Consider the following 57,671-nt stretch of genomic DNA (forward strand, 5'->3'; position numbering starts at 1 on the left):
CAAAGCAAGCAATTTCTTTGTTGGCTTGGTTGCTTGTGGAAATAAATCCATAAATTTTCTAAAAAGTCTACCCCAAATATGATTTTCGTTGTATAATGAGTCCATCGCGTAAACCTCTTGATTTTGTGGTTGTGTCTAAACTCACTATATATCAGGATTGGGTTACGCGATTTTTATTTTTCAAAAAAGTTGTAAAGTGCTGATGCTATTACATTGCTTAAATTTTTTGGTGTGGGATGTTAAAATTCTTTTCTCAAAGGCAGGAAAATTGTGCCCGGTGTAGAATAATACAACTATAAGTGTACAGCGGAAGAAAGGATGGTCAAAATGAAAAAGAGTTATTGGGGTAAAGGTTTTAGAATTGTGCTTATGGCGTGTTTGCTGCTGATGGTTATGATGCAAGCTGTATCAGCAGAAAAAGTTGAGTACAAGGATAAAAATTACAATTTCAAGGCAATTAAAAATGTACTGCTTTATGATATGGATTTTTCTGACACCAATATAGAGGGGGTACGGGAGCGTTCTTTAGGCGGCATGTATGAAGAAAAAGCAATGCAGGAAAAAATCCCGGTAGTTACCCCGGAAGCAGTGATACGCAAGATGTCATTGGCTCAGGGGCAGGATTTGGAAATTTTGGCTCAAAAAGATTTGGAGGCCTTCAATGATATTTTTGATAAAAACTTGAAGGATTATGCCGATGTGTATATAGATGCCAAGGTGTTGCAGTATGAAACCAAGTCTATCTATCATCCTGAATATACCACCTGGGAAACCAAGACTGTCAACAAAAACGTCAGGGATTCCAAAGGGAACTGGGTGAAAGTTGAGGATGAAATCGTGGTGCCGGTTGTACATCCTGCTTATTACAGCAGCGTGGTATATGAGAAAATTGAGTTCCATGTTCATGATGCAGTCACCGGCGAAGAAATTTATAGCCGCCAGGAATGGCGTGACCGTGATAATGATGACGGAGTAAATATGTTTGGACGTATATGTTCCTCCTTCTTTAAGGATTTCTACAAAATGATAAAATAAGAGTCCAGCAAATAAAATCACTAACTCTCCAAAACTATAAGCATAGGAGGGAGTGATTTAGTCATATAGTCTTTGTGTGGAGGGAATATTTATGCATAGCATTTGACTGAGAATTTTGGGGATTGTATATGCAGTCTTGTTTGTGTTTAATTGCAGTGTAGGTTATATCCTTTTGGATCATGGCGGTGGAGCACTGTATGGATTATGCTATGATGAGCAAACAGAAAATATGATGGATTTGAATCAGCTGTATGATGCCGTATATAGTACATTGGAACCTAATTATGTGCAATTAAAAGTGCGTGATAGTAACTATTGAGTTTTTTTATCACATACGCTCGACAAAAAAGTTTTATGCAAATTACGAACAGATGTGAAATGTTCTGTGCATAGTTGTCCTATTAAGAACAAAGCAAGCAATTTCTTTGTTGGCTTGGTTGCTTGTGGAAGTAAATCCATAAATTTTCTAAAAAGTCTACCCCAAATATGATTTTCGTTGTATAATGAGTCCATCGCGTAAACCTCTTGATTTTGTGGTTGTGTCTAAACTCACTATATATCAGGATTGGGTTACGCGATTTTTATTTTTCAAAAAAGTTGTAAAGTGCTGATGCTGTTTTGAATGAATGGGTATTTTGAGAAATGAGGGTATGGTATGAAAAAGAGCGGTAAGAAATGTTTTTTAAAGTCGATGATTGCCTTGGGAATATTGGCAGCCGTTAATGCACCGGCTTACGCCATGGAGGAAGAAATTGTTTCCTATGGGGGATATGATATTTTCAGGGTGCAGTATTTTGATTTGGCTGACCGGGAAAAGCTGGAGGAAAATAAGATTGATCAATGGAACCTGGATTATTCTTACAATGCAGCCATGAAAAAATCAATCCGGGATGCTTTCGAACAGTGGGCAGAAATTCTGTACAGAAACGGAAAAAATATGAAGCAGCCGGGCTTGTTCGTTGTGGGGGCTGACGATGAAGCGAGAAATGCCAGTGCTGGCCCTACGGCTATGGTAGTTGATTCAAATGGAATAAAGACATATATTTCTGCCGATAATTTTTTAGATGTCTTTCAGAATGGTCTGGAATGTGGGGATCTGGATTTATTTAACAACGAATGTGACATAAATTCTATATTGGCATTTGGGCATGTGAGTATAGGTAAGAATATAGGTGCAAACCTGGCAAATAATGGTGCTTATTATGGCTGGATATATGAGCCATTGACACAGCAGCAGCAAAGTGAAAGTGCAGTTTCCTTGCAGGTTGTACTATATCACGAAATTGCCCATGCTCTGGGAATTATTTGTGGGAAAAAAGATGAAGATGAAAATGAAAATGAAGCTGGAAATACAAATAAGAAATATGTATTTTCTGATTTGCCGGAGGGGAGCAATAACTTCGACTCCCATCTGGTAGACCAAAAGGGAAATGATGCGGCAGAGGGACAGGAAATATCCAGTTCGTATGGAGCTGGTGTATTTTTCGTGGAAAATTTGGATGCAGACGAATTGTCTGCTACTTCAACAGCTGGCAGAGTTTATTTTGTGGGGGAAAATGTCAGCGAGGTATTAGAGGGAACTGGCGAAAAAGTCAAGAAGTTTCAGAACGTAGATGGGATTCCTATCTTAGGCTGGGAAAATGGACGTCCTGATTTTTCTCATATAAACCTTGCCCGCGGCCTGATGAGTCATCATAACTATCGTTCTTATACTGCCCTTATGGAAGCTGAATTGGCGATTATGCAGGATATCGGCTACGATATTGACAGGCGTAATTTCTTTGGGCGTTCCATCTATTCGGATGGAAATGGTACGGATGGCAATCCATTCAAAAATACGCAGGGATATTTTGCCCGTAATGCAGCCGGTACGGCCTATGAAATTGGCAAGGCAAATACCGCTACACTTGGTATAGGCCTGCATATTTACGGTTCAGGCAATAATATCCTTCAGACTGATGTGGGGAAAGGTGACGGCAGTGCTGACCTGCTGGCGTGTGGCACAGGTGGTGCCGGTATCCGCATTGATGGCGTTCGTAATACTATTACTGTGGATCAGGGAGTTACTGTGTCTGCTGATGGCGAGAACGGACGTGGCGTACTGGTGGCTTATGGCAACAATAACAAGGTTGTCATTGATGGCACTGTAACGGCTGCCGGGGCTGGCGGTGATGGAGTGCGCTTTGATTTTGGCAGCAATTCGATGGGAGGTAATGAGGAGTATCGTGGCTCCTATTTGCGGTATCAGCGGGATGTTGATGAAAATGGCAATATTACCAGCAGTAGTAATATTCCGCTTAATTTTGTTATTGAGCGTGACAGCATTAGTGAAGATGATTTGGCGGGCCCTATGGGCAGCCTGATAGTCAACGGAAAACTGTACGGCAGGGATCATGCGGTGTACATTTCCAAGAATGCTTTTGTAAATAATATCAATGTGAATGGTGGCGCCAGGATAAAAGGGGATATTGTCTCTGACTGGAAGCATTTTGACAATGGACTGTATGATGGGGGCTGGGGAGACGATAAGAATCAGGGTAAGAAGCTGGTAATTCAGTATGGCAGCAACTCTGATGATTATTTTTATTATGATGGGTATCATAAGGATTTGGTAACGCAGCTGAATTTCAACGGCAATACGGAAATGCAGGGCAACATCATTGGCAGGGATAACATGAAAATGAAAGTGAATAGCGGTACGCTGAGGCATGACGGCAGTGCCGATGTGGTCAATGTCAAAGTCAATCAAGGTGCTACGTTGCTGGGCGGAAGCTACAAGGTAAATAAGATACCTGTGGAGAAAATGGTGGTTGCAGAAGATACTGAGACTGGCATCTTTTATAACAAAGGCACTATCGGTGCCCTGACTGCCGACAGGAATTTTGCTATTGACGGAGATTTGGAGTCTTCCGGCAAGCTGCTGGCATTTGCCGGAAGCAAGGGAGGCAAGGTTACAGTCAGCGGAGAAGTTGAGTTGCAGCCCGGCTCTGTGGCAGAAGTGCAGAACGGCATAGCTGGTGAAAAGGTGACTATTTTGCAGTCGGGCAAGAATGTGAACAATCTTGCCGGTAATATTGATGTGCAGGGAAGTGGTTTGCTGAATTATTCCGGAGCAGTGGTAGAAGATAATAAAAATCTGACGGCAAGGGCTGTTGCCAAGGCTTCGCTAGCCGGGGAAAACGATATGCAGCAGAGAGATTATGCTGCCATGAACAGAAATGCTGCGTCCTTTATTGGCCAGCAGGGGGCAGATGGAGAGCTCCGTGCCTTTTATGCCCTGGATAGCGATGCCAAGGCATTAAAGGCTATCAACGAGATAGGTACAAATAACAAGGAACAGGGAACGGCTGCCGTGTCGGCTGCCCAGAGCTCTACCTTGAACAACCGGGTGCTTTCCTCAAGGCTTGCCACTGCCTTCGGCCAGGCGCCGGCAACTCTCAGCATAGGCGGCGCTTCTCTTGACGAAGGGGACGGCATGAGGGTGGATATCCCTGTTATGCTGCCACAGGAGAAGGACGAAACGGCATGGATTAAGTTCACCAAAAACTGGGGTAATACGGCAGGAGATTCTAATTATACGGGTAGTGCCATAACTGTCGGCTATGACTGGAAGCATGGTGAGCAGCAACGCAACGGCTGGTTTGCTTCTTATAACGATACCAGCTACGGGCATATGGATGGCAGCGAGAATGTTCAGGACACCCGTATCGGCTATTACACTGGCATAAACAAGGGAGCGGATACCCAGCTGTTTTACGCTGACCTTGGCTATCTGGACGGTGAGCGCAGCAGGCTGGTCAGCATCAACTCCCTGGGTACCCACAATATGGTGCGGGGCAACTACAATGGCTGGATAGCTGAAATCGGCGGTGAGTGGAAGCATGCCCTCCACGCTCCGGGGACCAAGACCTGGCAGGTGAGCCCTTATGGTGCCATGCAGCTTTCTTACATGAAAAATAATGGGTATCAGGAGCAGGGTTCCATCAAGGCTTATGGCGTGGAAGGCGGTCACAACACTTATGCAGCGGCAGAGGCAGGCATGGAGTTCACCAGATTTTTGCCGAAGGGCAGCGTGAATTTCCGTCTGGGTATCCGTCAGGCACTGATGGGGGCTGACTATCAGGAGCAGGATAACAGCAGGCTGCTGGAAAAAAGCTACAGCAAGTCCAGCCGGATTGACAGAACACATTTCGTGACCTCGCTGGCGGCAGAGACGGAGTTCCAGCCGGGATGGCAGCTGAGTACGGAGCTGGGCTTTCAGAAAGGTGCCCATGATAAGGATATCATGGCAAGCATCCAGTTCAGACGGCTGTGGTAAGGGGATTTTCAGTTTGCCGTAGTGCTTGATTGTTACTTCGGCTAGATATGTAAGTTTTTCTGATAGCTCCCCTGCACTAATCAATAAAACTTACGTATATCGCCAAAGTAACGAATAAGCACTACGATAAAATGAAAAAATTTTGCCATGTATGTAATGAATTAGGAGTATTTGCGTATAAATAGCAAAACCACAAAAAATTAAAATATGATGGGAGATGTTTGGATTATGAAAATCAATAAGCAGGAATTACTTGATAACATGAATAAGCTCATGGAAAAGATTGGGCAGGATTAAGCATTTGCGAGGGTACTTGCTGAGAAGCAGACTTCGGCAGAGATGGCAGAATTTTTGCTGGATAACGGCATCAGCATTTCAAAAGATACTATTGATGCTGTAATCGATATGCTGAAGAAAGAGGCTGCAAGTTCAGCCAAGGTTGAGTTATCCGAAGATGCTCTGGACAATGTGGCTGCCGGAATGGCTGTGCGCCCTCCTTCCCTTGCCAGATTGGTGAACTGGGGCGGAATGTATTTTTTTCCTTAGGACTGCTAGTTTTGCCAGTTTTCTGAGCATATAAGCTTAATTTTATAATTTTTTCTTGCAGCCCATGTAAAATGTCCTAGAAAAAAAGGATTTTTGTGTTTTTTGTAGAAATTGTACAATGAGGAGTGGGTACGCTATAGGGGAGGTTTTTTTATGAAAGCAAATAGCTTAAAAAATGTATTTGTGTTTAGTATTATCGCAGTGTCAGTGGTGCTTTTAGGGCTTTTGACATTTGTCAATGCAAGGCAGCTGTCCTCCAATATGGAGGATGGCGTGTATAATATGCTGAAAGCCAGGGCGGACTATGAAGCAAAGCAGCTGCAGGACAGATTGGATGTGGTAGGAGGCAGGACAGAGGGCCTGGGGCATTTGATGGCGGCCCAGCCGGAGCATGATTTCGATTTGGCCTTTGCTTATATCCATAAGGTGATTGAGTCTGATCCGATTGTTTTTGGCTGCGGCTTGTGGTATGCACCTAATACTTTGCCGGATCAAGGAAAGTGGTTTGGCCCATATCTCTATAAGGATGATAGCGGGAATATTGTCAAGACCATGGATTATTCCACAGATGAATATGATTACACTAAGTTTGCCTGGTACAAGGCCTCTATAAAAGGGGAACCCAGGGTGTTTTGGGATGAGCCTGCCTATGATCCGGTAACAGATACCTCTATGATGTCCAGCTCTTATCCTATTGTGCATAATGGCGTGGTGGAAGGTGTCGTCACTGTTGATATTGGCATGAAGGAGCTGGAGGATTATGTCCGTAGTATCAAAATTGGTGAAAATGGCTACGCCTTTGTTGTCACCCAAAGCGGCATGATGGTAGCGTACAAGGATGCTGCCATGAATATGAAGGATAAGCTGCAGGAAAATGGCAATGCAGATTTGGCAGCTTTGGGGAACAGGATTATGTCGGTTGGTCAGAGCGGAGAGGATGCTGCCTTTGAATCCGGCGCACTGGGAGCAGACAGCTATTTGGCAGCTGTGCCGATTGGCGATACTGGGCTGAAGCTGGTGGCGGTTGCACCGGTGTCGGATTATAGCGGCAGTATTTATAATGCAATTATCATTAGCGTACTGCTGTCATTAGTAGTTATTGTTTTGATTTGCGTTGTGATGATTGCTATTTTCCACAGGCGGATTGATGCGCCGATACGCAGGCTCATGGGCGGGGCACAGACGATGGCGGAGGGCAACCTCAATGTGCAGATGCTCTATGACCAGGATGATGAAATTGGTGACCTTGGCAGGTCTATGGAGAAAATGGCCGGGAATATCCGGGAGATGATACAGCAGGTGGATAATGTGGCCCAGCAGGTATCTGCCGCTAGTGAGGAGCTGTATGCTACGGCAGAAAATTCTGCTGTGCACCTGAATGAAATCTCTCATGTGGTCAATCTTGTAAGCTCAGGTGCCAAGCAGCAGGAAAATCAGGTGATTGATGCAGTGGCTTCTATGCAGAGTATGGGGGATCACATTGCAGGTATCAATAGCGTTATTGCAGATACCAGGGAGGCTACCAACGAAAGCATTACTGCCATGAGTGCCAACAAGGAGGCTGTGGAGCAGGCTATCAGGCAGATGGAAAGCGTAAATTCCAGGATTGGTGAGGCACAGTCCGCTATGGCAGCCCTGGGGGCACATTCTCAGGAGATTGGCAATATTGTAGAGACTATTTCCAATATCGCTTCCCAGACCAATCTGCTGGCTCTTAATGCAGCTATTGAGGCTGCCAGGGCAGGAGAGCAGGGGCGTGGATTTGCTGTGGTGGCAGAGGAGGTGCGCAAGCTGGCAGAGCAGTCACAGGAGGCTGCTGAACGTGTGGCAGAGCTGATTCATACCTCGTCAGAATACACAGAAAAGGCTTTGGCGGGCATGAAAAGCAGCACTACAGAGGTGGTGCGCGGTACAGCTGCCATTAATCATACAGGGGAGCTGTTTTCCCAGCTGGTAGGGCATATTAAGCAGGTTTCTGAGGGAATGGATAATGTTTGCAGCAAGATGAATGAGATTTTCCGTGGTAATCAGGAGGTTTTGCGTACATCTGAGGATTTGAAGCATATAGCGGAGGAAACTGCTACCGAGGCGGAAAATATATCCGTGTCTGTCAGCAGCCAGCAAAATTCACAGGCGGATATTACCTCCGCCTCCCAAAGCCTGGCGGGACTGGCTCAGGATTTGCAGGGCATGATTGGCAGGTTTAAAATTTAATAGCACTTTACAACTTTTCTGCTGCATAACCCTGATTCCAGCCCATAGCTGCCAAGAACTCCATGATGATATATTTGTCGAATTTGTGTGTTTGCAATCTTATCATTTGAAAGTGCGTGATAGTAACTATTGAGTTTTTTATCACATACGCTCGACAAAAAAGTTTTATGCAAATTACGAACAGATGTGAAATGTTCTGTGCATAGTTGTCCTATTAAGAACAAAGCAAGCAATTTCTTTGTTGGCTTGGTTGCTTGTGGAAGTAAATCCATAAATTTTCTAAAAAGTCTACCCCAAATATGATTTTCGTTGTATAATGGGTCCATCGCGTAAACCTCTTGATTTTGTGGTTGTGTCTAAACTCACTATATATCAGGATTGGTTTACGCGATTTTTATTTTTTTAAAAAGTTGTAAAGTGCTGGAGCGTAAGTTATATCAAACACCAAAGCTGTGACTTTTGGTATGCTCTGACCGAGCGCACCATAAAAACCACAACTTTCAGTAAGTTTTAGCTGGAAGTAAAATAAGAGGGTATCTGATAGCAATTTGTTATCGGATACCCTTTTTATTATGGATTTTTCTAGGTGTATTTTCTCATTTTTTACTATATTGTGAATTGTATTAGGAAAAACTCATAAAAAGTGGCACAAAGTGGGGGGATGTGGTAAAATATGTAGGTGGGGTGGTGAAGTAATATGCTGATGGGCGAATATATGCATACAATTGATGCCAAGGGCAGAGTAATTCTGCCAGCAGATTTTCGCTCAGAATTAGGCGAAAGCTTCATTATCACTAAGGGGTTGGATAGCTGTCTTTTTATCTATACCATGACTGAATGGGAAAATCTTTCCACCAAATTAAAGCAGCTGCCTTTAGCCAAGGCAGAGGCTAGAGCCTTTGTAAGATTCTTCTTCTCAGGGGCTAGACAGTTAGAGTGTGATAAACAAGGCAGATTTTTGGTGCCAGCAGCCCTGCGGGCTCATGCCAAGCTGCAAAAGGATGTAGTGTTAATAGGCATATCCAGCCGAATTGAGCTGTGGAGCCGAGAGGAATGGAATAGGTATAATGAGGAGATTAATCCTTCTGTATCCTCCATTGCTGAGAATCTGGTAGATTTGGGAATATAACAAGGAGTGTGTCCATGAATTTTCATCATATTAGTGTAATGCCTCAGGAGACTGTTTCTGGCTTGGTAACTAATCGGGATGGTATCTATGTGGATTGTACTCTGGGCGGGGCTGGCCATTCCCATCTAATTGCCGATATGCTAAGCGAAAAGGGACGACTTATTGGTATTGATCAGGATGAGTCAGCTATTGCAGCAGCAACAGAGCGGCTGCAGGATTGTCACTGTCAGGTATCAATTGTCCAGAACAATTTCCGCAATCTGGAGCAGGTTTTGCAGGAGCAGTCTGCTCAGCAGGTTGATGGTGTGTTATTTGATTTGGGCGTTTCCTCTCACCAGCTGGATACAGCTGAGAGAGGTTTTTCCTATATGCAGGATGCGCCTCTGGATATGCGTATGGATCAGCAGGCAAGGTTAAGTGCCTATGATGTGGTAAACAGCTATGACGAGGCTGAATTGAACCGTATTTTTAAGGAATATGGCGAGGAACGTTGGTCCAAGCGGATTGCTCAGTTTATAGTGGAGGCAAGAAAAAATGCTCCTGTAGAAACCACAGGGGAACTTGTGGATATCATCAAAAAGGCTGTGCCGGCAGCGGTGCGTAATGCCAAGGGGGGTCATCCTGCCAAGCGGATTTTTCAGGCCATTCGCATTGAGGTAAATGACGAGTTAGGGATTCTGGAAAATGCTTTTCGTACAGCTGTGGCTCATTTGAAGCCAGGAGGCCGTATTGCCATTATTACATTCCATTCTTTGGAGGATAGGATTGCCAAGAATGTTTTGCGGGAAATGGCAAAGGGCTGTATTTGTCCGCCGGAGCTGCCTATATGTACCTGTGGACACAAGCCGGAGATAAAGCTATTGGTAAAGGGGACAACTGCTTCCAAGGAGGAGCTGGAGCACAATTCCCGTTCCAAGAGCGCTAAGCTTCGCATAGCTGAAAAGCTATAAATTTATTGTCTATAGATTTATTTTTGGGTATGGATTAGGGATAAAGGGTTGTGATTGAACCTTGAACATGATGAAGGAAAGGGGGTTGTCCTGTGCTGGCACATAAGTTGGCTGAGGAGGAGTATGATGTACTTCCTCAGCAAATAAAAACCCATGAGGATTATTTAAATAACCAAGAGAATCGCCGTAGAGCAGTACGGCGCAGCAACCTCCGTGGTAAAGCGGTAATATTGCTTTTGCTGATTACGGCTGTGGCAGGTATAATTACCTTTGAAGCCAGTGTAATTGCCTCCAAGGGGATTGAGATTGTGAATATACGTACAGAGGCGGCAAAGCTGGAGCTAGAAAATTCCCAGCTAAAAATCAGCAATGCCCAGATGAAAAGTCCTCAACGTATAAAGGCTATAGCTCAACAGCGTTTAGGCATGACGGTGGCAGATCAGGTATATTTTGCCGAAGGCAAATAAATTTATATGGACTCATGATGAGCCGGATGATATATGCAGCTGCATGTATTGCCCGGCTTTTTATTTTTTGCTGCTGGAATTTTTGTCTGTGGGCAAAAAAATCTACACAGGCTAATAAAATAGTGTATAATAAATAAGTTAAGATTTAATATATCCATTATGGAGGAAGTAATATGGCAAAAACATTGGCAGAATTGGCCACTTTGGTAGAAGGGGCCGTTATTAATGGCGATAAGGATTTGACCATTGAAGATATTGAGCATGATTCCAGAAAAATAACTCAAGGTGCTCTTTTTGTCTGCATGGAGGGAGTTCATGTAGATGGACATAAATTTATTCCTCAGGCCAAGGAAAAGGGTGCAGTGGCTATTGTAACCCAGCGTAAGCTGCAGTCAGAGGAGGCTGAGGGGTTAACTGTGCTGCAGGTGCCAGATTTGAAAAAGGCCTTGCAGGCTGTGGTGCCATTTTTTCATGATTATCCAGCTCGCAGTATGAGAGTTATCGGTATTACCGGTACTAACGGCAAAACCTCCATCAGTTATATGGTACGGGCTATGTTGCGACGTATGGGCTGTCGTGTAGGATTAATTGGTACTATTCAGATTATGATTGAGGATCAGGTACTGCCTATTCATAATACTACTCCTGATGTGGTGGATTTGCAGCGTACCCTGGCTATGATGCGGGAAGCCAATATGGATTATGTGGTTATGGAGGTTTCCAGTCACGCCTTAGACCAGAATCGGGTAGCTGGGATTGAATTTGACACAGCTGTCTTTACTAATCTTACCCAGGATCATTTGGATTATCACAAAACCTTGGAAAATTACAAAAAGGCCAAGACCATTCTCTTTGATCTGGTTTCTCAGCCAGGTATCAAAAATGGCAAAACCGCTGTGGTGAACATTGATGATGCTGCTGGACAGGATATGCTGGCCCATAGCAAATGCCGTCATATTACCTATGCCATTAACAGGGAAGCAACCCTGCAAGCTGAAAACATACAGGTTTTGGCCAGTGGTGCTCAGTTTGATATAAAGATTGGCGAGGGACATTTGCCATTGAAGCTGCAGATTACTGGCATCTTCAATGTTTATAATGTAATGGCAGCAGTAGGTGCAGCTTTGGCTGAGGGAGTTCCTGGCCCTGTTATCAAGAGCTGTATGGAAGAATTTGCTTCTGTACCTGGCCGTTTTGAGCTGGTACGGGGAGGACAGGATTTTGCTGTTATTGTGGATTATGCCCATACTCCGGATGGCTTGGAAAATATTCTGGAAACTGCCCGACAGATAGCTAAGAGGCGGATTATTACCGTATTTGGCTGTGGTGGTGATAGAGACAATACCAAACGGCCTATTATGGGACGGATTGCCGCTAAGATGTCTGATTATGTGGTGGCTACCTCTGATAATCCTCGCAGTGAGGATCCCCAGATAATCCTTGATATGGTTAAAGCCGGGGTAGAGGAATCCATTGGCAGCAAGCCACATGAATATATTATTGACCGTCGTCAGGCTATTTTTAGAGCTGTGGAGCTGGCTGAAAAGGACGATATTGTGATTATTGCCGGCAAGGGTCATGAGAATTATCAGATTCTTCATGACAAGACCATTCATTTTGATGATAAGGAAGTAGCCTTGGAGGCTATTCAGTCCCACAAAGGAGAGTAAGATATTTTATGGCAGAATTTACTCTGACAGAAGTGCTGCAGGCCTTGCCTCAGGCTAAGGTTCTACAGAAGCAGGGAGATAAATTTGATAATATTACCACCGATACTAGAAAGATTACCCCTGGAGCCCTGTTTGTGGCTCTAAAGGGAGAAAGATTTAACGGTGAGGATTTTGCAGCCAAGGCTGTAGAGGCAGGAGCAGCCGGAGTGCTGGTTAGCTCTGCCTATCATGGGCCTATGGATTTGCCTGCCACGATTATTCAGGCTGTTAGTGATACTCAGCTGGCTTATCAGCAGCTGGCAGGCTTCTGGCGGCAGAAATTTCAGATTCCAGTGATTGCTATTACAGGCTCTAACGGCAAAACCACCACCAAGGATATGACAGCTTCTGTGCTGTCAGCCAAGTTTCCAGTATTAAAGACACAGGCTAATTTCAATAACGAAATAGGCTTGCCTTATACCTTGCTGCAGCTTAACGATCTGCATCAGGCAGCAGTGGTGGAGATAGGTATGCGTGGCTTGAATCAGATTAGCGCTTTGGCTCCCTTTGCAGCACCTTCCATTGGTATTGTTACCAATGTAGGTGAAACCCATATTGAGCTTTTGGGCTCCATTGAGAATATTGCCAAGGCCAAGTCTGAGCTGGTAGAGGCTATTCCATCTGGTGGCACTGTTATTTTGAATAATGACAATCCATATACAGCTGCCATGAAGGATAAGGCTGCCCAGGGAGTAAAAGTAATTACCTTTGGTATTGATAAGAATGCTGATATTAAGGCTGACAATTTGGTAAGCAATGATAACAACACTACATTTCAATGTCGCATAGGGAATGATGGTCCTTTGTGTCAGATGACTATTCCTATGTTAGGCAAGCACAATGTATCCAATGCTTTGGCGGCAGTGGCAGCAGGCTATTGTCTGGGGCTGGAGCCTCAGGAGATAGCTAGAGGTCTGTCTGAGCTTCATATGACTGGTATGCGCTTTGAGTGCCGCAAGCTGGGAGATTACAATATTATTAATGATGCCTACAATGCCAGCCCTATGTCTATGGAGGCTTCCTTGTCCACCCTGCACCAGGCGACCGTGAGCAAGGGAAAGCGGGCCATTGCTGTGCTGGGGGATATGCTGGAGCTGGGCCATGTGGCTGTGGCTGCCCATCGCAAGGTAGGCCAGCAGGCTGCTGAGGCTGGGGTTTCCTGTGTTATTACCTTGGGAGAAATGGGACGAGAAATTGCAGCTGGAGCCAAGGAAGCAGGTCTGAAGCAGGTATATGCCTGCGATACTCATCAGCAGGCTGCTGATAGGTTGAAGGCTTTGTTGAAGCCTGGAGATACTGTACTCTTTAAGGGCTCTCGCGGTATGGCTATGGAGAAGATTATTGACCTTATCTGATTTCGTCAAAATAGGATAATGACGATTTTGGTTATAATGTAGGGAGGATTATATATTTTATGGAGATGTTTACCTATCCCTTGGCAGCGGTAATTCTGGCGGCTGGCTTAGTAACAGCAGCAGCACCTCGCTTGATACCGGAGCTGCACAAGCTGAAATTCGGGCAGAGCATTAGAGAGGAAGGCCCTAAGAGCCATCAGGTCAAAAGTGGTACCCCTACTATGGGTGGTATAATGATTATTTTGTCCATAGCCATTACGGTGCTGGTTATTTGCCCTCTTACTTTGGAGCTGGGCTTGGCACTGCTGATTATGCTGGGACATTTTGCGCTGGGCTTTTTGGATGATTACATCAAGGTAGTCAAGAAACAGAATCTGGGCTTGAAGGCCAAGCAAAAGCTGTTGGGACAGATTATCATTGCCCTTTTGACAGCTTACTTTGCCGGGTTGCCTACAGATTTGTGGGTTCCCTTTGCTGGCAATATAGATTTAGGCTATGGCTTTTATGCTTTACTGCTGTTTGTTCTGGTGGGAACCAGTAATGCGGTAAATCTTACAGATGGATTGGATGGTTTGGCTTCTGGTACCGTTATAGCAGCCTCCTTAGCCTATATGATGATTTGCCTTTGGCTGGGCAAGCTTGAGCTGGCTGTTTTCTGTGCTGCTATGGTAGGTGCTTGTCTGGGCTTTTTGAAATATAATTACCATCCAGCTAAGATATTTATGGGTGACACCGGTTCCCTGGCTTTGGGCGGTGCCTTGGCAGCCATTGGTATTCTTACACATACCGAGGTGTTGTTGGCCATTATTGGCATTATCTTTGTGTGTGAGGCCATGTCGGTTATTATACAGGTTATCTCCTTTAAGACAACTGGCAAAAGGGTTTTCCTTATGAGTCCGATTCACCATCACTTTGAGTTGAAGGGGTGGTCAGAGACTAGAGTGGTAAGAACCTTTTGGCTGGTAGGCCTTTTAGGTGGCTTGGCAGGATTAATTCTTTTCAAGATAGGGTAAGTAGAAAGGATCTGGCAAAATGATGGATTTTTCTCATAAGAATGTACTGGTTGTAGGTGTAGGTATTAGTGGCAACGCTGTAGCCAAGGTAGCAAAAATGCAGGGTGCAGATAAGGTTGTACTTAGCGATGCCAAGGCTGAGCAGGATTTGAAATATGATTTAACTGATGTGAGAGCCACTGGTGTGGAATTGGTTTTTGGTCCTCAGGAAAACACTTTGCTGGACAATGTGGATATGGTTATTCTCTCTCCAGCTGTACCAGTACGGATTCCTTTGGTGCAGGAAGCCTACAAAAGAGAGATTCCTGTTGTTAGCGAGGTGCAGGTGGCCTATGAGTTGGCCAAATCTCCTATTCTTGCTGTTACCGGTACTAATGGCAAAACTACAACTGTTACCCTGCTGGGAGAATTGATGAAGACCAGATATCCTGATGCTGGCGTAGGCGGCAATATTGGTGTGCCTCTTTGTGAGGAGGCTTTGAAGGCTGGAGAACAAAGCTGCGTGGTGGCAGAGATTTCCAGCTATCAGATGGAGGCTACTACCAATTTCCGTCCTCATGTGGCTGTGGTTTTGAATGTTACACCAGACCATGTGGTACGTCATGGCAGTCTGGAGGTTTATCAGCAGATGAAGGAGAAGATGTTTGCTCAGCAGACATCAGAGGATTATCTGGTTTTGAACTATGATAATGACAAAACTAGAGATATGGCCAAGAGAGCCAAGGGACAGGTTTTTTTCTTCAGTCGTTTGGAAAAGCTGGAGGAGGGTGCTTTCCTGCAGGATGGTTGGTTAACGATTCAGTGGCAGGGACAGACCTGTCGTCTTTGTCGTGCTGACGAGTTGAAAATCAAGGGCGGCCATAATATAGAAAATGCCTTGGCCGCAGCTTCGGCAGCTTTTCTGGGTGGTGCCAGAATCCCTAAGATTATTGAGGTTTTGAAGGAATTTGCCGGCGTAGAGCATCGTATTGAGCCTGTAGCTGTTATTGGCGGCGTAGCTTATTACAATGACTCCAAGGCTACTAACACTGATTCTGCCATTAAGGCTTTGGAAAGCTTTGATGGACATATTGTGCTGATTGCTGGTGGCGATGACAAAATGACAGATCTTACTGATTTCATGACCTTGGTCAAGGAACGGGTAGATGAGCTGATTCTGGTAGGTGATGCCTCAGCTCGTTTCAAGGAAAATGCTTTGAAGCTGGGTTATCCTGCAGAGCATATTCATGAGGTAGGCTACTCTATGGAGGAGGCTGTTAAGAAAGCTCATGCCATTGCAGGACCACCTCAGACTGTGCTTCTTTCTCCAGCCTGCGCCAGCTTCGATATGTATGATGGCTATGAGGCCAGAGGACGGGATTTCAAGGCATTGGTAAGGGCTCTGGAGAATTAAGGTCACGATAAGCAAGAGGTAGGTTATTGAAAGCTATGAAGATAATAGTTTCAGGTGGGGGAACTGGAGGACATATTTATCCAGCCCTTACCTTGATTCGTACATTACAACAAAAGGTAGATAAGCTGGAGGTGCTTTATGTAGGCACCCATGCTGGTCTGGAAGCAGATATTATTCCCAAGGAGGGTATCCCCTTTGCTACAGTAGATTTGCAGGGATTTAAGCGCAGCCTTAGTCCTGAAAACCTGCTTAGGGCGGCCAGAGCTATCAAGGGCGTGGGCAAGGCTATGGGAATTGTGCGAAAATTCCAGCCAGATGTGGTTGTGGGCACTGGAGGTTATGTATGTGGTCCGGTGTTAATGGCTGCCAGCCTGTTGGGAATACCATCCTTGATACAGGAGCAGAATGTTATTCCCGGTATTACCAACAAAATCCTTTCTAAATTTGTGAATAAAATAGCCACTGGCTATCAGGAGGCCAATGGAGCGTTTCCTGCTAACAAGGTGGTATTTACGGGAAATCCTATTCGTCAGGAGGTTATGGCACAGCGGCAGGAGGCTGATTATGAGGCTTTTGATCTGCATCCAGGCACCACAACTATTTTAGTATCTGGTGGCAGTCGTGGTGCCAGAACCATTAATCGTGCTATGGTAGAGGTGTTGAAGCATTATGCAGGCCGTAGAGATGTGCAGATACTTCATGCCACTGGCAAGGGTGAATATGAAGATATTATAAGCAGAATCTCTGCAGCTGGACTGGATTTACAGCAGGCAGATAATATCAAGGTGAAGCCTTATCTCTACAATATGCCTCAGGCTATGGCTATAGCTGATTTAGCTATTTTCCGGGCAGGGGCTACTGGACTGGCAGAATTAACGGCCAAGGGAATACCAGCTATTCTGGTTCCTTATCCTTATGCAGCTGAAAATCATCAGGAGCACAATGCCAGAGCTGTGGAAAAGGCTGGTGCTGCCAGAGTTATATTGAACAAGGATTTGACAGCCCAGGGACTTATTCAGGCTATTGATGAGCTGATTGGCAAGCCTGAGAAATTACAGGCAATGGCAAAGGCCAGCGCCAAATTGGGCAGACCGGAGGCAGCAGATACCATTAGCGAGCTGATTATTGAACTGGCTCGTGGCAGGCAGAACTGCTAGGAATGTTGACAAGCAAATAGTATATAGAGCAGAAGGGAAGATTTCTTTTGTTAACAGGACTGAAAAAAATACATTTTGTAGGTATTGGCGGAGCAGGTATGAGTGCTTTGGCCAAAATTTTGGCAGAGAAGGGCTATGAGGTTTCTGGCTCTGATGTTAAGGAATCAGCCATGACCGAGGTGCTGGCTAAGCTGGGGGCCAAGATATATATTGGTCAGAAAGCCGAAAATGTACAGGGGGCAGAGGCTATTGTGGTTTCTACTGCTATTCGGGATACCAATCCAGAGGTGGTAGAGGCAGCTCGTCTGGGACTGAAAAAGCTGCATCGCTCAGATGTAAATGCTTTCTTGATTAATAATTCCAAGGGCATTGCTGTAGCAGGTGCTCATGGTAAAACCACAACTACCTCCATGCTAGGGGTAGCCTTGGATTACGAGGGAGTATCTCCTAGTATTATCATTGGCGGCGAGGTAGATTATCTGGGCAGCAATGCCAGATTGGGCAAAAGTGATTATCTGGTATCTGAGGCTGATGAAAGTGACGGCACTTTCCTGAAATATTATCCTTATGTAGGCATTGTAACCAATGTAGAGGATGACCATTTGGATCATTATGGCACTATGGAGAATATTATCAAGGCCTTTACCCAGTTCTTGAACCAGGTGCGTCCAGAGGGCTTTGGCGTAGTTTGCTTTGACAATGAGAACATTAGAAACATTGTCAAGAATGTAAAGACTAGATGTATTTCCTATGCCATTGACCATGAGGCTGATTATCAGGCTGTTAATATTCAGACCGATACAGATGGCACTGTTTTTGAGGTAGTTCACAAGGGCGAGAATATGGGACAGGTTCGCTTGCATGTGCCTGGCAGACATAATGTTTTGAATGCTATGGCTGCTATTGTTACCGGTGTGGAGCTGGGGCAGACTGTACCTGCTATGGCAGAGGGGCTTTCTATGTTCCACGGAGCCAAGCGCCGTTTCCAGACTAAGGGCCGGATTAATGGCATTTGGATAGTGGATGATTATGCACATCATCCAACTGAGATTGCTACCACTTTGAAGGCTGCCCGCCAGACCAAGCCAGGCAGATTAATCTGTGCCTTCCAGCCTCATCGCTATAGCCGTACTCAGCTGTTACAGAAGGAATATGGCAGCTGCTTCCAGGAGGCAGACATTCTGATTTTGACAGATGTTTATTCTGCAGGAGAAGATCCTATTCCAGGGATTGACGGTGAGCTGCTGGTTAAAGAGGTTGTGGAGCAGACTGGCAAGAAGCCTGTTTATATTCAGGATAAAAAGGAGATTGCTGGCTATTTGCAGTCCATTACTCAGCCAGGGGATTTGATTATGACCATGGGCGCTGGGGATATTGTGAAATCTGGCGAGGAATTGGTTGAATTATTAAATAAATAATAAATTAGAGCTATATGGCAGGAGATATTTTATGAAGAAGATAGTAGTTGTAATGGGGGGACCATCTACAGAGGCAGAGGTTTCTCGCCGCAGCGGCAAGGCTATTTTGCATGCCTTGCTGGAGAAGGGATATCAGGCAGAGGCATTGGAGCTGGATCCACCTAATTTCCCACAGCAGATAAAGGCTAGTGGAGCAGATTTTGTCTTTAATGCGCTTCACGGTAAATACGGCGAGGATGGCATTATTCAGGGTACTTTGGATATGATGGGCATTCCTTATACCAGCTCTGGAGTTATGGCGGCAGCTGTTACTATGGACAAGGTAGCTACCAAGAGATTTTTTATGGCTGAGGGGATTCCAACTCCTAGAGCTCACACCTATTTCCGTTTTGAATACAGCAAGCGGAATCTGGCTCAGGAGATTATTGAGGAATTTGGTGTACCAGTGGTAGTCAAGGCCTCATCTCAGGGCTCCAGCATTGGCGTGGTAATTGTAGAACAGCCAGAGGAGCTGAAGGCAGCCTTGGAGGAAGCATTCAAGTATGACCATGAGATTCTGGTAGAGGAATTTATCAAAGGTCGGGAGCTGACAGTGGCAGTCTGGGGCAATGAGGAGCATCAGGAAGCTTTGCCTATTATTGAGATTACTACCGTTACTGGTCGCTATGATTATGAAACTAAATATAAAGCAGGAGCTTCTGCCCACATTATTCCCGCACCTTTGCCAGCAGAGGTTAGCAAGGCTGTTGAGAATATAGCAATCAGAGCCTTTGCAGTGTGTGGCTGTGTAGGCATGGCTAGAGTGGATTTTATGCTGGATGAGCTGAATGAGCCTTATGCCATTGAAATCAATACAGTGCCAGGTATGACAGAAACCTCTTTGGTGCCAGATGCAGGGCGAGCTGCCGGGATTCAGTTCCCAGATTTGTGTGCCAAAATTTTGGCTATGGCAGGCTATCGGGACTAAATTAATAAATATAAGGATGGATTAGCATGGATGGACGCAAGCATAAGATTATCTCCCAAAGCTCTGTGGCAGTAATTCTCACAGGACTTGTGGTGGTGCTTGGGGTACTGGCCTGTGCCCTTTCACCTATATTTGTCCTCAGAAATATTAATGTAAGTGGCTGTCGCTACGTGCAGCCTGAGGATGTTATTCGCATTGCTGGTGTTAGAACTGGCGAGAATCTCTTTCAGCTCCAAACTGACGAAATACGCAGGAATCTGGAAAAGGATTTGAGAATAGATCAGGCTTTGGTGCAAAGATCCTTTCCTAGCCAGTTGAATATAGAAATCAACGAGCGGGTGCCTTTGGCCTTTGTAAAATGCGAATATGGCTATCTGGAAGCAGGGAAGGACGGCATTGTTTTGGATGCTCATCGAACTCTGCGGCAGATGCCTGTGCCCATGATTAGCGGTGCCAGTGTGGCAGATTTATTTGTAGGTGATGTTATTGAGGATGAAAATATCAGAAAGGTTCTGAGCTTTTTATCCATGCTGGAGGATAGCAGTATTCAATCTCTGTCGGAGATAAATATTGCCAATCCTCAGGATGTTCTGCTTTATGCCGGCTCTGTTCAGATTCGTTTGGGAAGTCTGGAGCAGCTGCCGGACAAGGTGGATGTGACGATTAGTGTGCTTAAGGAATTGCAGCAGACCAAGCATCCTATTGAATACGTTGATGCCAGATATGATGTATACTCAGTACGCCTGCGTCAATGAGTATATCTCCTGCCTAGGGTGGGAGAGCTTTTTGTAGAAAGGAGATATGGGAGATGAGATTTGAGAAGGGACGACTATCCATAGCCTGTGTCTGTATGGTTCTGGGTTTTATGCTGGCGATACAATTTCGTACTACACAGGACATTAAGGATAATAAACCCCTGCAGCGTGTGGAGGTTTTGACGGAAAGAATACAGAAGCTGGAGAGTGAAAATCAATCCCTGCAAGATGAGCTGAATGATATTCGCAATAGCTCCGGTGAAGAGCATAGCCAGAAAATGGCTCAGGATATTGTGTTACTCTCTGGCCGCACCGCTGTAGAGGGGCCTGGAATTGTGATTACCATTGATGACAGCTCCCAGAAAAGTACAGCAGGGGAGGATATGAATCTCTATCTGGTGCATGATGAGGATTTGCTTAAGGTTATTAATGAACTGCGGGCGGCAGGGGCAGAGGCTATTTCCATTAACGGACAAAGACTTACGGCCACCTCGGAAATAAGATGTGCTGGGCCTACGGTTTCAGTGAATAATGTGCGGTCAGCACCTCCCTTTGAAATTCGCGCTATTGGCAGCATTCATGATTTGGAAAATGCCATCAATATGCGGGGAGGGGTGGCAGATACCCTAAAGGTTTGGGGAATCAATATGACACTGCAAAGCTCAAATAATGTATGGATTCCGGCCTATAAGAATCCAATAAGCTATAAGTATGCAACCAAATCGGCTAAACAGGAGGAAGGAAAATGATTCTGGCAATTTGTGGTCTGGCCTTAGGGGGGGCTCTGGGCTTTTTGGTGCCCTGGAGCATTCCAGTGGCCTATTCCAAACTCTTTTCCATTGCCCTTTTAGCCTCTTTGGATTCCGTTTTTGGTGGTCTTAGGGCTGCAGGGGAAGGAAACTTTGATGATAAGATTTTTATCTCCGGTTTTTTTTCTAATGCTTTGTTGGCAGCATTTCTTGTTTATGTAGGCGATCATCTGGGAATAGACTTGTATTATGTGGCTCTTTTGGCCTTGGGATTTAGAATTTTCAATAATTTGGGACGGATTCGCCAATATCTGTTGAAAAAGCATTAAATTTTTTATAGCACAATTACAGGAATAATGATATAATGTTAAAATGTAATAGGTGGAATATAAAATATTGAAATAAATTGTGCTGGTATGTGGAGGAATTTTTGTGGGAATTGATTTTGCAGAATTTAATGTAGATGATCTGAATACCGTTATTAAGGTAGTAGGTGTTGGCGGTGGTGGCAATAATGCTGTTAACTGTATGGTATCCTCTGGTATTCAGGGCGTTGAATTTATCGTTATCAATACAGATGCTGAGGTATTGGAAAAGTCCTTGGCTCCTGTAAGATTGCAGATTGGCCGTAAGGCTACCGAGGGCAAGGGTGCAGGTGCCCGCCCAGAAGTAGGTGCCAAGGCTGCTGAGGAAAATCGTGATGAAATCAAGGCTGCTCTTGAGGGAGCAGATATGGTATTTATCGCTGCTGGTATGGGTGGCGGTACTGGTACTGGCGCAGCTCCAATAGTAGCTGAGTGCGCTAGAGAAATTGGTGCCCTTACAGTAGCAGTTGTTACCAAGCCATTTGGCTTCGAGGGCTTGATGCGCAGTCGTCGTGCTAAGGAGGGTGTAGCCAAGCTGTCTGAGCATGTAGACAGTATTATCACTATTCCTAACGAAAAGCTGTTGAACATTATTGACAGAAATACTCCTTTCACCGAAGCTTTCCATGCTGTAGATGATATTCTGCGTCAGGGTGTTCAGAGTATTGCGGACCTGATTAATGAGTCTGGCTTTATTAATGTAGACTTTGCCGATGTAGAGACTATCATGAGCGATGCAGGTCCAGCCCTGATGGGTATTGGTGAGGGCACTGGTGATAACGCTTGCCTGGAGGCAGTAAAGGCTGCTGTAGGTTCTCCACTTTTGGAGGTTTCTGTACAGGGAGCAAGAAGCGTTATTATTAACTTCAAGGGTGTGGAATCCCGTCTGAACATGGCTGAAATGACTGAAGCCAGTGAGGCTATTAGAGAGGCTGCTCATGTAGATGCAGAAATCGTCTGGGGTGTCTCTGTAGATGAAAGCATGGGCGACAAGATTTTGGCTACTGTTGTTGCTACCCGCTTTGATGATAATACGGCTCAGCAGCCTAGCCAGCCAACAGATGCTCATCAGTTCTTTGGAACTCAGCCAGCCAACAGCAATCAGCAGGCTGGTAATGGTATGCGCAATTCCACCTTTGGCAGCAATGCAGACAAGGGTATGCCAAATCAGGATTTCTTTACTGTTAACAATATTGATATTCCTGTATGGATGCGTAAGTAAGGAAAATTCATATGCTGTAGAACTACAGTATAGAAACAAGTTGAAATCCTGTAGGGTTGCCTACAGGATTTTCTTTTGGATATGGGAGTGATAAGGATGAGGAGATATACAATATTGCTCATAACCTCCTTTGTGATTATGCTGGGAGTTATTACAGGTACCATGTATATATCCGGTACAGGTTCCCATAAGGAAAATAACAGCCTGTTAGGGGAAATTACAGTATATACCACCTTGCCAACGGAAAATGTCAGCTATTTGGCAGAGGCTTATGAAAAAAACTATCATGTCAAGGTAAATTTTATGCCCATGTCTGAGGATGATATAGTTAAGCAAATACAGAAGCCAGGCAAAGGAGATATGGTTTTGACAGATAGCCGTATTCTGCGGCGGGCAGCTGGAGAAGGCTGGCTGGTGCCCTATGGCTCTCTTCATGGGGATTCCGTCAGCAACAAGCTAAAGGATCCAAATGATTATTGGACTGGCACCTGGTATGATCCTGTGGTGTTCTGTATCAACAAGGATTATATGCAGCGGACAGCCAATTTTCCTTTAGGCTGGCAGGATTTGGCAGAGCAGCCAGATATCCGCATTGGCATTACAGATTTTCTGGCAGCAGAAAGCGCGGCTAATTTGTATTTCTTCCTTACAGCCCAATTGGGGGAGGAAAAAACTTTGGCTATGTTGCAGCAGATTCACCCTCATGTGGTGCAATATGCCAAATATTTATCCACCCCGGTTCGTATGGCAGGTATGGGAGAGGTGGATATAGCGGTGGCTGTACAGAGCGAAATTTTGCGCTATATAGAGGATGGCTATCCTTTGAAGATAATTCAGCCTGTGGAGGGTACCGCCTATATGCTAACTGGCACAGGCATCCTTCTGGATGCGCCTCACGGGGAGCAGGCCAAGAAATTTGCCGATTGGCTGTTAACAGATGAAGCCATGTTGGTTTTACAGAGCAATAAATTTTATTTTATTCCCTGCAATCCTACTACCTTGGCTTATAAACAGCTGGCAGTGCGGAATCCATCTCTATTCAATCAATTGGCTGATTTTCCAAAGGAAAAACGGCAGGAATTGCTGGATAAATGGGTGAAGCAGGTAAGAATAAATAATTGATAAATTTGCTAAAGATATATAAGGAGGATTCGTAGATTTGAAAGCAGGATTTATTAGTCTGGGATGCTCGAAAAATCTTGTAGATACAGAGGTTATGCTGGGCATTATTCAGCAAAACGGTATAGAGCTGGTAAATGATCCGGCAGAGGCAGATATTTTGATTGTGAATACCTGCGCTTTTATAGAATCTGCCAAGACAGAGTCCATTACCACAGTTTTGAATATGGCAGAATACAAGGAGCCAGGCAAGGGTAAGTGCAAATCCGTTATTATTGCAGGCTGTCTTGGTCAGCGTTATGGTCAGGAGCTTTTGGATGATCTGCCAGAGGCAGATGGTATTATTGGTACTGGCTCCTGGAATCGTATTATGGAGGCTATTAACGAAACCTTGGCAGGTAATCGGGTAGTGATTAACAGCCAGAATGAGATTATCTACGATGCCTCTGTACCTCGTATTCCTACTACGCCAGCCTATACAGCCTATGTTAAGATTGCGGAGGGCTGTAACAATCGTTGCGCTTTCTGTGCTATTCCTTTGATTCGTGGCAAATTTAGAAGCCGTACCATTGAGGATATTCATCAGGAGGTACAGCAGCTGGTGGATAAGGGTGTTCGGGAGATTGTGCTTATCGCTCAGGATACCACTAATTACGGTCATGATTTATATGGCAAGCCTAGTTTGGCAGCACTTCTCAAGGATTTGTGCCAGATTAAGGATATAAAATGGCTGCGGACTCTTTATAGCTATCCAAAATTCTTTACTGATGAGCTGATAGATTTGATTGCTCAGGAGGAAAAGCTGGTTAAATATGTGGATATTCCTCTCCAGCACGCTAACAATGAAATTCTTCGGGCCATGCATAGACCAGATACCAAGGAAGAAATTTCAACTTTGCTGGCCAAGCTGAGACAGCGCATTCCTGGTGTAGTTATTCGTTCTACCTTTATTGTGGGCTTCCCTGGAGAAACAGAAGCACAATATCAGGAGCTAAAGGCCTTTTTGGAGGAACAGCGCTTTGACCATGTAGGTATCTTTACTTATTCCAAGGAGGAGGATACTGCAGCAGCAGAAATGCCAAATCAGGTGCCAGAGGAAATTATGGAGGATAGATACCATGATTTGAAGGCAACCCAGAGCTTGATTTCTCAGGAACTGAACCAGCAGCTAGAGGGACAGGTGCTGGAGGTTCTGGTAGAGGGCCATACTGATGAAGGTATGCCTTATGGCCGCAGCTATCGTCAGGCTGATGATGTGGATGACAATGTATATATTGAAGATGATACCACCAGTAAGGTGGGAGATATGGTAAAGGTTCGTATCCTACAGGGCTTTACTGAGGATTTAGTAGGAGAGCTGGCTGATGTTTAAATTGGATGAAGGAGCAGATTCACTGGAAATAGTAGTGGGAAAAATGCTTCAAAAGTCAAATAATACTATAGCCTGTGCTGAATCCTGTACGGGAGGCCTGCTTATGGGCAGACTTACTGCTGTGCCAGGCAGCTCTGCCTATGTTCAGGGAGGCATTGTTTCCTATAGCAATCAGGTGAAAATAGAGCAGCTAGGGGTAGAGGCCAAGGTGTTGGATACCGTAGGGGCAGTTAGCTCTCAGGTGGCTGTCCAGATGGCCCAGGGAGTGCGAAAGCGCCTTCATGTAGATATTGGCACCGGCATTACTGGTATTGCTGGTCCTGGGGGCGATACTCCGGATAAGCCACTGGGCTTGGTATATATTGCTGTGGCAGGTCAGGCAGGCACCAGGGTTACCCGCAATGTATTTGCTGGAGATAGACAGCAGGTGCGCTGGGCTGCTACAGAAAAAGCTTTGTCTATGGTGAAGGACTATCTGGAGGAAGTTTAATGCAATTTTAATTTCCTTTTCAGGTTATTTTTAGATACCCCATATATTATAATGAGGTGTCCGATGTTCCCTACTTCTATAGGCGGCGGGATATTGTGCTAATGACAGGGTGGAGTTAATATCTTCACCCTCATTGAAACCCCATTGAAAGAAAATGAAAAATCATTTTCTTTGAACAATGTAGGGGTTATAGTGTTCATCTAAGGTACATAATGTATCTATTAATTTTCATATGGAGGGATGAAAAATGAAGTTAAATAAGCTTGTTGCCAAGGTTTTGACCTTGGCTGTGACCATATCCGTGTTGGTTCTGCCTGTGGCTGCCTTTGCTGAGGAGGCACCAGCAAAACAGCCACCGTCTGCCACTTCTCAGAAGGATCAGATTGTTTTTACGCACAAGCACACCAGCCAGCGCTATGGTTATAGCATTCTCTGCCCAGTAAAGCCCAAGGTGATTCCAGCCAGTGCCTATAATGAGCAGGACAAGGGGGATGTATTGCTCTATAGCGGCAGCTATGACAATATTAAAAAAGCTTGGGTTATTTGTATTAACGGCTATGATAATAAGGTAGTACCAGAAAACCTTGGCACTATGCAGGAGAATGAAGCAAAGGCCTTTTTAAAGGATTTTGCAGCTAATTATGGCTTGGAATATGCTCAGATTGTGGAGATTGCTAACCGCAATGATGATGGCAGTCAGGTAGAGGGTTATCGTTATGGTATTGCCGGCCCTACCGCCAAGGAGGTAGAGGTTGATAGCGATGGAGATGGGGTTATGGATTCTATTGCTGTGGCTGAAAACCAGATGATGAAGCTGTTTATTCCAGGTCAGTATGGCGGACATTTTATGTTGGGACTGATACAGGCTGGCGGCCTCCAGAAGCGTGATGTGGAGGAGTTTATGAATGCTGGTATTTATACTCTGCAGCAGTGGCCAACCTCTGGCTATAGCAAGGCAAAGTCTGAGGCTGAAAATAGTGACAAAAAAAGCAAAAAGAAATAACTAGGTATCTGATATTTTGAGAAAACTGATTTTCCCAGACAAATCAAATTGTTGAGGGAAGGTCAGTTTTCTTTTATTTTGCCTATTGATTTTTTTGACTTTTTGATGTATTATAAATCATGAAGTTAGCACTCATGCATATAGAGTGCTAAAACTATGTTAACTAATATTTTATATAAAGGAGATAATTCCAAATGGCAAAGACAACCCATGAATTTCAGGCAGAAACTAAGGAACTGCTGAATCTCATGATTCACAGCATTTATACCAATCACGAGATATTCCTGCGGGAGTTGATTTCCAATGCTTCCGATGCTATTGACAAGCTGCATTTTGCTTCTCTTCAGAACAGAGATATTCTGGAGGGCAATGAGGACTATGAGATTTTCCTGGTACCGGATAAGGACAGCCACACTCTGACTATTTCTGATAATGGTCTGGGCATGACCAAGGAAGAAGTAATTGAGAATCTTGGTACTATTGCCAAATCCGGCACCAAGGCATTTTTGGAGCAGCTCCAGAAAGCCAAGGAGGATAATGCAGAGATTACCGATAAGGAATTGATTGGTCAGTTTGGTGTAGGCTTCTATTCTGCTTTCATGGTAGCAGAAAAGGTTACTGTTGTTACCCGCAAGGCTGGTGAGACTGCTGCTGTGCGTTGGGAGTCCACTGGTGATGGTTCCTATACTATTGAGGAGTGCGAGAAGGAAGGTCGCGGCACCAATATTACCATTACTCTGGGCAAGGAGTTCTATGGTGATGAGGCAGAGGAGAACTTCCTTGATACCTGGAATCTCCAGAATTTGGTAAAGAAGTATTCCGATTATGTCCGCTATCCAATCAAGATGAATATTGAGACTCAGGAAACTCCTAGAGATGACGAGGGCAAGCCTATTGAGGGTGCGGAGCCTATTACCAAGGTAGAGATTAAGACTCTTAACTCCATGCAGCCTTTGTGGACCAAGAACAAGAATGATATTAAGGACGAGGAATACAAGGAATTTATCAAGAATCAGTTCCATGAGTGGGAAGAGCCTATGGAGGTTTTCCACAACAAGGCTGAGGGTAATGTAGAATATACCTCCTTGCTGTACATTCCAGCTAAGGCACCATTTAACCTGTATCATGCAGATTATGAGCCAGGGCTGCAGCTTTATTCCCGCCATGTATTCATTATGGATAAATGCAAGGATTTGCTGCCAAATTATCTGGGCTTTGTAAAGGGCCTGGTAGATTCTCCAGATTTATCCTTGAATATTTCCCGTGAGCTTTTGCAGCAGAGCCGCGAGCTGAAAACCATTGGCAAGAATCTGGAAAAGACCATTCTCAAGAGTCTGGAGCGTATGCTAAAGAATGACCGTGAGAAATATGAGAAGTTCTGGGCAGAATATGGCAAATCCTTGAAGATTGGTATTTACAACAGCATGTATACTGGCAGCAGTGTGGTAGACAAGCTGAAGGAGCTGCTGCTCTTTGCTTCTTCCAAGGATGGTAAGCAAATCTCCCTGAAAGAGTATGTAGGCCGTATGGCAGAGGGCCAGAAGAAAATCTACTATGCTACTGGTACTGACAGAAATACTATTGAGAAATTGCCTCAGATGGAGCTGTTGAGAGACAAGGGCTTGGAGGTTCTCTATCTGCTGGATCCTGTCGATGAATTTGCGATTGAAACCATTCGCAAATATGATGACAAGGAGTTCCAGTCCATTAGCCGTGGTGATTTGGATTTGGATGATGCTGAATCCAAGGAGGTTAAGAAGGAAGCTGAGGAAATTGCCAAGACCAACGATCAGCTGGTTAAGGATATTAAGGAAGCTTTGGGGGACAAGGTATCCGAGGTTAAAATCAGTTCCCGCTTGAAGTCCAGCGCTGTATGCTTGGTTGCAGATGCTATGGGGCCAAGCCTTTCTATGGAGCATACCTTTGCTAGCATGGACAATCCAATGTTCAAGGCTAAGAGGATTTTGGAGCTGAATCCAAAGCATGACCTCTTTGCCAAGCTGCAGATTCTCCATGCCAATGGCAAGGACAATGCAGAGTTCAAGGATTATTGCGATTTGCTGTACACTCAGGCTTTGATTATCGAAGGAATTATGCCTGAGAACCCAGTAGATTTTGCCGACAAGGTTGCCAAGTTAATGGCTAAATAAGTTTATAGGGTGTTGGATTAAAAGCCAGCGTAAGAAAAGGGACTGTGCCTTTGCTATGTCAAGCAAGAGGTATAGTCCCTTTTATATTTATTACGAGTCTAAGCTTACAGCTGAATTGCTGCGAAATTCGGTGGGGGTAATGCCAAAACTGCGCTTAAATTCTCTGGAAAAAGAGGAATAATCCTTGAAACCGCATTGGAAGCAAAGCTGGGTAATAGGCAGCTCTGTAGTAGTAAGCAGTCTTTTGGCCAATAGAAGCCGTTTGCTGTTGATATATTGATGAATACTGCAGCCTGTATCAGCCTTAAATTTCCGCATCATATAGAAGCGGCTGGTAAAGGATTTTTCTGCCAAAAGGTCAATGGTCAAATCCTCCGCCAGATGCTCATTAATATATTGAAGCAGCTGCTGAATGCGGGGATCATAGGTGATTTCTGTCAGATTTTCCAATTCTTTGTCCAGAATGGCCCGATTAATAAGAATCATTAGCTCCGTAAATAATACCTGGGTATATAGCTCGTTGGCAAAGTCCTGCTGTTGACTAACCCTTTCCAATTTGTCCATATGAAAAAGCAGGTCGTGACTACGGCCGGCAGGGGCATGCATAACGCTGTCCATATGTTGGGATTTGTCAAAGCATTGTTCCAGAGGATATTTGCCCTGTCCCAGCTTTTGCAGGTAAAGGGGAGAAATATAGACTACAATACGCTGGTAGGTTTTGTCAGGATAGGTTACAGGCTTGTGAATTTCTCCTGCCCTGACAAAGAGAATATCTCTGGCGGTGAGAGGATAGGTTTTGCCCTCAATAATATAGGCAGCCTCTCCTTTGAGAAAAAAGATTATTTTGTGAAAATCATGATAGTGAAAGGGAATATCCTCCATAGAGGAATCCTGCAACCGAAAAATTCGGAAGCCTTGATGAAGATATCCCTTTTTGTCATATGCTTGTATTTTGTTTTCAGAATCATTAGCCATAATATTGTGCCTTTCCCTGTTAGAATAGAAAATTTGGTATTTCTTATTTAGATAAATTTATTATACAGCATTTTTTGCAATGTAAACAGCATTATTTTTATATTATGTGTAAAATATGCCTGCTATAATAAAGCCAGAGTTGAGAGATATGGAGCAAGGAAATAAATCCTGGTCATAATAGATAATACAAGAGATTCAAGGGGGAGAGCATCATGCTGAAAGCTGATATTTATAATTATAACAAGGTTGAATATATTGTTATTGACACCGCCATGATTACCATTGAAAATAAGGGTTTGGCTGCCTTGGCCAGCTATCGTCATGGTGTAGGTGCTGATCGTATTTTGCTGGTGGACAAGTCCTTGGAGCAGATTATTGCTGCCGTAGATGGTCAGGGCAGCTATCAGCTTCTCTCTGTTGATGATTATCAGGTAGCTAATGCGGCTATGGGCAAGGACGCAGCAGAGGGGATGCACTACACTGAGTTGCATGTTACCGAGTATTTCCTTCAGAAGCTTCTGCCAGTACAGCAGTTGCAGATTGCTGGCTGATAAGATTAAATATATGTGCTATATACCTGTCAGTTCCAACTGGAGCTTAGAACTGGCAAAATTGTATAACTGACGCAGGGGGCTGTCACATTCTATGTGGCAGTCCCTTTTGCCTGTCTGGAAAGTGATAAATACAGACAGATTGGTGGAGGAGTTTTGTATATTGAATATTTTGGGGTAGTATGATATTATAATCTGGCAAAAGTAGATTCGGGGGGGGAAATGGTATGCTTATAAAAAAATTAAGAAATTATCTCGAACCATTATTGATTTTGACATTGAGCATTTTGATATTTTCAACTATCTATAATATTTATCTATTGCAGGGTACAGCCAGGGTAGTAAATTATACTGGCTTGGTACGGGGAGCCACTCAGCGAGTGGTTAAACTGGAGATAGTAGGTTCTCCCAATGATAGATTGATAGAAAACCTGGATGATATATTGGCTGGACTGCAAAATGGCGGGGGCAAGTATGAGCTGGTTCAATTGGATGATGTAAAATATCGGAATGATTTGACAGAGTTGGCAAATTATTGGCAGGAGCTAAAACAGGAAATTGCTAAAAGTCGGGAAGGGCATTATACCAATACCAAGTTGCTGCCTATTAGTGAAAACTATTTCATCTTGGCAGACCAGGTGGTAAGCGATGCCGAAGTGTACAGTCAGAAAATAGCCGATAGATTACAGCTTTTAGAATTATGTATGATTGTCAATGTGGTGATATTGCTGATTATTTTGGCAATTTATCATTTGCAGTCCAGACGGATGCAAAGTAAATATAAAAAACTTTCGGCTACGGCATATGTGGATGTTCAAACAGGGCTGGCCAACAAAAGCAGCTGTGAAAAGAAATTGCAGGATCAGCAATGGCTGGACAAGCATGTGGGATTTCTCATGTTTGATATGAATAATCTAAAGCAGGTTAATGATTCTTTAGGTCATGCTGCCGGAGATAGCATGATTTCTAATTTTGCCAGAATGCTGAGATTGTCAGTGCCGGACAATCAATTTATTGGTCGCTTTGGTGGGGATGAATTTATCGTGATTCTATCTGATTCGGAAGTTTCAGACATGAATAAAATAATTGCTACATTAAATGAAAATATTAGGGCCTTTAACCAGGGCAGCAATTCTATTCAAATCAGCTATGCTGTGGGAAAAGCACATACCTCATGCTATGTGGGAAATGTAACTATGAAGGTGTTGTTTGAAAGAGCTGATTATGATATGTATCAGAATAAATTAGCTGTTAAAAACAGGGGAAGACGTTAGGGGAATAAATAGGAGATATTATGATTCGCAAGAGAAGTCTTGAACACAAATTAAAGCAGTATGCAGGAGTTAGTCTGGGATGTTTAATAGCCAGTTGCTCCATTAATCTTTTTTTGGTACCATCTCATTTGTTGACTGGTGGTGCCACAGGTATTGCCATTATCTTTTACTATTTGGCTGGTTTGCCAATAGGTTTGCAGACCTTTCTTTACAATATACCTTTGCTGATAGCAGCCTGGAAGCTAATGGGGCGGGAATATACCATAGATATTATTATCGGCACGGCTATTTTTTCTTTCTGTCTGGATGCTACCAGATTTCTTAATGCCTATGCCCCTTTGGATGATGTTATGCTGGCGGCGATTTTTGGCGGTGTATTTAACGGTATAGGCTATGGCATTGTTTTCCGTATGGATGGCAGTACCGGTGGCTTCGATATTATTGGAGCTATTGTGAAGAAATTCTATGCCTTACATATGGGGGGCGTAATTTTTGCCTTTAACTGCATGATTATGGTGGTGGCAGGTTTTCTCTTTGGCGTTGCCCCAGCTATGTTTACATTGATTATGATGTTTATTAATGCTACGGTAACAGACAAGGTAATAGCAGGCTTTAACAGCCGTAAGGCGGTGTTGATTGTCTCTGAAAAAGCAGAGCAGATTGCGGAGGATATTATTTTGGAGCTGGGACGAGGTGTTACCTTTCTCCACGGTCAGGGGGCCTTTACTCATAAGGAAAGGGATGTGGTTTTCGTAGCGGTTACACTAACCCAGGTAGCAAAAATCAAATTTATCACCAATGATATAGATCCCAATGCCTTTATGATTATTATGTCAGCCAGCGAGGTTATGGGGAAGGGCTTTAGCAAGCCAAAGGCCCCTGCTGTTAAGGAAGTTATTCATGAGGCAGATAAGGTTGAATACAAGGTAGTATAGGGTTTATAATATACTTAGCTTTAAAAATATAGGAAGTGTTGATTATGATAGATTTACATGTACATTCCACCGTTTCTGACGGAAGCTATACTCCGGCGGGATTGGCAGTATTGGCCAAGGAATCCGGCGTAGAGGCCTTTGCTTTAACTGACCATGATTCCATTGCTGGCACCGATGAAGCAGCAGCCGAGGCTGTCAAGCAGGGAGTAGATTTTATTAATGGTATGGAAATGAGCCTCTCCTATCAGGGCCACAAGATTCATGTGGTTTGCCTAGGTTTTGACCGTCAGAATCCAGAATTTCAGAAGCTGTACAAGAAGGTTCGCTATATCAAGGAGGACTCTATGGCTGATGTGGTGGAGGCTATTGGCCGTAAGGGCATTGATATAGATATGGAAATGGTACGGCAGTATGCCTCTGTACATTTGGATAGATATGCTATTATGCGCACCATTGTGAATATGCATCTTTTTGACAGCATACAGTATATCTGGGATACCTATCTGAACCCTGCTGTATTGGAAGTAGGCGTAGGAGATGATGTATCAGCTCAGGAAGCTCTGCCGATTATTCGTCAGGCTGGTGGTGTAACCTCTTTGGCTCATTTCCACAAACAAATTGGTCTAAAGGGACAGAGCAGGGCTGAACAGGAGGACTCTATTAAGGAATTGTTGGATTTTGGCCTGTGTGGTATGGAGCAGTACTATCCTAATTATACTGAGGAGGATAAGGCTTTTGCTCTCCATATGATTGAAAAGTATCACATGCTGCCTACGGGGGGAACTGATTTTCATGGCGCCAATAGAGCAGATATTATGTTAGGCACAGGCTATCATCATAATATGAATACCCCTTATGCATTTTTTGAGCATATCCGTCAGACTTGTGGCAGATAATTTTTCTTTTTGTTAAGGTAAAATATGCTGGCATAGAGATACAATCGGGGAATTAGCAACGAAGACTTTCATATTATTTTCATAAAGAAAGTATAAGATAAATAGTAATTAATAAGTGCTATTATTTAGGAGGGGATTTTTATGAAAACTTATGTATGCGACGTATGTGGTTGGGTTTATGATGAGGCAGCTGGTGATCCAGATAACGGTATTGCGCCAGGCACCAAGTTTGAGGATTTGCCAGAGGATTTTGTCTGCCCACTGTGTGGTGTAGGCAAGGATCAGTTCTCTGAGCAGTAAGCCGTAAATAGCAAGTTAATAAAAAAGAGGCTGTTCCATTTGTGATTTGATTGTCACAAGTGGAACAGCCTCTTTTATTTGTATTTTAATGGATTTTGTAGGTTACAGCATACATAACTGGCAGTACCAGTAGTGTAAGAATAGTTGCAATCAGCAGACCGCTGGCAATAGCTACCGCCATTGGTCCCCAGAAGCTGCTGGTCATCAAGGGCAGCATGCCTAGAATAGCTGCGGCCGCTGTCAGCATAATGGGACGGAAGCGCAGTACAGCCGAATCTACAATGGCATCTCTAGGAGCTTCTCCAGCTTCTATATGCTTCTGTATCTGGTCAATTAGAATAATAGAGTTGCGGATAATCATACCACTAAGCGCCATAACACCAAGAATAGCTACAAAGCCCATAGCCTGATTGAGAAGCAGCATACCTGCCACCACGCCGATAAGTCCCAAGGGAGCTGTCAACAGGGTAAGTATCATATCCTTGCCATTGCGGAGCTGGAACATCAGGAGAGTCATGATGATAAAAATCATGGCTGGAATAGGTATAAGCAGGTATTTCATAGAATCCTCACTGTCCTCTAGAGAACCACCTACGGTAATTTTGTAGCCAAAGGGCAGTTCATCCCGAATATCCTTTACTGCATCATAGGCTTTCTGGGTGGCATCGTTGGCGGTACCTTCCTTGATATTGGCCTGTACCGTAATGGTAGGCTGCATATTTTTGCGCTTAATTAAGCTGTCCTCAGCCTCATAGGAGATTTTGGCCAGCTGTTCTAAAGGTACATAGCCACCAGCAGAGTAAACAGGCAGATTCTTTATCTGGGACAAATCCTGTCTGTCTGTATCCGCCAATCTTAGCTGAATATCAATGGTTCTATCCCCAGAGTAAAGCTGGGCGGCAGAAGCACCCGAAACTTCTGTATAAACTGTCTGAGCTACAGCCTGAGGAGAAAGCCCCAGTGCTCTAAGTTTGGCCTGGTCAAATTCCAGATGGAGAACCTTGGACTTTTCATTCCAGTCCATATTTATATCAGTATTATTAGGATCCTGAGCAACTCTATCAGCCACCTGAGAGGCAATATCCCTTACCTTATCCTTATCATAGCCGGAAACCAGCAGCATAATAGGATAGGGGGCTGGTGGGCCGGTCTGGATTACGGAAATATTGGTTTTTACCTCTGGGATATTTTCGGCTAAATAATCCCTAAGTTTGGCTGTAAGAGCATCACGATTGTTTGCATCCTTGGCCACAATGACAAACTGAGATAGATTGTCTGTAGGCAGTTTTGGATCTACAGTTAGTACAAAGCGAGGAGCACCTTCACCTACATAATAGGTATAGTTTTCGATTTCCTCAGAGTTTTCATCCAGGAATTGGGCAAAACGGCTGGCTGCCTGGCCTGAAGCTTTTAGGGAGGAGCCTTCTGGCAATTCCATATCAATGATAATCTCTGGCCGGATAGATGGCGGGAAAAATTCCTGCTTTATCATACCCATCATGGCAATGGATAGGGCAAACAAGCCAGCAGTGGTGGCCAGTACGATTTTTCTATGCTCCAGGAACCAGTTTAGCAGGCCACGGAAAGCCAGATAGAAACGGCTTTGATACATTTCACCTTCATCTGCCTTGGCAGCAGGCTTTATGAGATAGTAGCCAAATAAAGGTGCAATCATGACGGAGACAATCCAGGAAATAACCAGCGCCATACCAATAACTGGGAAAAGGGAGCTGCAGAATTCAGCCGCCATACCCTTGGAGAAGCTAACTGGTATAAAGCCGGCACAGGTAATCAAAGTACCTGTAAGCATAGGCTTGGCTGTGGCTCGGAAGGCGTGGCAGGCAGCATCAAAGCGGCTATGTCCTCTTTCTAGTTGGACGCTCATCTGCTCCACCGCAATAATGGCATCATCTACCAAAAGTCCCAAGGAAATAATCAAAGCACCCAGGGAAACCTTGTGCAAATCAATACCGAAAATATACATACCGCAGAATACAGCGGCCAGCACCAAAGGAATACAGCCAGCTACCACCATGCCGGTACGAAGGCCAAGACTTAGGAAGCTAACGGCCAAAACGATAATAACCGCCTCTCGCAGGGTGCTGACGAAATCATCAATAGATTCTTCTACCACCTTTGGCTGGTCAGATACCTGATGAATTTCCAGACCAGCAGTCATTTCGGACTGAATATTGGTCATGGCAGTCTTTAGTTCATTACCTAGAGTAATAATATTGCCACCGTCCTCCATAGAAACGGCAATACCTACTGCTGGCTGGCCATTGTAGTACATGGCTGTATCTCCAGGCTCTGCATAGCGGCGCTCTACAGTGGCAATATCTCCTAGATAAAAGGTTTTGCCATTAGCCTGAATAGGCGTGTTTTTGACAGCATTTTCATCATCAAAGATACCGCTGTAGCGAAGATATACGTTGTCAGTGCTGGTTTCAATCATGCCAGAAGGAGTCATTTCATTTTGACTCTTAAGAGCATTGGCTAGCACAGTGGGGCTGATGCCTAGCTCAGCCAGCTTGGCACTTTCGATTTCTACATAAACCTTTTCGGTCTGTACCCCCAGCAGCTTAACCTTTTGTACCTTGTCAATGGTGGCTAGCTGACGGCGAATTTTTTCTGCAGCCTGTCTTAGCTCCTCCATGGAATAGCCATCACCAGTGATGGCATAGACGGAACCAAAAACATCGTCAAACCTATCATTGTAATATGGGCCATAGACACCGGAGGGCAGCTCAGACTGCACATCATTGCCAAAGCCTCGGACATCCCGCCAGGTATCTCGGATAGTGGATCTGTCCACATCGTCCCGCAAGGTGACATAGACTACACTGGTACCAGCTCTGGTATTGCTGGTGATTTCCTTGACACCGGGAATATCCCGAAATTTGGATTCCAGCTTGTCTGTTACCTGCTGTTCCATCTGGTCAGCAGAAGCCCCAGGCCAGGCAGCAGTAACTACCATCTGATTGATGGTAAAGTTAGGATCCTCCATGCGGCCTAGCTTAAAGTAGAAGAATATGCCGCCAATGGCAGTGACGATAATAAAATACCAGACTAGAGCCCGGTTTTTGAGGGATACTTCTGTGAGATTTCTCATGACTTCTCCTCCGCCAGTCTAACCTTTGTGCCCTCTCGCAGCTTGTGCACACCGGCTATGACCACAATATCTCCGTTGCTAAGACCATGAACCTTTAGCTTGTCCTTGGCGAAATCTTCTACCTGTACATCTTTGAGGCTTAGGGTTAAATTGTCCTTATCAACAACCCATACCTGTGGTGCATTATTAGTTTGGTAAATAGCAGATATTGGCAGGATGGCAAAATTATCATCACCCTGCTGTATAGCTGGCTTATTAGTTACAGTGTTCAAGCCGGCTATGGTAATGGTAGCAGTCATGCCCAAATGCAAACCGGCTGGTGGCTGAGGCAGGGAAATACGCACCTTGTAGGTGCCTGCTACCTTGTCAGCCATAGGAGATACCTCTCGTACAGTACCGGCAACAGTCTGATTGTCTAAAGACCAGAAAGAAACCACTACCTGCTTGCCAACAGTAACATCAGCAATACGGCTTTCTGGCACATTGATTTCTACCTCCAGTTCCTGAGATTGAACCAGGGTAAGTACCACCTGACCTGCGCCTACTACCTGACCAGCCTCTGCATTGACAGCAGAAATTACTCCGTCAGAGGCGGCTACCAGATTGGCATAGCCTAGAGCGTTCTGCCCCTGATTGGCTGCCGCCAAAGCTTGATTGTAGGAGGCCTGAGCAGCATCATAGGCAGTCTGGTACTGATCCAATACACTGGCAGGTACAGCATCCTGAGCATAGAGAGTGCTGTAGCGGTTCAAATTGGTACGGCTAAGCTCTAGCTGAGCCTTGGCTGCAGCAACCTGAGCTTCCCCTTGATTGGCCTGCTGTAGTACATCTCTGTTATCAATGGACATAAGCACATCCCCAGCATGGACTCTGTCCCCAGCCTGAACGTAACGCTGGAGAATACGGCCTCCCACCTGAAAGGACATATTGGTTTCGTAGCGTCCCAGGACTACACCAGGGTAGGAGCCAGAGGCTTCGTCATTGCCTAGAGCAACTACCTGTGTTTTGACCAGAGGGTCCTTTTCTGTGGCTGTTTCCTGATTTCCGCATCCGGTTAAGGCCAGGGGAATCAGGATACATAATAAAATAGAAATTACTTTATTCATACGCTAACCCCTTCTTTGAGCAAATTCAATAAATACTATGCTTCAATTGTAGCAAAAAATCCACGGCAACACAATCTAAATTATCTTTTATTAGGAAGAAAACTTGGTAATATTATTGCAAAGCTGCCAGGGGACAAGGCAGGAGAATGGGCCTAAAAATTCGGAATTAGACAAAATGTCTTGCTAGGGGGGAGCAAATGTGTTATAGTAGTGGCATAATCCGGGGAAGTGTCTCTTAATTAAGAGAAATTAATGCTGCCAATCAGGGACGAAGCAAGGTGGCAGTGACACGGAAATATTAAGGAGGGAGGGCAGAAACATGGCCAATATGCAGATTGGAATCCGGCAAACTATATTTTCCAAGCATGCCCAGCGGAGGCTGTCTGACCGGCATATCCTGTTCGACCACCAGGCCATGGAAAAGCTCAATGAGGCGGTGGACAGGCTATCAGCCAAGGGTGCCAGAGCGTCTCTTATTTATCTAAATGATGTTGCAATGGTGGTCCGCATCAGGGAAAGAACGGTAGTAACTGCCGTAGATGGCGACAGCGCCAAGGAAAATATTTTTACGAAGATTGACAGTGCAGCAATCCTATAAGGCTGGACCCACGGGAGGCTTTGGATTGACAGAGATGAAAACACAGTCATGACCAAAGGAGAATGATTTATTATGATGCGTTCACTTTATTCTGGTGTATCAGGCTTGAAAAATCACCAGACTCGTATGGATGTTGTAGGCAACAACATCTCCAATGTAAATACCACAGGTTTCAAATCCAGTCGTGTAACCTTTAGTGATACACTAAGCCAGACACTCAGCGGAGCCTCAGCTCCTACAGATAATACTGGTGGTACAAACCCTAAGCAGATAGGTTTAGGCTCCAGTGTAAGCTCTATTGATACTTTATTTACAGATGGTTCAGTGCAGAATACTGGCAAAAATACAGATTTGTGTCTTTCTGGCAATGGGCTTTTTGTAGTTAAGCCAAGCATAGATAGCGATGAATTATATTATACACGGAATGGTGCATTTGAATTTGATGCAAAAGGTAACTTTGTTATGCCGGGAAGTGGTATGTTTGTTGGCGGTTGGATGGCAGAGAATGGTGTTATCAAGAATACAACTGAATCTAACATGGGCGTTATAAATATACCAGCAGGAAAAACAATGGGAGCTACCGCTACTACAACTGTTAATTACGATAAAAATTTAAATGCCAATGTTGAAGGATATACAATATCCAACATGGTGGTTAAATATGCAGATGGTACTAGCAAGACGGTAACAAATTATGTGCCAAATCCTCCTACAATAATTTTAGACACAACTACAAATAAGCATATAACACTTGATGCTAATGCTGCCTATGATTTTACAACGGGGGATTCACTATATGGAAAAGACTTATTTGCTCAGAAAGTAGCTTATGTAGAGGGGCCAGCTAATGTTACATTAAGTGAAACAAATTCTTTAAAAAATAAGGTTGAAGGTTTGGGAGAAATTAACTATACTACTGGCAACCATATTATTGATAACGAAATTACTCTAACAGGAACAATAGTAAATCAAGGTGTTACAACATCTGGACCAGATACAGGTGAGACACGATTAACGTTGAAGCTTGATTTGCCAGTAGAGAAAAAAGGGACAGAAGTTACTATAACTATTCCGCCAGGAAATATTTGGACATACAAAGATGGAGATACTGCAAGTTTTAAATTTCCTATAGAAGGAATTGAACCACAAGCAACTTCGAAAATTCATCGTTCTGATGGAACTGAGTATGAATTTGAATCAAATACCTTAGATCCAAAGATAACAAAAGAAAATTATAACAATTATATATATAAGGGGCACACCGCAGACGGTGATGTAAAAGCTGTTAGTCATAAAGGTGACGATGTAGAATCTGTCACTGTTAATACAAGTGATGGAAAGAGTTTAACGGGCTTGACGCAGGTTAAATACAATCAGGGAGATAATTTTTATCCATCGTATACAACATTGGCAACTGTTTATGACAGCCTTGGTGGAGAACATTCTGTGCCTATATTATTTACCAAGCAAGCTAACAATACATGGTCCATGTCTTTGGGAAATGGCGGTTCTAGTGTAAGTGTTACAGATTCTGAGCAAAGAACCATAAATTATAATCTTATTAGTACGGATCTTGTATTTGATGACAAAGGCGGTTATATCAGCGGTTCTGCTACATTGAAAGTGCATTATGATTATGGTAAAGTTCAAAATAGCAAGGGAGAGGTTATAAATCCTCCTAGTGACCAGTCAATTAATGTAAATGTTGGCAGTCTTACACAATATTCTGGGAGTACATCTATTAATGGTTCCAGTGATGGTAATGCTATGGGCACATTGAAAAGTGTATCTGTAGATAGTTCAGGTATAATTACTGGTGTATATACCAATGGATTGCACAGAACAGAGGCGCAGGTTGCCATTGCTCAGTTTAATAATGCGGCTGGTCTGACAAAATCAGGCGGTAGCTTGTATGAAAAGTCTAATAATTCAGGTGAGGCTCATATTGAATCTGCATCTGCCTTAGGTGTAACTATTACTCCGTCTGCATTGGAAATGTCCAATGTTGATATGGCCAGTGAGCTGACAGATATGATTGTTACCCAGCGTGGTTATCAGTCCAACTCCAAAATTATCACAGTTTCCGATGAATTGCTGGAAACCTTGATTAATATGAAGCGTTAATTTCATAACAAACAAAATCCGGGAAGGCCTTGGCCAACCCGGATTTTATTTTGAAATTATATTTAGCCCCAGAATAGGGCCTGCATATCGGCTGGCAGGTCGGTGTAGATGGAGAGGTGCTGGGCGGTTAGGGGATTGTCCAGCTCCAGATGGTAGGCATGGAGAGCCTGTCGCTGGATATATTCCATATTTCCGCCGTAGAGATCGTCTCCCAGCAGGGGATGGCCCAGAGAGGCCAAATGCACCCTTATTTGATGAGTACGGCCTGTTTCTAGTTGCAGCTCTAGTAGTGACCTGCCTTGCCTTTGGCAAATTGTACGATAATGGGTAATGGCTCTTTGTCCCTGACCATCAGGGGGACAGATACGCTGAATAATGCTTTCTGGATGCCTGGCAATAGGCAAATCTATAGTACCCTGGGGCTGAGGCATAGCCCCTTCAATAATAGCCAAATAGCTGCGATGAAAGAATTTACCTCCATTTTGCTGGGTAAGCATATTCTGCAACTGTGGCAGTTTGGCTACAATTACCAAGCCGGTAGTATTTCTATCCAGCCTATGGACAGGATGAAAATCCAGATTTTGGCCAGTTTCCCGATAATAATGCAAAATGCCATTGCCCAGAGTATTGCTATAATCTCCTCCTGTGGGATGGACCAATATGCCAGTAGGCTTGTTCAGTACCAACAGATATTCATTCTCATAGCGAATATCCAGCTTCATAGGAGTAGCCACCAGAGATGATTCCTCGGGAATAATACAGCGGATTTCATCCCCAGCCTGAGCCATAGCTGTAGTACACCGCACCTCCTGATTATTTATCAGGAGACGGCCATTCCACTTCAAACGGCGCCAAAGACCGTGGCTAAAGCCACATTCCTTTCTAAGAAAAGCCCTGACCTCCACAGGGGCCAGAGCTTTCTCAGAAACCTTATAGGTTATATCCATAAATTATGCTTCGCCTCTTAGTTTGCTAATAAGATTGAAGCAAATACTTAATACAATAGCTACTACAGTGGCCAAAGACATACCGCTAAGGGTAACAGTTCCCAGGGTAATGCTGGCGGTGCTGACACCAATGCCCATAACAACAGCCGTTAGCATAAGATTAACAGGCTTGTTGTAATCTACCTTGCTTTCTACCAGTACACGAATACCGGAAGCTGCAATTACACCAAAGAGCAGCATGGATACACCGCCCATAACAGGGGCTGGAATACTCTGAATAGCTGCTGCCAGCTTGCCGAAGCAGGACAAGATAATGGCAAAAATAGCTGCGCCGCCAATAACCCAGGTGCTGAAAACCTTGGTAATGGCCAGAACACCAATATTCTCACCATAGGTGGTATTAGGGGTAGAACCAAAGAAACCGGAAATCATGGTGGAGATACCATTACCAATGATGGAACGATCCAAGCCAGGGTCCTTGGTCAAGTCCGCCCCTACAATATTACCGGTAACAATAAGATGACCTACATGCTCTACGATAACTACCAGGGCAGCAGGCAGAATAATCAAAATAGCATTCATATTGAATTCAGGGGTATAGAAGGTAGGCAGTGCAAACCAAGGTGCCTTTTCAATAATGCTGAAATCCACAATGCCAAAGAGGCAGGCAATAATATAGCCTGATACAATACCGATAAGGATAGGAATAATCTGCAAAAATCCTCGGCAGGCAACCTGAGCCAGCAGGGTAATAGCCAAGGTGAGTACAGCTACAATAATGGTAGCTGAATCAGGCTCCTTGGAGGTCAGACCGGCCATACCAGCAGCTACAGGCATTAGCTCCAAACCGATAACAGCCACAATGGCACCCATAGCAGCTGGTGGGAAGATAAAATCTATCCAGCTTGTGCCTACAGCCTTTACCACCAGGCCTACAGCCACAAATACTGCACCTACCACAATAAAGCCTCCCAGGGCGGCTTCGTAGCTGTACTGACTAAGTACAGCGAAAACAGGGGAGATAAAGGCAAAGCTGGAGCCTAGATAGGCAGGAATCCGTCCCTTGCACAGGAATAGGTACAGCAGAGTGCCAATACCATTAAAAAGCAATACAATAGCTGGATTCACATTAAATAGAATAGGAACCAGTACAGTGGAGCCAAACATGGCAAAAAGATGTTGCAGGCTCAGGGGAATAGTTTTCTGTAATGGCGGCCTCTGATCTACCTGAATAACACGATTGTTCTCTAACATGAAAACACTCCTTTACAATTAGACTTAATAACAAAATAAATTCAAACCTTATAAAATTTATCACATAAAAGGTCATTTGTCCATTTAAATTTTTACCATTGAAAGATTGTTCATTTTAACATTCACAAACTTAACAAAATTTCATCAAAATTTGATACAGATAATAAAAAATATCTTTTTAAACACTGTTTTTTTAAAAAAAACTGTGCTATAATGAGTACATAATTTTGATAGGGGGTTTTTATATGCCATTAGTAGGAACTAAAGAAATGTTTAAAAAAGCATACGAGGGCGGTTACGCTATCGGTGCATTCAACGTAAACAACATGGAGATTGTACAGGGTATCACTGATGCTGCTGCTGAGCTTCATGCACCTGTAATCCTCCAGTGCTCTGCTGGTGCTCGCAAGTATGCAAACCATCAGTATCTGGTACATCTGGTAAAGGCTGCTTTGGAGGTTCATCCTGACCTGCCAGTAGCTCTCCATCTGGATCATGGTGCAGATTTCGAAACTTGTAAGTCCTGCATCGACGGTGGTTTCACTTCCGTTATGATCGATGGCTCTGCTCGTTCCTTCGAGGAGAACATTGAGGTTACCAAGAAGGTAGTAGAGTACGCTCATGAGCGTGGCGTAGTAGTAGAGGGCGAGCTGGGCAAGCTTGCCGGCATTGAGGATGATGTACAGGTAGAGGCACATGATGCTGCTTACACCAGCCCTGATGAGGTAGAGGAATTCGTTGAGCGTACTGGCGTTGATTCCCTGGCTATTGCTATCGGCACCAGCCACGGCGCTTTCAAGTTCACTCCTGCACAGTGCACCCGCAATGCAGAGGGCGTTCTGGTACCACCTGAGCTCCGTTTCGATATTCTGGAGGAGATTACCAAGAAGCTGCCTAACTTCCCAATCGTTCTCCACGGTGCATCCTCTGTAGTTCCAGAGTATGTAAAGATTATCAATGAGAATGGCGGCAACCTGGCTGATGCTATTGGTATTCCAGAGGATCAGCTCCGCAAGGCAGCTCGCAGCGCAGTTTGCAAGATTAATGTTGACTCCGATCTGCGTCTGGCTCTCACTGCTGGTATCCGTCAGCACTTCACTCAGCATCCTGAGCATTTCGACCCACGTCAGTATCTGGCTCCTGCTCGCGATAACATCAAGGCTTTGGTTGAGCACAAGATTAAGAACGTTCTGGGCTGCGACGGTGCTTACTAATATTGGCATAGCAGTATAAACGAAAAAAGGCTGCAGGATTTCGGTCCTGCAGCCTTTTGCGTTGTAAAATAAATCTGGATTTTCTAACATGGAGAAATTCAAAATTTTTACTTTTTATCCTTTAGCTGATCCTTCCAATATTCCAGATCATGCTCATTCAGGGGCAGCTCTACAGCGTCTCCATTGTCATAGGTAAATCTGACTCTTACCACCTGAGCTTGGCGGATAGCCTCAAATGTTTCCGTAGGAAATTCCGCAAAGAGCTTGTTGGTGTTCTTGAAGGTGGTTTTGTCATTGTAGAAGGCAATAGAGTAGCTAGGAGGTGTCTGTCGTACAGAAGCCTTAATGTCGTACATATCATTATCGCAAACCAGTAGAATTACAGGCTTTAGCTGGTTGCCTGCAAAGCGGTAATCCTGCAAGGTTAGATTGGCTGTGGATATTTTGCCATGCTCATCAGTATCTGCTCGAAAATCAATATCACAGTAGGCAGATAGGCTGTCAGCACTGCGGTGATCCAGCATATAGGTATAACCATAGCCAAAGCCCCCTAGCAGTATTAATAAAGTGCCAAGAAGAAAGAATATTTTGTGTTTCACGCTATCGTTCCTTTCAGGGTAAAGATACAAGTAGAGGTTATCTCACTAAATTCATAGGGGATAACCTCTGCTTTTTATTTTTTATTAAACATTTTGTCCAAAGCATTTTCCTTGAAAAGATTGCCCTGCTCTATATAGCGATGAACCATCTTTTCAGATTTATGTCTGGTTTGCCGCATGATTTCCAAAGTATTCAAATCATGCTGGGCTGCACTAGTGGCAAAGCCACGACGAAGGCTGTGGCCAGCAAAATCAGAGGGATCCAGTCCTAATCTGGCCATGTATTTCTTGACAATTTCTGCCACTGCCTTATCGTTTAATTGAGTGTCCCTAGGCTGTAGATTTCGCTTAAAACCTCGGAAGAGGGGGCCGGAGGTAATGCCTGCTGCCTCCATCCAGTTTCTTACTGCTCGAACAGCACATATTTCTTTCTGGGGGGCATAGGGAATGGCAATCTCTGAGCCAGCTCCCAGCTGATCGCCTTTGGATTGAGGAATAAAGACAACCATTCCCTGAGTGGTAAAGGTCAAATCCTCTATTTGCACCGCCACCAGCTCGGAACGGCGGAAGGCGCCGGCAAAGCCTAGAAAAAGCAATGCCTTGTCCCGCAGAGTAACCAAATCACTGCCTGACAGCATATCTGCCAGCAGGGGCAGGGTTTCCATGAGAATAGGAGCCTTGCCATGCTGAAAGGTGCCCTTTTCTCGGCGAATGGCCTGCATGGCATTGTGTACCATTACATGCTTGGCAGGATTGTTTTCCTGATAGCCTCCAGCAATATGATTCTCGGAAATAGCTGTTACCCGGCGGGAAACGGTATTAGCCTTGGCGTTATCTGCCAAATCATTAATGTAGTTGACAATATCCTCTGGCTTGCAGGGAAGAGGGCAAAGCTTGTTGGCTTCGCACCAATCCGTAAAATCATTCCAGTCTGCCGCATAGGATTTCAAGGTATTATCACTTTTGGATTTGCGCATACGCCGTTTGCTTTTGGCAGAGAGCAGTACATTTTTATTTATTTCCTTGTTATTGTATAGCAAAAAATCATCTCGTACATTCATGAAATTTACCTCGAATTTTTCCTATGTCTCAGAATGGACAGCTGGAAATATTTTTCTTTAGATTTTGAATTTGCTTACAGCCTCCTGCAGCAATTCTGCCTGGGCGTTAAGCTCTACAGAGGCGGAAGCGGATTCCTCTGCTGTGGAGGAATTGGTCTGTACCACATTGGATACCTGCAATACCCCCTGATTCAGCATTTGCAGGGCAGAGCTTTGCTTCTGAGAGGCCTGGGCAATATCTGCCACCAGCACCGTTACCTGATCTATGCTTTCCTTAATGCTGTGGAGAGCCTGAGCTGTACCTTTGGCCAGCTCAGTACCGGCATTTACCTTGTCAATGGAATGCTGAATAATCTCTGTGGTAGATTTGGCAGCCTCTGCACTGCGGGCAGCCAGATTCCGCACCTCCTCAGCCACTACAGCAAAGCCCTTGCCGTGCTGACCGGCTCTAGCGGCCTCTACAGCAGCGTTAAGAGCCAGAATATTGGTCTGGAAAGCAATTTCATCAATTACTTTGATAATCTTGGCAATATTGTTGGAGGATTCATTAATATCCACCATAGCCTGTAGCATTTCCTCCATGCGCTGATTGCCTATATTGGCCTTGGTATGGGTATCGCTGGCCAGGTTATTGGCTTCTTCGGCATTGCCAGCGTTGTTCTTGGTCTGCTCGTTAATTTCGGAAATAGAGGCAGACAGCTCCTCCACAGAGGAGGCCTGAGAGGAAGCACCCTTGGCCAGCATATTGCCAGCATCAGCGATGTTTTTGGAACCGCTGGCTACCTGCTGGGAGGCAATGGAAATCTTGCTCATAACCTCATTCATCTGGCAGGACATTTTGTTAAAGGCATTGGCGGCATGACCGATTTCGTCATTGGATTCTACGTTGAGACGGACAGTCAAATCTCCATTGGCCATCAGCTCAGATTTCTCTGCCAACTCTTTCATCGGAGTAGCAAAGGAATTAGCCAGTATCCGGGCAAAAACCACTACCAAGGCCAGCAGGACTATCATAATGATAGCAATTGTTGTTATAGCATTATAGATAACACTCATAACATCACTGCGGGAGTTTTCCACCACGATACCCCAGCCCAGATTTCCTACAGAGGCACTGGCTGCCAGGGAGTCTACATTATCACCATTTACATATTGACACACTTCGGTTTTGCCAGAGGCAGCAGCCTTTACAGGCTCCATACTGCTCCAATTGGTAAGAGTCTGCATAAATTTTTCCTCTGGATGTATCATAACATTACCTTTGGAATCGGTGAGGAAAACAATCTCCTGTCTATCGGTTAGATTATTAGTGTCTTCCAACAAAAGCTTTTGGAGGGTATCCATATTAAAGGTGGAGGCCATAGCACCGACAACATTGCCGGCTTCGTCCTTGATAGGCACGGCAGCAATAATCATTACCCTGTTGGTAGCTTTGGATATAACAGCATCGCTGAAGGCATAAGCCTTGCCCTCTTGCATTACAGCTCGAACATAATCTCTATCTGCTACGTTGACATAATTGCCAGAATCTCTAGCCACCTGCTGGCCTGTTAAATCACAGATAAACATATTGCCAATCAAAGGAGAGTGCCTTACGCCATTTTGCAAGAGCGGTATCATCTGAGCTGGATTCATGCTTTTGGCTTCTAAAGAGGCAGATAAAGCCTCCATGAGCTGTATCTGATTCATGAGAATATTATTTATGTTGTCAGATTTCATCCGAGCCACATAAAGATTGTGCTGATTTACTGTTGCCATACGTTCATTGTACATATTGTAGGAGGCAATAGCCGTAACAATGACAATAGGTATGAGCGCCAGAGTCAAAAAGCTTATGGACAGCTTTTGGGCAAGATTTAGATTTGCAAAAAGTCCCTTTAACATATTTCCATCCCCTTGTTATACATTTGGTAACATATACAGATATCTTCTTACAGTGTAACATATTTTGTTAAATTTGTAGATATAATTTGCTGAAATTAAACAAAATTTATAGAGTAGAAGAATAATTTGCGAAAATGCAGGATATGTAGTAACATTATTGTGTCGTGTTTTATAAAATGAGACTTATTCAGTGGGAGCTTTAGACTCCCAATGAATTTAGTCGAATAAATCCAGAGCCTTACGGGTGCTTAACTCCCTCCTAAGGGGAGGGAGCCTTAGCACCCGTTAGCATGGGGTAAACACGAGAAATTAAATGCAGGTGATTTATTTTGGCAAACAAGATGTTTGATTTGATTAAAAATGATTTGTCTCAGCTAGAGCTGGCATTACAGCAGGCTGCTACAGCACCAGAGAAGATTATTACAGAGATTGGTTCCCATTTGGTGGCTTCTGGTGGTAAGAGATTGCGCCCAGCGATTTATTTTCTGGCTGCCCGCTGTGGGCAGGACTTTGATTTGCAGAAGGCCATGCCTTTGGCTGTGGCTTTGGAAATGATGCATATGGCATCCTTGGTTCATGACGATGTTATTGACAGTGCAGATACCCGCCGGGGAGCTGTTACTGCCAATGCTAAGTGGGGCAACCAGATTTCTATTCTGGCAGGAGATTATCTCTTTGCCAAGGCTTTTGCGTTGGTAGCTGAAAATAACTATAGCAAGCGAGTTGATAGGCAGCTGGCTCGACTTATATGTGATCTTAGCTCTGGCGAGTTGATTCAGAACAAGGAAATCTATAAGGCATCCTGTGATGTACAGGAGTATTATGAGCGTATCGCCAAGAAAACCGCCAATTTTATTGCTATTTCCTGTCAGCTTGGGGGCGATGTGGCCGGTCTTTCTGAGGAGTATATTCAGGCATTATACGATTTTGGCTACAATGTAGGCATGGCTTTCCAGCTTACGGATGATTTGCTGGATCTTACCAGTGATGATGTTACCTTGGGCAAGCCAGCAGGCAATGATATTCGTCAGGGAATTGTTACCCTGCCGGCAATTCGTGCTTTGGAGGTAAGCTCTGATAGGGATGAGCTTCATGCTATTGTTACAGACAAGAATATGACTGATGCCATGTTGCAGAGAGCCTTGGAGATAGTAAGGGCTTCTGATGGTATTGAATTTTCCAAGCAGAAGGTGGAGGAGTTCCTGCAGGCGGCTGTGGATGTACTGCCACAGGAGATGCCGGAAGAGATACGAGATTCCTATCGCATGGTGGTAAGCTTTGTAGGCGGCAGAAAATATTGAGCCTGCACTAGAATAGGATATAGACAGATTGAGAACAATGGCGTTGAAGGATAGAAGCATTTGTCATGACTCAAAATCTGACAGTATAACGTAAAGGCATCTGCTTTTTGTGGGCAGGTGCCTTTCTGACAAAAAACACAGGGAGGACAGGGTATTTATGGCCTTTAAGGATTTGCGAGAATATATAGCTGAGCTGGAAAGCAGGGGACTTTTGAAGCGAATTACCACTGAGGTGGATTGCCAGCTGGAGATTACAGAGATTACGGACAGAGTGTCCAAGATGGAGGGTAACAAGAATGTAGCCCTATTATTTGAGAATGTTAAGGGCTATGATATGCCAGTGCTGATGAATGCCTTTGGCAGTATGGAGCGCATGGCTATTGCCTTTGGAGTGGAGAAGCTGGATGATGTGGCAGATGAAATGCGGGAAATTCTAAAGCTGCCTTATATTTCCCTGTCTCACAAGACAGATTTGCTTTCTATTATCCCTATGGCCAAAAAAGCCATTAATTTCCCTAAATATGTGAAAAAAGCACCTTGCCAGGAGGTTGTTATAACAGATAATCCATCCCTGGATAAGTTCCCTATTTTGAAATGCTGGCCCCAGGATGGAGGTTCCTTTATTACTTTGCCTTTGGTTTTTACCAAGAACCCTAAAACCGGCAAGCGGAATGTAGGTATGTATCGTTTGCAGAAATATGATAGCTGTACCACTGGTATGCATTGGCATATTCACAAGAATGGTGCAGATAATTGTCGTGATACCAAGGCTATGGGAGGCCAGAGAATGGAGGTAGCTGTAGCTATTGGTACAGATCCAGTAGTAACCTATGCGGCTACAGCACCACTGCCAAGGGATATTGATGAAATGGTTTTTGCTGGCTTCCTGCGGCATAAATCCGTGGAAATGGTAAAATGCAAAACTGTAGATGTGGAGGTACCTGCTGGAGCAGAGATTATTCTGGAGGGTTATGTAGATGTGGATGAACGCCGTTGGGAGGGGCCGTTTGGTGACCATACCGGCTATTACTCCTTGGCGGATTATTATCCAGTTTTCCATATTACCTGTATTACTCATCGCAAGAATCCAATCTATGCTTCTACCATTGTAGGCAAGCCCCCTATGGAGGATTGTTTCATAGCCAAGGCTACAGAGCGGTTATTCCTGCCTTTGTTGCAGCAGGCTATTCCAGAGGTGGTGGATATTAATATGCCTTTGGAGGGTGTATTCCATGATTGCATCTTCGTATCCATCAAGAAAACCTATCCAATGCAGGCGAAAAAGGTTATGACAGCCCTGTGGGGTATGGGCCAGATGATGTTTATAAAGATGATTATTGTGGTAGATGCCCATGTTAACGTACAGGATGAAAAGGAAGTATGGTGGCGGGTATTTAACAATATTGATGCCAAGCGGGATTTGATGATGGTAGAGGGGCCGCTGGATGTGCTGGATCACTCCTCTCCAATGGCCAAGTGGGGCACCAAGGTTGGTATTGATGCCACCAAGACCTGGCCAGAGGAAGGTCATACCAGAGAATGGCCAGACGAGATTACTATGGACAAATCTATCAAGGATATGGTAGATGCAAAGTGGGAGGCCTTGGGACTTGACTAAGCATAGAGAAGGAAAGGCTAGTCTGTGGCAAAGACTGAATGCTCATTTGGACAATATAGCCTTTTATCAGACCATATTTTCCCTGCCATTTGCCTATATGGCGGTATTGCTGGCCTCTAAAGGTAAAGTGGATTGGTGGACCATGCTGTGGGTAACCATGACCATTGTTTCTGCCCGTAGTGCAGCTCTGGCCTTGGACAATATGATTGATTTGAAATACGATGTGGATCAGCCAAGATGTCAGCAAAGACCAATGGTGGCAGGTACAGTCAGCCGGCATAGTGTTCATGTGTTGATTGGCATTTGCGCAGCTGTGCTGGTATTTTCTGTATTACAGCTGAATCCTATCTGCATTAAGCTGCTGCCTATAGCGGCTCTGCCCTTTGTGATTTATCCCTTTATGAAGCGATATACCTGCTTCTGCCATTATATCTGCGGTATTGCGGTGGCTATGGCTCCGGCAGGAGGCTGGGTGGCTGTAACAGGCACCATTGATTATCCTATGGTGGTATTATTCCTGGCAGTTGCCTTGTGGATTGGCGGTTTTGATGTAGTATATGGCGCTCAGGATGAGGAGTTTGACAAGGCTCATGGGCTGCATTCTATGGCCGTAGCTCTGGGAGTAAAAAATGCCCTGTTGCTGGCCAAAATCACCCATGTGATTACCTTGTGTATTTTCTTTTATCTAGGCCAGTTATTGTCTTTGGGCTATATGTATTATATAGGTGTCGGCATTGCTGGAGGGGTGCTGTATTTTCAGCATCAAATTATTGCCAGACAGGGCTTCAAGGCCTTTAATCGGCGTTATTATTTGAGAAATGGTATTGTTTCTGTGGCAATATTCCTGTGTACATTAATGAGTGTGCTATGGGAAGTAAAATAGGCTGACAGTTGTCAGTCATAATAGGCAGTTGGCTCTGCCAGAACTGCATGGTGGAAGGAAGCGATAGTTATGACAGCAAGATTGTTGGAGGGCAAGGTATTTGCCGCTAAGTTAAAGGAAGAGGCAGGCAAAAAGGCTCAGGAGCTAAAGGCTAAATATGGCATTACCCCTGGTCTGGCTGTAATTATAGTTGGGGAAAATCCAGCTTCTCAGGTGTATGTTCGCAATAAGCACAAGGCTTGCACTGAGCTGGGCTTTTATTCCGAGGGGGTGGAGCTGCCTGCTACCACTACTAGAGAAGAGCTTTTGGCGGAAATTCAGCGTTTGAATAATGACGAAAAGATTCATGGCATCCTGGTACAGTTGCCTTTGCCAAAGGAATTGCAGCCATATGAATCTGAGGTGCTGGAGGCTATTAATCCATTGAAGGATGTGGATGGCTTCCATCCAGTTAATGTAGGCCGTCTGGTAACTGGCCAAAAGGCACTGGTGCCTTGTACCCCTCATGGCTGTCTCCGTATGCTGGAGCTGGCAGAGATTCCTGTAGAGGGAGCTAATGCTGTGATTATTGGCCGCAGCAATATTGTGGGCAAGCCTATGTTTCACTTATTGCTGGGAAAAAATGCTACTGTTACCATCTGCCATTCCAGAACCAAAAATTTAGCGGAGATTACCCGTCAGGCAGATATTCTGGTAGCAGCTGTAGGCAAGGCTGGCTTTGTTACCGCAGATATGGTTAAGCCGGGAGCTGCTGTTATTGATGTAGGTATTAACCGCATTGCTCCTAAGAAGCTGGTGGGGGATGTGGATTTTGAAGCCGTGAAGGAAGTGGCAGGAGCCATTACTCCTGTACCTGGAGGCGTGGGATTGCTGACCATTGCCATGTTGATGCAGAATACTGTAGAGGCAGCCCGCTTACAGCTGGAGGGCTAAGGTTCAATATCTAAGCTAGGGTTTTGCCGGTGAGATTACCTGTCCTGGGGGCGGGAAGCTACACTGGAAACATATATTTCTTGTAGTATATAGGGAGGTTGTTGTTGAATGAAAACAGACGTAGAAATTGCGCAGGAAGCCCAGATGCAGCATATTAGGGAAATTGCTGCTAAGCTTGGTCTGACAGAGGATGATATTGAATTGTACGGCAAGTACAAGGCAAAGATTTCCTTGGATGCTTGGAACAAGGTAAAGAATGGTCCAGACGGCAAGCTGGTTCTGGTTACTGCCATTAATCCTACACCTGCTGGTGAGGGTAAAACCACTACCAGTGTAGGCTTGGCTGATGCTTTCCACAAGCTGGGACATAAGGTTGCTGTAGCTCTCCGTGAGCCATCTCTGGGGCCATGCTTTGGTCTGAAGGGTGGCGCTGCTGGCGGCGGCTATGCCCAGGTAGTTCCTATGGAAGATATTAACTTGCATTTTACTGGTGATTTTCATGCTATTACAACAGCCCACAATCTGTTGGCAGCAGTTATAGATAACCATATCCAGCAGGGCAATGCGCTGGATATTGATGTACGCCGTGTGGCTTGGAAGCGGGTTCTGGATTTGAACGACAGAGCTCTCCGCAATGTGGTAATTGGTCTTGGCGGCAAGGCTCATGGTGTCCCAAGAGAGACTGGCTTCGATATCACTGTAGCCTCTGAAATGATGGCTATTCTTTGCTTGGCCAGCGACCTGGAGGATATGAAGAAGCGTCTGGGAAAAATCGTAGTAGCTTACAGCCGTGATGGCCGTGCTATTAGAGCTGAGGAGCTGAATGTAACTGGTGCTCTGACTCTTCTGTTTAAGGATGCTATCAAGCCAAATCTGGTACAGACCTTGGAGGGAACTCCTGCCTTGATTCATGGCGGCCCATTTGCTAATATTGCTCATGGCTGCAACTCTGTTATGGCTACCAAATTTGCTTTGAAGTTTGCTGATATAGCTATTACTGAGGCCGGTTTTGGTGCTGACCTCGGCGCAGAGAAGTTCCTGGATATTAAGTGCCGTTTCGCTGGCATTCATCCAGATGCAGTAGTTATTGTAGCTACTGTTAGAGCTTTGAAGATGCACGGTGGTGTACCAAAGACTGAGCTGGGCAAGGTGGATATGGCAGCTCTGGAGAAGGGGTTGGCTAATCTGACCAAGCACATTGAGAATGTACACAAATTTGGCCTGCCTGCTGTAGTGGCTATTAATGCTTTCCCTACCGATACCAAGGAAGAATTGGATTTCGTAGAGGAGAAGTGCAACGCTTTGGGTGCATCTGTAGCCCTGTCCCAGGTATGGGCCAATGGTGGCGAAGGCGGCGTGGAGCTGGCAGAAAAGGTATTGGAGGCTATGAAGCAGCCTGCTGATTTCCACTATATGTATGAGGTGGAACAGAGCATTCCTGAGAAGATTGAGGCCATTGCCAAGGCTATCTACGGTGCTGATGGAGTAGACTTTACTGCTCCAGCCAAGAAGCAGCTGGCAGAGATTGAGGCTTTGGGACTGGACAAGATGCCTATTTGCATGGCCAAGACACAGTATTCCTTGTCTGACGATGCCACCAAGCTGGGACGCCCAGAGGGTTTCCGCATTACTGTTAAGGAGCTGCGGATTTCTGCTGGTGCCGGCTTTATTGTAGCTCTTACTGGCAATATTCTCACCATGCCAGGTCTGCCAAAGAAGCCAGCAGCCGAGAATATGGATATTGATGTAAACGGAAAGATTACCGGCTTGTTCTAATGTATGTGGAGAGGTAGAGCAGGTGCCTAGGCTGATGTTTGCACAGGTGCTTGCTCTGACTCTTATTGATATTAAATGTATAATGGAAGTGATATAGTGGGAAGAATTTCTTTGGAGCTGGTGCCACGTACACCAGAAGAACTGCGTAGCAATTTGGAATTGGTTAAGGAAAAAATCAAGGGTGTTGATTTGATTAATATTCCCGATTTGCTGCGTTTGGAAACCAGAAGCTGGCAGGGGGCAGCCATTGCCCAGGATTATTATCCAGCTGTTATGCCTCATATCAGGGCTATTGATGTTAATCTGGCGGAACCTTTAGCTATGCGGCCGGAGCTGCGGCAAAGCGGTATTACAGAGGTGCTGGTTATTGAGGGAGATCCGCCCCAGGATATGACACATAAGGTTTATCCTACTATTACCACTGATGTTATACAAAAATTCCATCAGGAAATGCCTGAGGTAAAGGTTTATGCCGGTATTGACCAATATCGTGGCAGTATGCGTCAGGAGCTGTATCGTATTCATAGAAAGCTGCAGGCAGGTGCTGTAGGTTTCTTTACCCAGCCATTTTTTGATATGCGTCTTTTGGAAATGTATGCTGATATGCTGGAGGGACAGAATGTTTACTGGGGGATTACGCCAGTGACCTCCGAGCGTTCTCAAAGCTATTGGGAAATGAAGAACAATGTTATTTTTCCAAAAGATTTCCAGCCTACCATTGAATGGAGCATTGAATTTGGCTGTAAGGTACGGGATTTTGCCAAGCAGCATGGAGATAATCTATATTTGATGCCTATTCGTGGCAACCTCGAAGCCTATCTGGAAGGAATTTTGGGCTAAAAGTTTTTTCTGCCTTTTGGGGATATGTTGTGTATGTTTTGGAAAAATTCCTCAGAGGCTTTAGCTATTATAAAGGAGAGTTGAAAGATGTTCAAGATTTTGAAGAAGCAGGAGCTTTCTCCTGGTATTTTTCATTATGACATTGAGGCACCAAGAGTGGCCAAGAAGGCTCAGGCAGGACAGTTTATTGTCCTCAGAGTTGATGAGGATGGGGAAAGAATCCCACTGACTATTGCGGATTTTGACCGTGAAGCAGGCACTATCACCTTGATTTTCCAGGTAGTAGGCGCTTCTACTAAGATGTTGGCTGCCAAGAATGAAGGGGATTCTATTGTGGATTTTGCTGGCCCTCTGGGACAGCCATCTGAGATTCACGAGAATATGGGCACCATTGTCTGCATTGGCGGCGGTATTGGTGTTGCTCCGGTTTATCCTATTGCTAGAGCCATGCATGAGGCAGGCAACAAGGTTATTTCTATTATGGGTGCCAAAACCAAGGATATCCTGATTTTTGAGGACAAAATGCGGGCTATTTCTGATGAGGTTTTGATTGCCACCGATGATGGTTCCTATGGTGTCAAGGGCTTTGTTACCACTGCTCTCCAGCAGCTGGTGGATAGAGGGGAAAAGATTGATCAGGTTACTGCTATCGGCCCTGGCGTTATGATGCGCAGTGTGGTAGAGGCTACCCGTCCTTTGGGTATCAAGACGATTGTTTCCCTGAACCCGGTTATGGTTGATGGTACTGGTATGTGCGGCGGCTGCCGTGTGCAGGTAGGGGATGAAATGAAATTTGCTTGTGTAGATGGTCCAGAGTTTGATGGCCATTTGGTAGATTTTGACAGCCTTATGTCCCGCAGCCGGATGTTCCGTCCACAGGAAGCACAGGCCAAGGATCATGTTTGCAATATCGGACTGGGGAGGTAATGAAAAATGGCATTAGTAATGGAAAAGCACAAGATGCCGGAGCAGGATCCAAAGGTTCGTGCTCGTAATTTTCAGGAGGTAGCACTGGGCTATGATGAGGATACTGCTGTAGCTGAGGCAGAGCGCTGCCTTAACTGTAAGGTGCCAAAGTGCCGTCAGGGCTGTCCTGTACAGGTAAATATTCCTGCTTTTATCGGCAAAATCAAGGAACGGGATTTTGATGCCGCTATAGATATTATCAAGGAGTCCAACTCCCTGCCAGCCGTATGTGGTCGTGTCTGCCCACAGGAGAATCAGTGCGAGAAGCATTGTATTATGGGTATCAAGGGGGAGCCAGTAGGTATTGGTCGTCTGGAGCGGTTTGTTGCTGACTATCAGTTGGCTAAGAATGAGGAAATCAAGCCAATTCAGTTTGCTGAGGATGCTCAGAAGGTAGCTGTTATTGGCGCTGGCCCTTCTGGTTTGTCCTGTGCTGGAGATTTGGCAAAGATGGGCTATAAGGTTACTATTTTTGAGGCCCTTCATGTAGCTGGTGGTGTACTTTCCTATGGTATTCCAGAGTTCCGTCTGCCAAAGGATAAAATTGTACGCCGTGAGGTAGAGAATCTCCAGAAGCTGGGAGTTACCATTGAGGTTAATGCTATTGCTGGCCGTCTCTTTACTGTAGATGAGCTAATGGGTGAAATGGGCTTTGATGCTGTATATGTAGGTACTGGTGCTGGCCTGCCTCATTTTATGCATATTCCTGGTGAGAATCTCAACGGTGTATATTCCTCCAATGAGTTCCTGACTCGCTGCAATCTGATGAAGGCTTATGATTTTCCTAACCATCTGACTCCTATTGCTATCGGCAAGAATGTAGCCGTAGTAGGCGGTGGTAATGTAGCTATGGATGCTGCTCGTACCTCTCTTCGTCTGGGGGCTGAGAATGTTTATATCGTTTACCGTCGTTCTGAGGCAGAGCTGCCAGCCCGTGCTGAAGAAGTACATCACGCCAAGGAGGAGGGGATTCAGTTTAAGCTGCTGAACAACCCTGTGGAGATTCTTGGTGATGAAAACGGTTGGGTAAAGGGCTTGAAATGTATCAAGATGGAGCTGGGAGAGCCTGATGCTTCCGGCCGTCGTCGTCCTGTAGCCATTGAAGGCTCTGAGTTTGAGCTGGATGTGGATACAGTGATCATGGCTATTGGTAATGGTCCAAACCCAATTGTGGCTTCCACTACTCCTGGTATGGAAACCAATAAGCGGGGCAATATCATAGCTGATGAAGAAACCTGTGCTACCACCAAGGAAGGCGTATTCGCCGGCGGTGATATTGTAACAGGTGCTGCAACTGTTATTCTGGCAATGGGTGCTGGCAAAAAAGCTGCAGCCGCTATTGACGCATATCTTAAAAGCAAGAAATAAGTAAAATGAGGGGTTGTCCTGCTAAGAAATTAGTGGATAGCCCCTTTATTATAAATTAATTCCAAAATTTGCTATACAAGTACATTAATATTTGTTATAATATCATTAGTTAAAGGACAGATATACTGATGTGTATCTGTAGTATAAAAGGAGGAATTTTTAAATGAAAGTAACAGTTGTAGGCGCAGGTAATGTAGGAGCAACAGCAGCAAATGTAATTGCCAGCGCAGGTTATGCTAGCGAAGTAGTTCTGCTCGATA

Annotated in this window: 49 protein-coding genes (1 of these 49 running past the window's edge); 41 read left to right on the top strand and 8 right to left on the bottom strand. The window is 44.6% G+C overall.

Annotated features, from left to right (window positions below; all coding sequences use genetic code 11):
* Nucleotides 1–327: 327 nt before the first annotated feature.
* The 24 genes from I6E26_RS02775 to htpG all read left to right on the top strand — a co-directional run bounded on the left by I6E26_RS02775 (nucleotide 328) and on the right by htpG (nucleotide 28,896).
* Nucleotides 328–1,035 (top strand): hypothetical protein, encoded by a 708-nt coding sequence (locus I6E26_RS02775; RefSeq protein WP_235320313.1) that lies wholly within the window; start codon nucleotides 328–330, stop codon nucleotides 1,033–1,035.
* A gap of 142 nt (nucleotides 1,036–1,177) precedes the next feature.
* Entirely contained in the window at nucleotides 1,178–1,354 is a 177-nt protein-coding gene (locus I6E26_RS02780; RefSeq protein ID WP_235320314.1) for a hypothetical protein, read from the top strand.
* 336 nt (nucleotides 1,355–1,690) lie between these two features.
* Nucleotides 1,691–5,353, top strand: a complete 3,663-nt coding sequence (locus I6E26_RS02785; RefSeq protein WP_235320315.1) for an autotransporter outer membrane beta-barrel domain-containing protein — start codon at nucleotides 1,691–1,693, stop codon at nucleotides 5,351–5,353.
* Nucleotides 5,354–5,692: 339 nt separating this feature from the next.
* Nucleotides 5,693–5,899 (top strand): hypothetical protein, encoded by a 207-nt coding sequence (locus I6E26_RS02790; protein WP_235320316.1) that lies wholly within the window; start codon nucleotides 5,693–5,695, stop codon nucleotides 5,897–5,899.
* Between the two features lie 153 nt (nucleotides 5,900–6,052).
* Nucleotides 6,053–8,113 carry a methyl-accepting chemotaxis protein gene (locus I6E26_RS02795; protein WP_235320317.1) on the top strand — a complete coding sequence of 687 codons (2,061 nt, stop codon included), beginning with the start codon at nucleotides 6,053–6,055 and terminating at the stop codon, nucleotides 8,111–8,113.
* A gap of 697 nt (nucleotides 8,114–8,810) precedes the next feature.
* Nucleotides 8,811–9,242 carry a division/cell wall cluster transcriptional repressor MraZ gene (gene mraZ, locus I6E26_RS02800; protein ID WP_235320318.1) on the top strand — a complete coding sequence of 144 codons (432 nt, stop codon included), beginning with the start codon at nucleotides 8,811–8,813 and terminating at the stop codon, nucleotides 9,240–9,242.
* Nucleotides 9,243–9,256: 14 nt separating this feature from the next.
* Nucleotides 9,257–10,192 carry a 16S rRNA (cytosine(1402)-N(4))-methyltransferase RsmH gene (gene rsmH, locus I6E26_RS02805; protein WP_235320319.1) on the top strand — a complete coding sequence of 312 codons (936 nt, stop codon included), beginning with the start codon at nucleotides 9,257–9,259 and terminating at the stop codon, nucleotides 10,190–10,192.
* A 92-nt stretch (nucleotides 10,193–10,284) separates the two neighbouring features.
* Nucleotides 10,285–10,659, top strand: coding sequence for a cell division protein FtsL (locus tag I6E26_RS02810; protein ID WP_235320320.1), 375 nt, complete (start codon nucleotides 10,285–10,287; stop codon nucleotides 10,657–10,659).
* 173 nt (nucleotides 10,660–10,832) lie between these two features.
* Nucleotides 10,833–12,329 carry a UDP-N-acetylmuramoyl-L-alanyl-D-glutamate--2,6-diaminopimelate ligase gene (locus I6E26_RS02815; RefSeq protein ID WP_235320321.1) on the top strand — a complete coding sequence of 499 codons (1,497 nt, stop codon included), beginning with the start codon at nucleotides 10,833–10,835 and terminating at the stop codon, nucleotides 12,327–12,329.
* A gap of 8 nt (nucleotides 12,330–12,337) precedes the next feature.
* Nucleotides 12,338–13,723 (top strand): UDP-N-acetylmuramoyl-tripeptide--D-alanyl-D-alanine ligase, encoded by a 1,386-nt coding sequence (locus I6E26_RS02820; RefSeq protein WP_235320322.1) that lies wholly within the window; start codon nucleotides 12,338–12,340, stop codon nucleotides 13,721–13,723.
* 59 nt (nucleotides 13,724–13,782) lie between these two features.
* A complete protein-coding gene (gene mraY / locus I6E26_RS02825) occupies nucleotides 13,783–14,736 on the top strand; it encodes a phospho-N-acetylmuramoyl-pentapeptide-transferase (RefSeq protein ID WP_419179901.1) in 954 nt (317 codons plus the stop codon).
* 22 nt (nucleotides 14,737–14,758) lie between these two features.
* Nucleotides 14,759–16,129: a UDP-N-acetylmuramoyl-L-alanine--D-glutamate ligase gene (murD, locus tag I6E26_RS02830; RefSeq protein ID WP_235320398.1), complete on the top strand. Its 1,371-nt coding sequence runs from the start codon at nucleotides 14,759–14,761 to the stop codon at nucleotides 16,127–16,129.
* A 35-nt stretch (nucleotides 16,130–16,164) separates the two neighbouring features.
* Complete coding sequence (gene murG / locus I6E26_RS02835) at nucleotides 16,165–17,286, top strand: undecaprenyldiphospho-muramoylpentapeptide beta-N-acetylglucosaminyltransferase (protein ID WP_235320323.1); 1,122 nt, start codon at nucleotides 16,165–16,167, stop codon at nucleotides 17,284–17,286.
* A 47-nt stretch (nucleotides 17,287–17,333) separates the two neighbouring features.
* On the top strand, nucleotides 17,334–18,704 hold the full coding sequence (gene murC / locus I6E26_RS02840; protein WP_235320324.1) for a UDP-N-acetylmuramate--L-alanine ligase: 1,371 nt from the start codon (nucleotides 17,334–17,336) through the stop codon (nucleotides 18,702–18,704).
* Nucleotides 18,705–18,735: 31 nt separating this feature from the next.
* Nucleotides 18,736–19,671, top strand: coding sequence for a D-alanine--D-alanine ligase family protein (locus I6E26_RS02845; protein ID WP_235320325.1), 936 nt, complete (start codon nucleotides 18,736–18,738; stop codon nucleotides 19,669–19,671).
* Nucleotides 19,672–19,697: 26 nt separating this feature from the next.
* The gene (locus I6E26_RS02850; RefSeq protein WP_235320326.1) at nucleotides 19,698–20,426 is read left to right on the top strand and encodes a cell division protein FtsQ/DivIB; all 729 of its coding nucleotides are present in this window, start codon (nucleotides 19,698–19,700) and stop codon (nucleotides 20,424–20,426) included.
* Nucleotides 20,427–20,479: 53 nt separating this feature from the next.
* Nucleotides 20,480–21,175 (top strand): DUF881 domain-containing protein, encoded by a 696-nt coding sequence (locus I6E26_RS02855; RefSeq protein ID WP_235320327.1) that lies wholly within the window; start codon nucleotides 20,480–20,482, stop codon nucleotides 21,173–21,175.
* The gene (locus I6E26_RS02860; protein ID WP_235320328.1) at nucleotides 21,172–21,504 is read left to right on the top strand and encodes a small basic family protein; all 333 of its coding nucleotides are present in this window, start codon (nucleotides 21,172–21,174) and stop codon (nucleotides 21,502–21,504) included. Before I6E26_RS02855 ends, I6E26_RS02860 begins: the two co-directional genes overlap by 4 nt.
* A gap of 103 nt (nucleotides 21,505–21,607) precedes the next feature.
* Nucleotides 21,608–22,762, top strand: a complete 1,155-nt coding sequence (ftsZ, locus tag I6E26_RS02865) for a cell division protein FtsZ (RefSeq protein WP_235320329.1) — start codon at nucleotides 21,608–21,610, stop codon at nucleotides 22,760–22,762.
* A 96-nt stretch (nucleotides 22,763–22,858) separates the two neighbouring features.
* Nucleotides 22,859–23,884, top strand: coding sequence for an ABC transporter substrate-binding protein (locus I6E26_RS02870; protein ID WP_235320330.1), 1,026 nt, complete (start codon nucleotides 22,859–22,861; stop codon nucleotides 23,882–23,884).
* Nucleotides 23,885–23,921: 37 nt separating this feature from the next.
* Entirely contained in the window at nucleotides 23,922–25,253 is a 1,332-nt protein-coding gene (gene rimO / locus I6E26_RS02875; RefSeq protein ID WP_235320331.1) for a 30S ribosomal protein S12 methylthiotransferase RimO, read from the top strand.
* Nucleotides 25,246–25,743: a CinA family protein gene (locus tag I6E26_RS02880; RefSeq protein ID WP_235320332.1), complete on the top strand. Its 498-nt coding sequence runs from the start codon at nucleotides 25,246–25,248 to the stop codon at nucleotides 25,741–25,743. The genes rimO and I6E26_RS02880 overlap by 8 nt, the downstream gene beginning before the upstream one ends.
* Before the next feature lie 247 nt (nucleotides 25,744–25,990).
* Nucleotides 25,991–26,746 carry a hypothetical protein gene (locus I6E26_RS02885; protein ID WP_235320333.1) on the top strand — a complete coding sequence of 252 codons (756 nt, stop codon included), beginning with the start codon at nucleotides 25,991–25,993 and terminating at the stop codon, nucleotides 26,744–26,746.
* A gap of 194 nt (nucleotides 26,747–26,940) precedes the next feature.
* Nucleotides 26,941–28,896, top strand: coding sequence for a molecular chaperone HtpG (htpG, locus tag I6E26_RS02890; protein WP_235320334.1), 1,956 nt, complete (start codon nucleotides 26,941–26,943; stop codon nucleotides 28,894–28,896).
* A 90-nt stretch (nucleotides 28,897–28,986) separates the two neighbouring features.
* Here htpG and I6E26_RS02895 read toward each other — a convergent pair whose 3' ends face one another.
* Complete coding sequence (locus I6E26_RS02895) at nucleotides 28,987–29,871, bottom strand: AraC family transcriptional regulator (protein WP_235320335.1); 885 nt, start codon at nucleotides 29,869–29,871, stop codon at nucleotides 28,987–28,989.
* Between the two features lie 212 nt (nucleotides 29,872–30,083).
* Between I6E26_RS02895 and I6E26_RS02900 the strand changes: the two genes are divergently transcribed.
* From I6E26_RS02900 to rd, 5 genes are all read left to right on the top strand, one after another.
* The gene (locus tag I6E26_RS02900) at nucleotides 30,084–30,422 is read left to right on the top strand and encodes a hypothetical protein (protein ID WP_235320336.1); all 339 of its coding nucleotides are present in this window, start codon (nucleotides 30,084–30,086) and stop codon (nucleotides 30,420–30,422) included.
* A gap of 227 nt (nucleotides 30,423–30,649) precedes the next feature.
* Entirely contained in the window at nucleotides 30,650–31,696 is a 1,047-nt protein-coding gene (locus I6E26_RS02905; RefSeq protein ID WP_235320337.1) for a GGDEF domain-containing protein, read from the top strand.
* Between the two features lie 20 nt (nucleotides 31,697–31,716).
* The gene (locus I6E26_RS02910; protein WP_235320338.1) at nucleotides 31,717–32,631 is read left to right on the top strand and encodes a YitT family protein; all 915 of its coding nucleotides are present in this window, start codon (nucleotides 31,717–31,719) and stop codon (nucleotides 32,629–32,631) included.
* Between the two features lie 44 nt (nucleotides 32,632–32,675).
* Nucleotides 32,676–33,527, top strand: a complete 852-nt coding sequence (locus I6E26_RS02915; RefSeq protein WP_235320339.1) for a PHP domain-containing protein — start codon at nucleotides 32,676–32,678, stop codon at nucleotides 33,525–33,527.
* A 141-nt stretch (nucleotides 33,528–33,668) separates the two neighbouring features.
* Nucleotides 33,669–33,827 carry a rubredoxin gene (gene rd, locus I6E26_RS02920; RefSeq protein ID WP_235320340.1) on the top strand — a complete coding sequence of 53 codons (159 nt, stop codon included), beginning with the start codon at nucleotides 33,669–33,671 and terminating at the stop codon, nucleotides 33,825–33,827.
* Nucleotides 33,828–33,912: 85 nt separating this feature from the next.
* On the opposite strand, the gene I6E26_RS02925 is transcribed toward rd, so the two are convergent.
* Nucleotides 33,913–36,939, bottom strand: a complete 3,027-nt coding sequence (locus I6E26_RS02925) for an efflux RND transporter permease subunit (RefSeq protein ID WP_235320341.1) — start codon at nucleotides 36,937–36,939, stop codon at nucleotides 33,913–33,915.
* Complete coding sequence (locus I6E26_RS02930; protein ID WP_235320342.1) at nucleotides 36,936–38,045, bottom strand: efflux RND transporter periplasmic adaptor subunit; 1,110 nt, start codon at nucleotides 38,043–38,045, stop codon at nucleotides 36,936–36,938. Before I6E26_RS02930 ends, I6E26_RS02925 begins: the two co-directional genes overlap by 4 nt.
* Before the next feature lie 319 nt (nucleotides 38,046–38,364).
* Here I6E26_RS02930 and I6E26_RS02935 point away from each other — a divergent pair, with 319 nt between their 5' ends.
* Both I6E26_RS02935 and I6E26_RS02940 read left to right on the top strand, forming a co-directional pair.
* Nucleotides 38,365–38,643, top strand: a complete 279-nt coding sequence (locus I6E26_RS02935) for a TIGR02530 family flagellar biosynthesis protein (RefSeq protein WP_235320343.1) — start codon at nucleotides 38,365–38,367, stop codon at nucleotides 38,641–38,643.
* A 72-nt stretch (nucleotides 38,644–38,715) separates the two neighbouring features.
* Nucleotides 38,716–40,767 (top strand): flagellar hook-basal body complex protein, encoded by a 2,052-nt coding sequence (locus tag I6E26_RS02940; RefSeq protein ID WP_235320344.1) that lies wholly within the window; start codon nucleotides 38,716–38,718, stop codon nucleotides 40,765–40,767.
* A 62-nt stretch (nucleotides 40,768–40,829) separates the two neighbouring features.
* On the opposite strand, the gene I6E26_RS02945 is transcribed toward I6E26_RS02940, so the two are convergent.
* Nucleotides 40,830–41,714: an RluA family pseudouridine synthase gene (locus tag I6E26_RS02945; protein WP_235320345.1), complete on the bottom strand. Its 885-nt coding sequence runs from the start codon at nucleotides 41,712–41,714 to the stop codon at nucleotides 40,830–40,832.
* 3 nt (nucleotides 41,715–41,717) lie between these two features.
* Complete coding sequence (gene uraA / locus I6E26_RS02950) at nucleotides 41,718–42,968, bottom strand: uracil permease (protein WP_235320346.1); 1,251 nt, start codon at nucleotides 42,966–42,968, stop codon at nucleotides 41,718–41,720.
* 245 nt (nucleotides 42,969–43,213) lie between these two features.
* Here uraA and fba point away from each other — a divergent pair, with 245 nt between their 5' ends.
* Nucleotides 43,214–44,182 carry a class II fructose-1,6-bisphosphate aldolase gene (gene fba, locus I6E26_RS02955; RefSeq protein ID WP_235320347.1) on the top strand — a complete coding sequence of 323 codons (969 nt, stop codon included), beginning with the start codon at nucleotides 43,214–43,216 and terminating at the stop codon, nucleotides 44,180–44,182.
* Between the two features lie 107 nt (nucleotides 44,183–44,289).
* Here fba and I6E26_RS02960 read toward each other — a convergent pair whose 3' ends face one another.
* The 3 genes from I6E26_RS02960 to I6E26_RS02970 form a co-directional block, all read right to left on the bottom strand.
* Nucleotides 44,290–44,781 carry a hypothetical protein gene (locus tag I6E26_RS02960; RefSeq protein WP_235320348.1) on the bottom strand — a complete coding sequence of 164 codons (492 nt, stop codon included), beginning with the start codon at nucleotides 44,779–44,781 and terminating at the stop codon, nucleotides 44,290–44,292.
* A 74-nt stretch (nucleotides 44,782–44,855) separates the two neighbouring features.
* A complete protein-coding gene (locus I6E26_RS02965) occupies nucleotides 44,856–45,842 on the bottom strand; it encodes a site-specific integrase (protein ID WP_235320349.1) in 987 nt (328 codons plus the stop codon).
* Between the two features lie 57 nt (nucleotides 45,843–45,899).
* Nucleotides 45,900–47,726 carry a methyl-accepting chemotaxis protein gene (locus tag I6E26_RS02970; protein WP_235320350.1) on the bottom strand — a complete coding sequence of 609 codons (1,827 nt, stop codon included), beginning with the start codon at nucleotides 47,724–47,726 and terminating at the stop codon, nucleotides 45,900–45,902.
* A 329-nt stretch (nucleotides 47,727–48,055) separates the two neighbouring features.
* Here I6E26_RS02970 and I6E26_RS02975 point away from each other — a divergent pair, with 329 nt between their 5' ends.
* The 9 genes from I6E26_RS02975 to I6E26_RS03015 form a co-directional block, all read left to right on the top strand.
* Nucleotides 48,056–49,027: a polyprenyl synthetase family protein gene (locus tag I6E26_RS02975; RefSeq protein WP_419179902.1), complete on the top strand. Its 972-nt coding sequence runs from the start codon at nucleotides 48,056–48,058 to the stop codon at nucleotides 49,025–49,027.
* 157 nt (nucleotides 49,028–49,184) lie between these two features.
* Entirely contained in the window at nucleotides 49,185–50,645 is a 1,461-nt protein-coding gene (locus I6E26_RS02980; RefSeq protein WP_235320351.1) for a menaquinone biosynthesis decarboxylase, read from the top strand.
* Nucleotides 50,638–51,528, top strand: coding sequence for a 4-hydroxybenzoate octaprenyltransferase (locus I6E26_RS02985; RefSeq protein WP_235320352.1), 891 nt, complete (start codon nucleotides 50,638–50,640; stop codon nucleotides 51,526–51,528). The genes I6E26_RS02980 and I6E26_RS02985 overlap by 8 nt, the downstream gene beginning before the upstream one ends.
* Nucleotides 51,529–51,597: 69 nt before the next feature.
* Entirely contained in the window at nucleotides 51,598–52,461 is an 864-nt protein-coding gene (folD, locus tag I6E26_RS02990; protein ID WP_235320353.1) for a bifunctional methylenetetrahydrofolate dehydrogenase/methenyltetrahydrofolate cyclohydrolase FolD, read from the top strand.
* Nucleotides 52,462–52,569: 108 nt separating this feature from the next.
* A complete protein-coding gene (locus tag I6E26_RS02995; RefSeq protein WP_235320354.1) occupies nucleotides 52,570–54,237 on the top strand; it encodes a formate--tetrahydrofolate ligase in 1,668 nt (555 codons plus the stop codon).
* A gap of 96 nt (nucleotides 54,238–54,333) precedes the next feature.
* Nucleotides 54,334–55,077, top strand: a complete 744-nt coding sequence (locus I6E26_RS03000) for a methylenetetrahydrofolate reductase (protein ID WP_235320355.1) — start codon at nucleotides 54,334–54,336, stop codon at nucleotides 55,075–55,077.
* Between the two features lie 87 nt (nucleotides 55,078–55,164).
* On the top strand, nucleotides 55,165–56,004 hold the full coding sequence (locus I6E26_RS03005) for a sulfide/dihydroorotate dehydrogenase-like FAD/NAD-binding protein (protein WP_235320356.1): 840 nt from the start codon (nucleotides 55,165–55,167) through the stop codon (nucleotides 56,002–56,004).
* Nucleotides 56,005–56,010: 6 nt separating this feature from the next.
* Entirely contained in the window at nucleotides 56,011–57,411 is a 1,401-nt protein-coding gene (gene gltA / locus I6E26_RS03010; RefSeq protein ID WP_235320357.1) for an NADPH-dependent glutamate synthase, read from the top strand.
* 163 nt (nucleotides 57,412–57,574) lie between these two features.
* Nucleotides 57,575–57,671, top strand: the 5' portion of a protein-coding gene (locus tag I6E26_RS03015) for a malate dehydrogenase (protein WP_235320358.1). It continues 857 nt past the right edge of the window; only the first 97 of its 954 coding nucleotides appear in the window; the start codon lies at nucleotides 57,575–57,577; its stop codon lies beyond the right edge, outside the window.

The sequence above is a fragment of the Anaerovibrio lipolyticus genome, from assembly GCF_021531495.1.
In the GTDB taxonomy this organism is placed as follows: domain Bacteria; phylum Bacillota; class Negativicutes; order Selenomonadales; family Selenomonadaceae; genus Anaerovibrio.

Coding starts and splice junctions, on each gene's coding strand:
- I6E26_RS02775 (WP_235320313.1), top strand. CDS start 328: ATGAAAAAGAGTTATTGGGGTAAAGGTTTTAGAATTGTGCTTATGGCG.
- I6E26_RS02785 (WP_235320315.1), top strand. CDS start 1,691: ATGAAAAAGAGCGGTAAGAAATGTTTTTTAAAGTCGATGATTGCCTTG.
- I6E26_RS02790 (WP_235320316.1), top strand. CDS start 5,693: ATGGCAGAATTTTTGCTGGATAACGGCATCAGCATTTCAAAAGATACT.
- I6E26_RS02795 (WP_235320317.1), top strand. CDS start 6,053: ATGAAAGCAAATAGCTTAAAAAATGTATTTGTGTTTAGTATTATCGCA.
- mraZ (WP_235320318.1), top strand. CDS start 8,811: ATGCTGATGGGCGAATATATGCATACAATTGATGCCAAGGGCAGAGTA.
- rsmH (WP_235320319.1), top strand. CDS start 9,257: ATGAATTTTCATCATATTAGTGTAATGCCTCAGGAGACTGTTTCTGGC.
- I6E26_RS02815 (WP_235320321.1), top strand. CDS start 10,833: ATGGCAAAAACATTGGCAGAATTGGCCACTTTGGTAGAAGGGGCCGTT.
- I6E26_RS02820 (WP_235320322.1), top strand. CDS start 12,338: ATGGCAGAATTTACTCTGACAGAAGTGCTGCAGGCCTTGCCTCAGGCT.
- mraY (WP_419179901.1), top strand. CDS start 13,783: ATGGAGATGTTTACCTATCCCTTGGCAGCGGTAATTCTGGCGGCTGGC.
- murD (WP_235320398.1), top strand. CDS start 14,759: ATGGATTTTTCTCATAAGAATGTACTGGTTGTAGGTGTAGGTATTAGT.
- murG (WP_235320323.1), top strand. CDS start 16,165: ATGAAGATAATAGTTTCAGGTGGGGGAACTGGAGGACATATTTATCCA.
- I6E26_RS02845 (WP_235320325.1), top strand. CDS start 18,736: ATGAAGAAGATAGTAGTTGTAATGGGGGGACCATCTACAGAGGCAGAG.
- I6E26_RS02850 (WP_235320326.1), top strand. CDS start 19,698: ATGGATGGACGCAAGCATAAGATTATCTCCCAAAGCTCTGTGGCAGTA.
- I6E26_RS02855 (WP_235320327.1), top strand. CDS start 20,480: ATGAGATTTGAGAAGGGACGACTATCCATAGCCTGTGTCTGTATGGTT.
- I6E26_RS02860 (WP_235320328.1), top strand. CDS start 21,172: ATGATTCTGGCAATTTGTGGTCTGGCCTTAGGGGGGGCTCTGGGCTTT.
- I6E26_RS02870 (WP_235320330.1), top strand. CDS start 22,859: ATGAGGAGATATACAATATTGCTCATAACCTCCTTTGTGATTATGCTG.
- I6E26_RS02880 (WP_235320332.1), top strand. CDS start 25,246: ATGTTTAAATTGGATGAAGGAGCAGATTCACTGGAAATAGTAGTGGGA.
- I6E26_RS02885 (WP_235320333.1), top strand. CDS start 25,991: ATGAAGTTAAATAAGCTTGTTGCCAAGGTTTTGACCTTGGCTGTGACC.
- htpG (WP_235320334.1), top strand. CDS start 26,941: ATGGCAAAGACAACCCATGAATTTCAGGCAGAAACTAAGGAACTGCTG.
- I6E26_RS02895 (WP_235320335.1), bottom strand. CDS start 29,871: ATGGCTAATGATTCTGAAAACAAAATACAAGCATATGACAAAAAGGGA.
- I6E26_RS02900 (WP_235320336.1), top strand. CDS start 30,084: ATGCTGAAAGCTGATATTTATAATTATAACAAGGTTGAATATATTGTT.
- I6E26_RS02905 (WP_235320337.1), top strand. CDS start 30,650: ATGCTTATAAAAAAATTAAGAAATTATCTCGAACCATTATTGATTTTG.
- I6E26_RS02910 (WP_235320338.1), top strand. CDS start 31,717: ATGATTCGCAAGAGAAGTCTTGAACACAAATTAAAGCAGTATGCAGGA.
- I6E26_RS02915 (WP_235320339.1), top strand. CDS start 32,676: ATGATAGATTTACATGTACATTCCACCGTTTCTGACGGAAGCTATACT.
- rd (WP_235320340.1), top strand. CDS start 33,669: ATGAAAACTTATGTATGCGACGTATGTGGTTGGGTTTATGATGAGGCA.
- I6E26_RS02925 (WP_235320341.1), bottom strand. CDS start 36,939: ATGAGAAATCTCACAGAAGTATCCCTCAAAAACCGGGCTCTAGTCTGG.
- I6E26_RS02930 (WP_235320342.1), bottom strand. CDS start 38,045: ATGAATAAAGTAATTTCTATTTTATTATGTATCCTGATTCCCCTGGCC.
- I6E26_RS02935 (WP_235320343.1), top strand. CDS start 38,365: ATGGCCAATATGCAGATTGGAATCCGGCAAACTATATTTTCCAAGCAT.
- I6E26_RS02940 (WP_235320344.1), top strand. CDS start 38,716: ATGATGCGTTCACTTTATTCTGGTGTATCAGGCTTGAAAAATCACCAG.
- I6E26_RS02945 (WP_235320345.1), bottom strand. CDS start 41,714: ATGGATATAACCTATAAGGTTTCTGAGAAAGCTCTGGCCCCTGTGGAG.
- uraA (WP_235320346.1), bottom strand. CDS start 42,968: ATGTTAGAGAACAATCGTGTTATTCAGGTAGATCAGAGGCCGCCATTA.
- fba (WP_235320347.1), top strand. CDS start 43,214: ATGCCATTAGTAGGAACTAAAGAAATGTTTAAAAAAGCATACGAGGGC.
- I6E26_RS02965 (WP_235320349.1), bottom strand. CDS start 45,842: ATGAATGTACGAGATGATTTTTTGCTATACAATAACAAGGAAATAAAT.
- I6E26_RS02970 (WP_235320350.1), bottom strand. CDS start 47,726: ATGTTAAAGGGACTTTTTGCAAATCTAAATCTTGCCCAAAAGCTGTCC.
- I6E26_RS02980 (WP_235320351.1), top strand. CDS start 49,185: ATGGCCTTTAAGGATTTGCGAGAATATATAGCTGAGCTGGAAAGCAGG.
- folD (WP_235320353.1), top strand. CDS start 51,598: ATGACAGCAAGATTGTTGGAGGGCAAGGTATTTGCCGCTAAGTTAAAG.
- I6E26_RS02995 (WP_235320354.1), top strand. CDS start 52,570: ATGAAAACAGACGTAGAAATTGCGCAGGAAGCCCAGATGCAGCATATT.
- I6E26_RS03005 (WP_235320356.1), top strand. CDS start 55,165: ATGTTCAAGATTTTGAAGAAGCAGGAGCTTTCTCCTGGTATTTTTCAT.
- gltA (WP_235320357.1), top strand. CDS start 56,011: ATGGCATTAGTAATGGAAAAGCACAAGATGCCGGAGCAGGATCCAAAG.